This window comes from Allotamlana fucoidanivorans (assembly GCF_006265225.1).
GTDB lineage: Bacteria > Bacteroidota > Bacteroidia > Flavobacteriales > Flavobacteriaceae > Allotamlana > Allotamlana fucoidanivorans.
The window spans coordinates 1-57,671 of the sequence record NZ_VDCS01000003.1; the positions used below are offsets into that span (position 1 = coordinate 1).

The window sequence follows — 57,671 nt, forward strand, 5'->3', positions numbered from 1 at the left end:
GTCCCTTGATACAATACGGGATTCATATTAGCTCTTGCTGCATAGATTGCCGCTGTATATCCTGCTGGACCTGACCCTATAATTAAGCATTTTACGCGTTCTATTGTTTCTGACATATCTTATTTTGTATCTATTATAACTTAAACCAGTCTTCTGAAATTTGTTTTTCTATATTGCGCTTGTCTTTATGGACATACTCATTCTTTGAAGCATCATACTGGTAATCTTTGCCCCAAATGTCATAGTTTTTTGCCACTTGCTCTATAGCAGCACAGATAAACTCTATTTCAGTATTTGTCATTGTTGGATGAATAGACATTCTAATCCACCCCGGACGTTCTATCAAACAGCCTTCTAAAATTTTTTCTTCTATAGATTTTGAAGTAGTCTGATCAACATTTAACAAGTAATGACCATAAGTTCCAGCACAGGAACATCCGCCTCGGGTCTGCACACCAAAGCGATCATTTAAAAGTTTTACAATCAAATTGTAATGCACGTCTTCTACATAAAATGAAAATACACCAAGTCTCTCTTTATGCTCTGGAGCTAATATTTTTATGTTTTTAATCTGAGTAAGCCTTTTGAAAACAATAGCATTGAGTTCATGTTCTCTATCCAAAATATTCTGAACTCCCATTTTTTCTTTTAACTCAACAGATAACGCTATTCGTATAGCTTGCAAAAAACCAGGTGTGCCGCCATCTTCTCTGGTTTCAATATCATCTATATAATCATGATCTCCCCACGGGTTGGTATAACTTACGGTGCCCCCTCCCGGATTATCAGGCACTAAGTTTTTATATAATTTCTTATTAAAAATTAACACCCCAGATGTTCCAGGACCTCCTAAAAATTTATGTGGTGAAAACGTTATGGCATCTAAGTAAGCCTCTTCATCTTCAGGATGCATATTGATTTCTACATATGGCGCCGAACAAGCAAAATCTACAAAACACAACCCATTATTTTGATGCATGACTTTGGCCACCCCATGGTAATTGGTTCTTATTCCTGTTACATTTGAGCAGCCAGTAATAGCCGCTATTTTTATTGGGATATTTTTGTGTTCTTCCAGAAGTCCCTCTAAGCTATTCAAGCATGGCAAACCTTCTTTGTTTGAAGGAATCACTTTTACGCGTGCAATAGTTTCTAACCACGAGGTTTGATTAGAATGGTGTTCCATGTGAGACACAAAAATGATAGGACGTTTTTCTTCTGGAATCTCTGTATGATCTTTTAAATTCTCATTAAGCTTAATTCCTAAAATACGTTGAAACTTATTTATAGCACCTGTCATACCAGTTCCAACGGTGATGAGCACATCTTCTTGGTTGGCGTTAACATGTTTCTTTATAATCTGTCTTGCATCATGGTATGCTCGCGTCATCACACTTCCTGTAATGGAGGTTTCGGTATGTGTATTGGCTACAAAAGGCCCAATATGATTAGTGATCTTATCTTCAATGGGTTTATATAAGCGTCCACTTGCTGTCCAATCGGCATATATCACTTTTTGTTTGCCATAAGGTGATTCAAAAGAAGCATCAACTCCTATGATATTTTTACGAAATTGGTCAAAATAAGCTTCTAAATTTGAGCCACTGTTTTTTTTCTTAAAAATGCGCTTTACTCCTGTCATCATAATCTCTATTTTTTAAACTTTGAGATTCCCGACTTTAACCATGTAAAGTATGCTTCAGCATCTGGGGTATAGGCTACTGGCTCTACAAGGTTTTCTTCATTATGATCCATTAAAACATAAAACGGTTGCGAATTAGTTTTGTATTTAATGGTTTGCAATTCGCTCCATTTCTGACCTATATATTTTAGCTTCTTTCCTGGTTTTAATTTAGATTTAACCACTTCATCTGCTGGTAATTTGCGTTTATCATCTACATATAAAGAAATAAGTACAACATCATTTTTAAGCATGTGCAACACATTGGGTTTCACCCAAACGTTTTGTTCCATTTTTCTACAATTCACGCACGCATGACCCGTAAAATCTATCATTACTGGTTTGCCTATTTTCTTAGCATAAGCCAACCCTTTATCATAATCATTGAAGGCCAATATATTATGAGGAGGCATTAAGTGTGCCCCATCTGGGACTTCATCATAATGACCACCAGGAACTTTTGATGAACTCAATTGCGTATACCCTACACCATACGGAGATTCACTATAATGTTGTGGAGGCGGAAAAGCACTTATTAAATTTAATGGTGCTCCCCACAACCCTGGAATCATGTAAATAGTGAATGCTAAAACTAATAACCCTAAACTTAATCGTCCTACTGAGATATGTGTTAAAGGTGAATCATGAGGTAGTTGAATTTTTCCAAAAAGATAAAACGCTAAGGCACCAAAAATAGCTATCCAAATAGCTATGAACACCTCACGTTCTAACCAATGTAGTTGTAGTACCAAATCGGCATTTGATAAGAATTTAAAGGCCAAAGCCAATTCAAGAAACCCTAAAACCACTTTTACAGTGTTCAACCAACCTCCTGATTTTGGCAATGAATTTAACCAACCAGGGAAAGCAGCAAATAAGGCAAATGGTAAAGCTATGGCTAATGAAAAGCCTAACATACCAACAATTGGCCCAATTTGACTTCCGCCAGTAGCCGCCTCAACTAGCAAGGTTCCTACAATTGGCCCTGTACACGAAAACGACACAATAGCTAATGCCAAGGCCATAAAGAATATCCCTATTAAGCCTCCTCTATCGGCTTGCCTATCAACCTTATTGGCCCATGAGTTTGGCAACATGATTTCAAAAGCACCTAAGAAAGAGGCAGCAAACACCAATAATAATATAAAAAAGGCCAGGTTAAACCATACGTTTGTAGAAAGCGCATTTAAGGCATCTGCACCAAATATTAAACTTACTAATGTGCCTAACAACACATAAATCACAATGATTGAGATTCCATAAATTAATGCATTTTTAATTCCAGCAGCTTTGTTTTTACTTTGCTTTGTAAAGAAACTCACCGTCATAGGAATCATAGGAAACACGCATGGTGTAAGTAAGGCTGCAAACCCCGAAAAGAACGCAATGAAAAAAATGCCCCAAAGTCCTTTTTTTGATTCTTTTTTATTAGATGACGCTTCATTTAAAGCACTTCCAGAACTGTCTTCCACGTCTGCCTCTACAGACTCTGTTACTGCAACAGCTGCCTCTTTATCTTCTGAAATTATAAATTCTAAATCAACTTCTGTTGGAGGTAAGCATCTGGTGTCATCACAGACCATGAATTCTACATAGCCGCTTATTTTTCCTAAAGCGTTTTTTACTTCAACGATTTGTTCAAAGGTAGCCGAAGTTTCAAAAAACTTAATTTTCATACCAAAAACAGGATCATCAATAATGTGACCTTCTTCCTCTGAAGTTTTTCCTTTTATGACGAAAGCGTCTTCAGCTCCGTTATAAGTAAATGTTGTTGGTATAGGGCCGTCTTCTGGAACATTTTGTGAATATAGATGCCAACCATTATCTATGCTGGCTTTACTGATTAATTTATATTCTGATTCTGAAATCTTTTCTACTGAAGTCTCCCATTTTACAGGCTCAAACACCTGTGAATACCCAGTTAAAGAGAAAATAATGGCTAAGGCTAATAATGCTTTTTTCATATTATCTGTTTGTAATTACCCGAAAGGCAAAATTAAGGTTTTTCGCTATCTCTGATTAATCCTTATTATTTATAATTGGTTTTGCTATAATTTCATACGATTTTGAATGGTCCAGAAGCTTTTTTGCAAACTGTGAAATATGTTTCTTGCTTAAGGCTTGAACGGGCACATCAAAATTTTCTGGATCATTCATGTTATAGCCTTCCCTAAAATAGTTAGTAAGTACATTCATATCATAACTATTGTAATTTTTTTGTTGCTCGCGCTCTTTGAAATAGTTGGTTTTTGTTTTTGTTAAGTCTTCTTCTTTAATATTGTCATTAGCTATGGCATGCATTTCTTCATGAACTATTTCTACCAGTTTTTCTACTTTATCTGGATTGCAATCAAAACTCACGTATAATACAGCTTCTTCTTTTGGTCGTTTTGACAATTTAGCACCTACACCAGCTCCGTACGTACCGCCCTCACTTTCTCTTAGTGATGCTGTTAATCTCAATTTTAAAATATCGCCTAAGGCTTTAGTCAAATAATAATTATTTTGGGTGTATTTTACTTCTTTTTTATAGGCTATTCTAACGGTTGCCTTCGGATTTTCCATCTTTAAATAGATGTCTTTTTTAATATTATCATTCAACCAGTTATCTTCTTTATATACCCAATCTTCCTTATTATTTTTGGTTTCAATACTGGCTAAATAATTTTCTAAAACAGGCTTAAGGTCTTCCTTTTTAATGTCACCAACAATAAAGAATTCAAAATCTGACACATCAGCAAATCTATCTTGATAAATGGTTTTTACTTTTTCAAAAGAAATATCCTCTATGTATTCTGGCGACAATAATCTATGTCTGGGATTATTAAAGCCATATAAAGTTACTAAAGTGCTATCATTGATTTTACTTCCAATGTTTTCACTTTTAGCTTTTAAGGCATGATTTAAGTTATTCTTAAACACTTTAAGAGCATTTTCATCAAATCTTGGATGCATAAACTGCATATAGACGCGTTGCATTAAGACCTCAAAATCTTTTGGTGTAGCTGAACCATTTACTTTTTCACTGATATCTGAAATATTCAAACTAAGTCTTGCTGTATTACCAGCGAGAATTTTTGACATTTCAATGGTGTTGTAATTCCCTACACCTGAATTATTAACCAATTCAATGGTATGATTAGCTGAAGTTAGATACGAATTATCTTCTATAAGCGATTTACCTCCGTAACTCATAGCTTTGAGTTTTACCGAATTCTTATTTTTATCGGCAAACTTATAGTGCACCTTTACTCCATTGCTCAACACAAATGTTGTGGCATCTAACTCTTCATTATAGGTTTCAGATTGAATGCTCCCCGGTTTTATTTCAACGTCTGACACCAATGTTTTTCCAGAAAACGCATCAACATAAGGCTGAAGTGTTTTATCATTTTCAACAGAGTTTATAATTGCTAAAGCATCATCCTCTGTAAGATTCTTATTGCCTTCAACACCTCTAACAACTAAGTATCTATTCTTTTCTGTATAGAGTAATTTGATTTGTTTTAGAAAATCATCTTCCCTAAGTGTATTGAAAATTGATTTTACTATGTCATACTTCTTTTCAAAATCAGCTATGGTTTTATTATTTAAGTAATTCTTTACAATAAGGTCGGCATATTTTTTATGTGGTCTATCATCAAGCTTACTAATATAGTTTTCATAACCACTCTTAAACGCCACGATGGTTCTATCTATTTCTGGTTTTGTAAATCCGAATTTAACCACTCTATTTAATTCCTGCATAGCTAATTTAAATGCCTCATACTGTTGATTGGGTTTAGGGTAAACATCTAAACTGAATTGCATAGCTGCCCTAGAGTGACTACCTTCATTTAAACGTACACCTAAAAAAGGGGCATCAGGTTTTTGCCTGATTTCTTCCATTCTTGTGCTAAACATACTTTTTATCATGGCATTTAACAATGATGATTTTAAGTCTGCTATAGTTTCATTTTCCATGGCATTTTTACGTCTTATACCAAACGTAACTAATGCTGTTTTTAGCTCTTTATCTGTTACAAAAGCATATTGCATCTTGTCATTATCAGGAATTTCAATAATGTAACGTTCTTTAGGGTTTTCAACCGCTGGAATTTTTGAAAACTTTTGCTTGATTTTTTCCTCAATAGCATGAACATCCACATCACCTATAATGGCTATAGCTTGTAAATCTGTTCTATACCAATCATGGTAAAAGCTTCTTAGCGCACTATACTCAAAATTTTCAACAACATCCATTGAACCAATAGGCATTCTATCGGCATATTTGGTATTATTAAACAACACGGGCAGTGATTTTACCATTGCGCGCATGTTACCATTATCTCTTGTACGCCATTCTTCTTTTATCACACCACGTTCGGCATCAATCTCTTCCTCTGTCAATAATAGTTCATTAGACCAATCATGTAAAATAGTTAAACACGTATCAACTAAACCATCTTTTGTAGGAATGTGATTTAAATTATACACTGTTTCATCAAATGATGTATAGGCATTAATATCTTTTCCAAAAACAGCACCATATTCTTCAAGTGTATTAAGTATGCCTTTGCCTGGAAAATGTTTGGTTCCATTGAAAGCCATGTGTTCTAAAAAATGTGCTAATCCACTTTGATTATCTTCTTCTAAAACAGATCCTACATTTTGAATGATATAATAGCTTGCAGCATCCTTCACAACATGAGTATGCTTAATATAATAGGTTAAGCCATTAGAAAGTACGCCTTTTACAAAACTACTATCACTAGGAATTTCTTTTTGTAAATCTAGACTTTGTCCATAAGTGCACACGGTTACAAAAAGGACAATCAAAGTGGTTATTTTTTTCATATATAAAGATTTTCAAAAGTATTAATGTTCTATTTAAATAGACCTTTTTTTTTCCCAATACCCCTATTAAAAAGTTGTTTTTATGATTAATTTAACAACTGTATTTGTTGAATCATAGAAGTTTGCTACACAAGCATTTTAAAACCAAGAAAGTAGTAAAAAACAAAAAACCTAATAATCTCAATTAATTATTAGGTCTTTACATATAACAAAATTGGTTTATTTTCTCTTTACTACTTTTTCAAAATGGTTAATAGCGCTTCTAATTTTTCAAAAGTGGATACCATGCCCTCTTTCATTCCCATAATGATATATGGTTTCTAAATCTTTTAAAGAACTGTAATAAATAATAGCTGTTACTGTTGCTTTTTTACCTTTGCCTTTGAATATAACATTCCAATTTGCTTCTAGTAACTCTTGATTAATATTTCCTTCACTATCGCAAAACGTACCTATTGTGCAATATGAGTCAATTGGATTTACATCATGATATTCTGCATACCTCTAATAATATTTTCCTTATAAATCAATCATTGCATAGTATCAATGACCTCCATTCGTAAAATCCATCGATTTCGTTTTTGCTGTATATGGCTTTGGAGCAAACCAGTGGTCTAATAATTCTTGTTTGGTATAACAATCCCAAACCAATTATCTTTCAGTATTGAACTCAAGCAAGCTTTATGATCACATTTTAAGCAAGTGTAGCCTATTTTTGCTTTTATATAAGGAATCAAGATGTTCTATGCGATCTTTGTCTGTTTTAGACCGACCAGAGAACTCTAGAAAATTTTGCCCTTTAATATTTCCATAAAACCCTTATTTTTATTGACACCTAACCCGTTATTTATTTTAAAGTTAGTGTTATTTTAAAGTTAAAATAAACCGCGTAATAGATCTTTTAGGAAGTGTTAATGAAAATATATTATTGTTTTTACCATTTACCTCAAGGAGTCTTGATGTTCCATCTATGGATGAGGTTTCAGTCCATTGTAAACTAGTTACTTTTCCATTAATGTTTCCATTATCAATTTTAAATGTATAACCAGAACGTTCTGTATTATTAATATTAACAGCAAAAACAGTAATAGTTTTACCTTCAATAAACGCTCTGGTTTGAAGCTTACCTAATGCTTCAATACTTTCACCATCTATATCTGTAATTTTGATTGGTTGAGCACCTAACATGGGTGCTGATGTAGCTCGCATTAGTTTGCCCCTAACATTATTTCCTATAGAATAATTCCACCACATAAAACCAGACATACCTACATCTATTTGATCCCAAAAAGCAACTATTCCTGCTTCAGCTTCGTCAAAATCATTTATATCTGCTTTACCATCCCAATGCGGTTCTGTAGACCAAAATGGACGGTTTCCTATCAATGCTAAATCTGCCATTAATTTAGTTTTGGGTCGCCATTGCGGATAATAATGTGTACCATAAATATCCATTGTATCCCCCCAACCATTATCCATTAAGGTTTTCACCCAATTTCTTTTATCAGGACCATAATCTTCGTAACCTACTAACAAAGGCATTGCTAACCCTTTATTTATTAATAAGGTTCTTAATTCTGTAATTGTTTCTGAGTATTTTTGAGGAGTTATATTACCTTCGTTATAAATAAATTCATTGTCTATTCCTAGATAATCGATTGTTACCCCTTTAGAATTCATAAACTCAATAAAATCAGCAATTAAGATGGCATATTGTTTCGGGATAATACCGTTGCCATCCTTTACCCAACCTGGAAAAGATGCTTGTCCGTCTAATTTTTTACTGGCAAATATTTTAAGTTCTTTACCGCCTCTGGCCTGCTTGGCTAAAGTTATTGATTGCAAAACATCGGTATACATGTCTTCTACTACAACGCCGGCACTTGGATGTGCTGGGATTTTATTTTCACCCCGAATAGGAATTCTTAAACCGTTAGCATCATCAATATTAAATATCTCGTTAGCTTCGTCTGCATTCTCTAAATTTTTATTTCCTTGTTTAATATCATAAAAAAACACATCTATTACTTGTCCTGGATTATCAAAAGTAATGATACTTTGAGCAGCTTTATCAGGCTCTGGTTCTGGATTAGGGCTTTCTTCATTAGAACCATCTATTTCACTTCCACTACAAGCAACTAAGATTAAAAATAAAGACATTAATAGTAGTGCTTGTTGTTTAAAATTTGTTTTCATAGTAATATTTTTAATTAATTTTATTTAGAAATGTCTTCAGACGAAACGTACAACGTTAGATGTATTCTGGCTTCATTTAAAACGCATCTATTTATCCATCAATTCAGGAAGGAAATCTTTTATATTGTATTTTTAACTAGTCAGCCAATATCTTGCTCTTAACAATATTGCCAGCCTTATTTATACTACCATCAATTAGGGAAATATATTTCCAACTGTCATATAACACCAGTCCATTTACCCCAACTTTTAAAGCGGCGTCAATACGGGTAGCTTTATCAGAATATTTAACGGTATTATTTACTTCTGAATCCCAAACAGGTAAATCACCTGCTAAATGTTGAAATTCCCTCCAAGATTTATGGTTAAAACCCAGGTTATGTGTAGAAGCTATTGAAATGTATTGTAAAATATCGGTCTGCATTAAAACTTTAGTGCCTCCCGGAATGCCCCAAGTACATGGCCCCATAAGTTCTGCACCGTTAACATTATTATGCAGTTCTCTATAAATTTTATTCATCTGCACAACAGACCACTTTTTCCCTGGTTCACCATCTTCATTAAATGGTGTTATTAAATCTACTTTGTATTTATTTGCAAACGTCTTTATTCTTTCAATAACAATATTAGTCGCCTCATCGTTTCCCAAGGTAGAATTTGGACCTATATTTTTTTGGCTGTTGAAATCTAATCGCGTTCCATGTAGCACTTTATTGGCAATACGAACCGCACCATCCCAAAGCGCCGGATTTGCCATAATCTTAAAGCCTTTAGATTTTGCATGCGTGTACAGGTAGTCAAAAATTTCTTCATTCGGATTTTCTCCCTCAGGGAAAATAGTAATTCTAATACCATTTACACCTAAAGTTTCAAATCCTATTAAAAGGTTATCTACTTCTGTGGTTGTGCTTAAACTATTACCTATTTGAGCCTGTTTAACATCTCCAAATACATCTTTTAGATTCCCAGCATACTTTTTTACCTCAGCCTTATCAACATCTTTTTGTGGGTAAAATGATACTAAATTATCTGTTTTATTAAAACTAAATGTTACAAATACAGCGGCAAGTACTATTATTTTCTTACAACCCAGTTTAAAAAAGCCTCTCATACTTGCTGTGGTAAATTAGTTGCTATTAAGAAATGTTTCCTGACTAAATGTAAACACGTCTGATGGTGTTCTAGCTTCTTTTAAGATAGCTTCCATTTGCCTAACAACTTCTGGATGAGCATCTGCCACATTATTAGTTTCACCAATATCATTGGTTAGATCATAAAGTTCCACAGGTGCATTAGGATTTTTAAGCACATTGTATTTAACTGCTTTCCAATTGTCTTTTCTAACAGCTTGTCTGCCTCCTTTTTCATGAAATTCCCAATAGAGGTATTCATGCTGTTTTTGATTTTTAGTATCCCCTATAAGTGTTGGTAAAAATGAAATACCATCTAAATTATCTGGGCTATTGACATCCGCAATATCAGAAAATGTTGGAAATACATCCCAAAAAGCAGAAATATGATCTGATTTGCTTCCAGGTTTTATTCTATTTGGCCATTTAACCAGCATAGGAACCCTAACACCTCCTTCATATAAGTCTCTTTTAGTACCTTTTAATGGACCATTACTATCAAAGTAATCTGGATCACCACCGCCTTCTCTATGCGGGCCATTGTCTGATGTAAATACCACTATAGTATTATCGGAAATTCCTAATTCATCCACTTTAGCCATAATTTCTCCCACTTGTTGGTCCAGCAAATCAATCATGGCAACAAAAGCAGCATGAGATTCCTTTTGAGACAAGTAGTGTCCATCTCCATAAGCTTCACCAAACTCTACACCCACAAATTCCTTTTCAGGTAAAAATTTATCCCTGTATTTCTGCATTAAAGAATCTGGTGCAGCTAACTCTGCATGTGGTATAATTGATGCTACGTATGCAAAAAATGGTTCTTTCTTATTCTTTTCTATAAACTCTAAAGTTTTCTGATGAATGATATCTGGTCCGTATACCTTCTTTTTTAAACCTTTATTACCTTCTATAACTATAGAATCCCTATTAGACCATAAATGATCTGGATAATAATGATGTCCCAAACGCTGGCAATTATAACCAAAAAATGTATCAAAACCTTGATTTACTGGGTCGCCTTCAGACCTTGGAAAACCTAGCCCCCATTTTCCAAAAGCTCCTGTAGTATAACCGGCTTTTTTTAACGATTCTGCAAGAGTATAGGTATCATCTGGCATAGGGTACTGACCTTCTGGTTCCATTTCCTTATTTCCTCGTACCACAGTATGCCCCGTATGCATCCCTGTTAATAAGGCAGATCGAGAAGGTGCGCAAACGGTACTTCCTGAATAATGTTGTGTAAACAACATGCCTTCTGAGGCCAATTTATCAATATTGGGTGTTTTAAACTTTATTTGCCCATATACCCCTAAATCTCCGTAACCAAGATCATCTGCCAAAATATAAATGATATTTGGCTTAATAATATTTTCAGAGCTCGATTGAGCTGTGTTCATTGAATTTTCAGTGGATTTATTTGAAGATTCCTTGCAACCTAAGAGTAACAAAACACATAAACCAATTGAAATAAGATGTCGATTTTTTCTCATAACTCTACTTTTAAATGAAACAGGGAGTTAGAGCTGTAACCCCCTGTTAATAAACTAACTACACTAAACAAACAACAAACCCTATCTATGTCCATTATTAGTTGGATCTGTATCCATTATTAGTTGGATCCGTCTTTAAAAGGTTTGGATTCAACAAAATCTCATCCTGTGGTATAGGTAACAAAACGTGATGTGGTTTTATATTTGCTGCAGGGTTATTCCAAGGTCTGTGTTTTACAGTAGTAACCACATCCAGTAAAATGCCCCATCTAATCAAATCCATTTTTCTATGGCCTTCTGTACAAAGTTCAAATTTACGCTCATCATACAAGGCTTCTCTAAATTCGGTTTGCGACATGCCACTCCATGGCTTGTCTGGCTCAAAAGCACGTTCTCTTACCTTGTTCACATAAAAATAAGCGTTACCTGGACCATTTAACTCGTTTTCAGCCTCTGCCGCCATTAAATAAATATCGGCTAATCTAAAAACAATATAGTTTTCGCTATGATTTTCTCTTGGAGATGAATTGTTTAAATTCCAGTTTTTTCTGAAATAAGGAAAAGATAATTCATATCCTAAATATTCAGTTACTATGGTAACATCATATCGTAAATCGTCTGGATCCCAATTGCTTTGGTCTGCCAACTCAGGTAAAGGAATGGCCCAACCGTAACCACTCATGTCCTGATCCAATTCCTGTAAATCTGCCTGCAACAACTGCCATCTCGCTGGAGTACCTGGACCATCAGGTCTAGTATTTCTATTGCTTGGCTCATCTCTTAAACGAGGATTATAATCATCTGTTCTATTGGTATTGCTATCTCCAAAAATACCATCGGTAGTAAAATCAACGGCAAATATCTGCTCGTCGTTGTATTGGTTTGTTCTGTCTGTTTGATCAAAAACAGAGGCAAAATCATCTAATAAACGATGTTGTGGACTACTGATAATATCATCACATTCATCTTTTGCCAATGCCCATTCTTTATCAAACAAATGAAATTTAGCTTTTAAGGCCGCTGCAGCCCATTTAGAGGCTCTACCTAAATTGGCATCAGAATATGAAGGTGGTAAAAGTTGTTTAGCTCGTGCCAAATCATCCTTCATTTCGGCCCTTATGATATCTTTTGAAAAACGCTCTAGAGATCCCAACTCATCAAGCGGCAATAATTCTCTAAAATATGGTACATCTCCCCATAAATTGGTAAGATGAAAATATGCTAATGCTCTCATAAACAAACATTCTCCCAAAGTTTGGTCTCTTACTGCATCGCTTAAATTTTCATTACCTTCTATATTACTAATAAACAGGGACGCATTTCTTACTATTTCATACAAAGCAGCCCAAGTACTATTCCCATCTTGCACACCTTCAGCTATTGCATAGTTATGAATCTGCGCATTTACGTTTCTACTAGGGCCCACTTCATCGGTCCCGTTTACATAATAATTATCTAACCCTCTAGTTCTGTAAAGAGCATTTTTATGCAAAATTCTATACAAACCATTAGCCGCAAGTTGAGCTTCTTGATCATTAGTAAAAAAATTATCTGTAGCTATTTGATCTCTTAAATCTTCTTCTAAAAATTTGTCGCCGCATCCTGTAAGTAAAAGAACTCCAAACAGTAATAAGCTTATTTTTGTTATTAAATGTTTCATTGCTTATATTTTTTTTATTAAAATTCCATCTTTACTCCAAAACTAATGCTAGTAGCATATGGATAAGCACCGTTCACAAAACCTTGCGATACAGAATCAAATCCACTACCATCAGTGAAATTATTCACTTCTGGGTCACCTAATTGAAAATCAGACAACAGCCATAGGTTTCTACCCGTTAAGAATACATTTAAAGATTTAAACGTATTATCTATACCTGCTTTTTTTACTGGCACATTATAATTTAATGTTGCTGTGCGTAGTCTTAAAAACGATCCGTCTTCAACATTTAACGTACTATTTGGATTGAACAAACTGGCAGAGGTTCCTGCTCTTGGAATATCTGAAGTTTCGTTAACTCCTTCTACCCATCTATTAAGAACCCTTGGATCTATATTTTGATCGCCACGTCCAAAAATTGATGTTTGCGTAACCATATTAAATATTTCACCTCCATAAGATCCTTGGAAGAATACATCTAAACTTAAATTTTTATAGGTAAATGTATTTCTAAAACCGCCGTAAAAATCGGGCTGCGGACTTCCAGCTACACTGTAATCCTGTTGGTTTATTACTCCATCATTGTTTAAATCTCTATATCTCGGACTACCTAAAAAAGATTTCCCAATAGTCTGATCGTCTATTATTTCTTGCGGATCCTTATAAGTACCTAAATATTCTGCCACATAAAACACGGGCATGGGTTGACCAACCATTAATCTTGCTGAAGGTCCGCCTTGATTCCCGGTAGATTGAATGTTTATAAACTCTTCTTGCCCTAGATCCAGTACTTTACTTTTATTGGTAGACAATGTTAAAGTACTACTCCAACTAAAATCATTTTTATCAATATTTACTGTATTTAGTAAAAACTCAAAACCTCTGTTTTGAACACTACCCACATTTTCCAACACCCTACTTCCAGCTGTATTTGGTAAATCTCTAAATAATAACAAATCTTTGGTTGTTTTATCATAGTACCCAACCTCAAACGAAATTCTATTATTTAACAGTCCTATTTCCAGACCAAGATCCAGCTGCTCAGTTGTTTCCCACTGCAGGTTGGTTGATCCTGGAGCATCAAGAATAACCCCTGGAACTAAATTTTCATTAAAATAAGTGTACACAGGATTAAATAAATCAAATGAATTGTACGTCTTTACTCCTTGTTCCCCTACTTCTCCATAACTACCTCTTAGTTTTAATCTATTTATAACATCAACGTTCTCCATAAAAGACTCTTCATCTATATTCCAAGCTATACCTGCTGACGGGAAAAAGGCATATTTATTACCCGCCTCAAATACAGATGAACCATCTCGCCTACCTACTAGGGTTAAAACATAGCGGTCATCGTATGAATAGGTTAAACGCCCAAATAATGAAGTTAAAGTTCGCTGATTATAACCTGAACCAACTTGGTACGTTTCAGGATCAGAGCCTAATGATAAATTATTAAACTTTACAACATCATTAGGAAATCCTTCAGCTGAAGTATCAGTACTTTCTGAGGTTATTTTTTGTCCAGAAAATCCTCCTAAAACACTTAAAGAATGATCTCCAAACTCTTTACTATAATTTATGGTAGTTTCACTTAAAAGGTCTTTGGACTGACTTGTTCTTACACGACCGTACCCTCCTACATTATTATTTAATATTCTCTCTGGTAGTAAGCTGGGCAAATACTCATTATTTTTATAAAAATTTAATGTAGCCCCAATATTAGTTTTAATTTTTAAACCTTCTAGTAATTTATACTCAAAATACGCGTTACTGATAATGTTTGTAACCAAATCATGATCTTCTCTTAATAGTATATCGGCAACTGGATTTCTCTGTAAGGTACCACTTAAAGGGTTTGTACCGGTAAAATTACCGTTAGCATCGTAAATTGTTCTAATAGGCAGAACATTATTGACAATTTGACTAAAATTTGTTTTATTATTTTCTTTTTTGAATGAACTCAAATTCAAGCGCAAACCTATATTAAAACGGTCACTAACACGAGCATCTAAATTATTTCTTAAAGTTACCCGTTCTAAACCTGAGCCTTTTACAATACCTTCTTGATTAAAATAGCTGATTGAGGAATAATAATTTGAGTTTTCAGTATTACCCGTAATAGAGACATCTGTATTATAAATTGTACCCATTTGAACAACCTCATCAATCCAATCTGTAACAGGTACAGCACCTGGGTCGTCATAACGTAATGGCAATGATGGATCTGTAAACCCAATAGGCAATAAAGTACCGTTATAATCAATATCTGGTCCTGCTACAAATTGTCCAGCTTCATTTAAATAGTCTACATAATCTTGTCCCCCAAGTATATTTATTTTATTAGCCAACATTTCGGTAGTTACACTCGAATTAACTCGAATTGTAGGTTTACCTGACACCATGCGCTTACCCGTTTTGGTTGTTATTATAATAACCCCAGAAGCTCCTCTAGTTCCATAAATTGCCAAAGCCGTTGCGTCTTTAAGAATTTCAACAGATTCAATATCGTTAACACTAATATTATTCAAGTTAAACCCTGTTCCCGTTATAAAACCATCTACCACAAAAAGTGGATTATTGTTTCCGTTAATAGAACTGTTACCTCTAATTCTTATAGTAGATCCAGTGCCTGGAGCCCCGCTATTTGAAGTAACCTCAACACCTGCAGCTCTACCTTGTAAGGCTTGATCTACCCTAGCCACGGGTTGATTTTCCAGAACATCTGATTTAACAGATGATACTGCCGAAACTAAAGTTTTCTTATTAGACGTTCCATAACCAATAACGACAACCTCATCAAGTTGTGCAACATCCTCTTGTAAGACTATATTAATAGTAGAATTATTCCCAACGGAAACACTTTGAGAAATAAATCCAACATAAGAAAATTCTAAAACATCACTTGCCGATGCTTCAATTGAATAGTTTCCGTCAAAATCTGTAGTTACACCTTTGGCCCCGCCCTTGATAACGACATTAACGCCTGGCAATGGTATGTTTGTAGCATCTGTAACATTTCCATTGACTGTATTTTGCGCAGATACTGTTAAGAGACCTAACAAGAACCACAGCAAAATGAATTGTTTTTGTTTCATAGTTTAATAGTTTAAATAGTTCAGTTTTTTATTTCACCTATTAGCAAAAAGTGAATGCTCTAAATTAATTCGAATAAGCCAATTACAATTCTCATTTAATGGTTCAATTTGTTGCAAGACATAAAACACAATAAAAATTAAAATAATGCAACATTTACACACACACTATGCAACATATTGAATTTCACAAATTTGTATATATGATAAAAAAATATGAAATTGTAAACAACTAAACCATAATAGCCTGAATAAAATGTTATCATTATCAAAAAAATTAAGCATAAAATTTAGACTAAACACAATTTTTATATTATTTGTTAGTCTTAATTTTAGTTTTTCTCAATCCAGAATTGAAAAATTCAATAAGCTAGAGGTTGATGGTTTACCATTTAATCAAAACGTAAATGTACTTTTTGAAGATAGTGTTGGGTATCTATGGATAGGAACAAAAAATGGTCTTTTTAGATATGACGGAAATGATTTGTTGCAATTTAAACATGACGTTTTTGATTCAAATTCTATCCCGAACAATAGTATAAACTCAATCATTGAAGACAAAAACAAGAACCTTTGGCTTGGCAGTGAAAGCTTTCTTATCTTCTTTAACCGTAAAGAAAATAAATTCAAGGGGTTTTATAAAAACGTAACTTCTGTTGTACTTCAAAAAGATAAAGATGGGAATATATGGTCGAATGCAAGAAACACAGGCTTAATATTAATTGAACCCATTGAAAATAGTGAAAAAATAAATTTAGACTCTCACTTTAACTATTTAAATCCTAACATAGCTAAATTTAACAGACGAATAAACGCTTTTTTCCAAGATAACTTTAATCGAAATTGGTTGGGCACTTCAAAAGGTATTTATGTTCTTGATGCTAAAAAAAATTATATCAAAACTAATTTTGACAAACCCGTTGTCTCTATAAAAGCATTTAATAATAACAATCAATTTTTAGTCTTAACTAATAAACATGTTTATGTGTTAGGATATAATAAATCAGATTATAAATTAGAAATACTCGAGGAATATTTGGGAATTTTAAATTTAGAACAAAATACAACTTTCAATACATTTGCTATAGACCAGAACAATTATGATATATGGATTGGTTCTACCCACGGGTTAATTAAGGGCACAAGAAATAATAATTCTTACATATTTTCTTTCTCCAAAAATCAAGACTTTTTACTAAATGACAGAATCAATTCTCTAACCTTTGATCAGTATAACAATCTCTGGATAGGCACTTTAAATGGCATTTACAAACATTTAGGAAGAACATCAATTTTTGATTATATTGATGTTAATTCTGATAAAAATATTATAAATTCTGAGACCAATAGTATAATAACCTACAATGACAATACTCTTTTAATAGGAATGGATCATGGATTATTTAAATATAATATTCATAATAATTCTGCCAGCAGAATTAAGCTCCCCATTAACAACATAAGTCGACTAGATTTAAATTATGACAAGTCGAAACTTCTTATTGCAACGGATACTATTTTATATGAATCTGAAAATTTTGATCCAAATAAAACCACATTAGAAATAACTCAAGTAGATTCATACAATCACGACATAACCGATATTGCCGATATAAATAAAAATGAAACATGGGTAGGAATTTGGGGAAATGGCATAAAAATATTAAATAATGATACTGAAATATCAAATTTTAAAAATTCTGTAGTTAAAATTCTTGATAAAAGCCATACTTCAGCATTAAAATTATCCTCCAAAAACATTTTATGGATAGGAACTCGTGGCCAAGGACTTTTTAAAATAGATTTTAATAATGAAACTTATGAACAGTACTTACCTAAAAAAAATGGGGGTTTAACTTCAAATGCCATATTATCAATCTATGAAGACCATAGCCAAAATATATGGATTGGTACGCGTGGTGGTGGCTTAAACAAATATATTGAGACAACAAATAGTTTCATAAATTTCGAAAAATTAAACAAGGATATAGGTAATACGGTTATTGCTTCTATACAGGAAGATAATACCGGAAATCTCTGGATGAGCACGGAGCAAAAATTGATAAGATTTGATTTATCCTCCGAAAAATTCAACTTTTTTGGAACTGAAGACGGTATAGACGTGAGCAAATTCATGTTTAACTCCAGCACTAGTACAAATAATAATGTAGAATTATTTTTCGGATCTAATAATGGCTTTTATAAGGTAAATACGGCCCTATTTACTCAACAGAAAATAATTCCCTCTACTGTTATTACAAATTTTAACACTTTAGGGCCTTCTAAAAATAACAGTGCCAACAACAAAGAAAACACTATAAATAGCATAAATGTTAATTCTGATACTGCTATAAGACTGCCTTATAATCAAAATAATATTGTAGTTAATTTTTCCTCTTTAGATTTAACATCTCCAAAAAAGAATCAGTATGCCTATAAATTAGAAGGTCTAAATGATTTTTGGATTTATACCAATGCATCCAATCGCAATGCTAACTATAATGATTTACCCCCCGGTACATACACCTTTAAAGTAAAAAGTTCTAATAGTGATGGCATTTGGAATGAAACACCAACCACCTTTACATTTCAAATAAATCCTCCTGCATGGAGAAGTAAATGGGCCTATTTTGCCTATTGTTTATTATTTTCCATACTAGCCTATATAAGCTACCTCCTAATAAAAAGATGGTACAAATTAAAAAAGAATCTAGTTAAAGAAACTATTAGTAGAGAAAAAGACAACGAACATAACAGAATGAAAATGATTTTCTTTACTGATATTTCTCATGAACTTAGAACTCCTTTAACACTCATTTTAGGCACCATTGAAAAAATAGTAAAGGACAGAAAATTTAATTTAAGTCCGTTAACAGCGCAACGGATATATAATAATTCTTTAAGAATGAACCGATTGATAAACCAAATAATGGATATTAGAAAGTTTGATGTTGGTGAGTTCAAAATTAAAGTATCTAAAAACAACATTATTTATGATATAAAGAAAATTAAAAATGCTTTCAATGATTTTGCCAAAATGTACCAAATAAAATATGAATTTGTTTCGTCAAAAAAGACCCTAGACGCCTGGTATGATGTTGAAATTATTGAAAAAATATTATTCAATCTTCTATCTAATGCTTTTAAATATACCCCACAAAATGGACATATTTCAATTTCAATTGATAGTGTATCTAGTAGCTCTATAAATATTCCAAGAGTAACTCTAAAAAACGGAACTTATATTACATGTGCTGTCCGAGATTCTGGCGTTGGAATTGCTAAAAAGGATTTAGAATTTATTTTTGACCGCTATTACCAATCTACAAAACTACCTACAAATCAGGTTCCTGGAACAGGTATTGGAATGGAATTAGTTCAAAAATTAATTGAAAGACATCATGGTGCCATTACTGTTAAAAGTGAAGAAAATGTCTATACTGAATTTACATTCTTCATCCCAATTGAAAAATCACATTACAAGAAAAAAGAAATTAGACATAAAGAGGATACATTTACTAAAAGTATCATTGAAAATTCTGAATTTGCTTTTATTGAAGAGATTTCAGCCATTAATACCATTAATACGGTAAAAAAATCTAAACCTTCCATACTTTTGGTTGAAGATAATGTGGAAGTAAGATCGATGCTTAAAGAAGAACTAGAAGATAGTTTTTATATATTAGAAGCTTCAAACGGAAAAGAGGGTTACAATACCATCATAAAAGAAAAACCTCAGCTTATTATTAGCGATATTTTAATGCCTATTGAAGATGGTATTTCTATGTTGAAGAAAATTAAATCTGATTCTGATCTAAGCAACATCCCTATATTAATGTTAACTGCCAAAGGTGCCGAAGAAACTAAAATTGAATGTTTAAGCTTAGGGGCAGATGATTACATAGAAAAACCTTTTAGTCTTGAATTTGTAAAGTGGAAAATAAAGAACACCCTATCTACAAGAAAAGAGCTTAAAGAAAAGTATAGTAAGGTAATAACTGCGGAACCTTCTAATATTAATGTAGACTCCAATGATGAAAAATTCATTAAAAAAATAGTCAAAATTATTGAAGATTCCATGGACGACAATTTATTAAGCGTTGAGTATTTAGCCTCTGAAGTTGGTATGAGTAGAGCCAATCTCTATAGAAAAGTACAAGCTATATTAAATGATACGCCCGTAAATTTTATTAAAACCATTAGGTTAAAACGTGCCGCACAATTACTAAAAAAGAATAACATGTATATTTCTGAAATTGCTTACATGACAGGTTTCAACAATCAAAGATATTTTGGAAAATGTTTTAATAAACAATATGGTATGAGTCCAACGGAATATATAAAAAAACACGCCCAAGAAGATACCCCTACCTAGTTAATATTAACAAATAATAGCTAATATTAACTAGGAAAAGTTCCGTAAAAGGCACTATGCTTTTCGTGGTTAATTAAAATTAAATCATCTAAATAGATCAAAAGCATAAAACCTTTTTCAAAGGACTTTAGTGTATAAATGTTTCAAAACAAACTACACAAACCCATAATCTCCTAAAAAACAGACCTTTTTTACCTAAAATTAGTCTCAATTGCAACATTTTACCCCAATTAATGAGAATTTTTAAAGCTTAAGTATGCTTAATTTTATCTCATGTTTTTGGAACATATATTACACAATAAATAAAATTGAATCTATAAACTAAAACTGAACTAAATGAAAAAGCTAATTTATTTTTTATTTGCCTGTACATTATTTATGACGTCTTGTGATAAAGATGATGATATCGGTAAATTAGACTACACAGCACTTGATGCTATTGTCACAGAAGCCAAAGCAACTGCTGATGAATCTAAAGAAGGAGATGGAAACGGGGACCTTATAATAGGTTCTACTGCTACTTTAAATGAAGCCATTGCTAAATATGAAGCATACAAAACTACAGCGATTAACCAAGGTACGGTAGACCATGCTGTAAACTTATTAACCGTTGCCTTAAAAGCTTATATCAACAATACCGTTGCAGTAGATTATTCTCAACTTACTGAAACAATTGCAACAGCCCAAGTTGCACTAACAGGAGCTGTTGAAGGCACCCAAATTGGAGATTATATTGCTGGATCAAAAGATATCTTACAAAATGCTATAGATATTGCTCAGGCGATTCTTGACAATGACAGTGCTTCCCAAAACGATGTTAATAAGGCTGACTCTGATTTAAACAAAGCTATTTCAATTTTTGAAGCTAGCATCGTTGGAGATGCTGATTTCACCGAATTGAATAATGCTATTGCATCTGCTCAAGCCTTACTAGACAGTGCTGTTGAAGGTACAAATAATGGTGAATACGCCGTTGGATCTAAAGCCGTATTACAAGATGCTATAGATACAGCTCAAACCGCCGCTAATAATCAAGCAGCCAACCAAGCTGACATCGACCAAGCATTAGATGTTTTAAACCAGGCCATAGCCAATTTTGAGGCTGGTAAGGTAGTCCCTCCAAGTTACTTAAATTTTGATGGTAATGATTATATAAAAGTAAATGGTTTTAAAGCTGTTCCAGGAGGAGGAGCAAGAACATGTGAAGCATGGATTAGAACAACATCAGAAACAAAGAACATTATTATAATGTCTTGGGGAGAAAACGTAACCAATCAAAAATGGGATGTTCGTTTACATAATGCAAACAAGGCGCTTAGAGTTGAATACAATGGTGGAGGTATAGTTGGATCTACAAAACTAAATGACGGAAACTGGCACCACATTGCTGTTGTAGTACCTTCTGATGGGGCGGCTTTAACAAGTGTTTTACTTTATGTAGATGGTGCTCTTGAGACAAATACTGCAGCTTCTGGTGATGCTCCAATTAACTCGTCATCTACCAATGATTTTGAAATAGGTAGAAGTGCTGCACAACCAGATAGATACTGGGAAGGCGATATAACAGATGTTAGAGTTTGGAATAAAGCAAGATCTGAAAGTGAAATAGCCAGTAGCAAAGATGCACGTCTTAATGGAAATGAAGCAGGACTCATAGGCTATTTTAAACTAGATGAAGGAACAGGAACATCTGTAATAGATTCTAGTACAAATGGAAACACAGGAACACTTGGAGGAGACTTAGGAGCAGATGCTGCACCATTATGGGTAGAAGTGACTCCAGGATTTCCTTTTAACTAAGAAACTCAAATTGAATTAATAGCAAAATTAAAACCAATATCAAAAACACTTTGGTATTGGTTTTTTTTAAAATTTCAATTAACTAAGAGCCTTAAATTAATATCTATGCGATGTATTATTTAAAATAGTAGTTTTCACCATAAATAATACGGTTAGAAATATAACTCTTCACTTTAAAAATAAATCATTATCATTAAACACATGAAAATTAATTGGATATTTTTAGCGCTATCATTGTTTAATCTACAGTTAAGTTTTTGTCAAATGGACATAAACAACACGTTAGATTTAAAGCCCTGGGAAGACCCTCAAGTTTCAGGAATTAACCGGTTACCAAGTAAAGCGACTTCATACTCATACCCCAACGAATCGTTAGCCTTACAAAATGACAAAAACAATTCTAGTCGCTATAAGCTTTTAAATGGTAACTGGAAATTTTATTGGGCTCCCATTCCAGAAGGAGTTCCAAACAATTTTCAAGAACCAACATTTGATGATTCTTCATGGAACACCATTCCTGTTCCAGCCAATTGGGAACTACATGGTCATGGAACAGCCATCTATACAAATACAATTTATCCTTTTGTACCTGTAAACCCGCCATTAGTACCAAACGACGACAACCCTACAGGATGTTATCGTACAACTTTTGAAGTTCCAGATAATTGGATTGACTCACAAATTACCTTAACCTTTGGCGGTGTAAGTTCAGCCTATTACGTTTGGGTAAATGGCAAACTGTTGGGTTATAGTGAAGACAGCATGCTCCCAACCCACTTCGATATTTCTCCATATCTACAATCAGGTACAAATACTTTAGCAGTTAAGGCCTTTCGTTGGAGCGATGGTGTTTACCTTGAAGACCAAGACCACTGGCGATTAAGTGGTATTCATAGAGACGTGTATTTAACATCAGCACCTAAAGTTCAGCTGTACGACTTTTTTGTACAAACCGATTTAGACGAAAATTATGAAAATGCTACATTAAAAATTCGTCCTAGAATAAAGGTTTTTGAAGATACCGATTTTAGCAAATTTACTTTAGAAGCCAAACTATTTGACGAAAACAATGCTGAAGTATTAGAGCAACCACTAAGCATTCCTGTAAATAAGATTTATAACGAAAAGTTTGAACAACGCGGCAAACCGGGTTTTGGACTTATGCAAACATTGGTTGAAAACCCTAAAAAGTGGAGCGCAGAGCAACCAAACTTATATACCTTAATATTTAATTTGAAAAATGATAAAGGACAAATACTGGAATCGAGAAGCACCAAGGTCGGCTTTAGAGAAACCGAAATTAAGGATGGCGAATTTCTTGTAAACGGAAAATCTGTTATTATGTTTGGTGTGAATAGGCACGACCATGACCCTATAAATGGTAAGGTTATAAGTGAAGCGTCTATGTTAAAAGACATTAAGCTTATGAAACAATTCAACCTTAATGCCGTACGTACATCACATTACCCCAATGATGAACGTTGGTACGACCTGTGCGATGCATATGGTATTTATGTCATGGACGAAGCCAATTTAGAAACACATGGCGTAGGCGGTAAATTAAGCAATGATGCCTCATGGTCAAGTGCTTTTTTAGAACGGGCCATACGAATGGTTCAGCGTGACAAAAACCACCCTAGTATTGTATTTTGGTCTTTAGGGAATGAATCGGGTTCAGGGTTTAACCACGTTACCATGGCCAATTGGATAAGAAATTACGACACTACACGCCCTGTACATTATGAAGGTGCTCAAACTACTGAAGGCAAAGCAAAGGTTGAAGATAAAATATTAAAAGACCCGCTTTATGTAGATGTGGTTAGCCGCATGTACAGCCCTATGGAATACATGGTTCAAATGTCGGAGTTTGAAGATGAAACAAGACCCATCATTTGGTGTGAATATGCACATTCTATGGGGAATTCAACAGGAAATCTATTTAAATATCGTAACCTTTTTAGAAAGAACAAACAAATTATAGGCGGTTATATTTGGGATTGGTGTGACCAAGGTCTTGCTCAAAAAACGGCTGAAGGTGAAGATTACTATGCCTTTGGTGGCGATATGGGAGACACTAAGATTAATACTAGTAACTTTTGTCTCAATGGTATTGTTGGCCCAAATAGAGAGTTAAAAGCAGCCACTTGGGAGGTAAAAAAAGTATTTCAGCCTATCGAGTTCATACCCAACAACCTTGCTTCAGGCGAAATTACAGTTACCAATCATCATAATTTTACCAATCTAAATGAGTTTCAGTTCTTGTGGGAACTACAAGAAGATGGCAAAACCATAAAACAAGGAGCTCTAGAAACCATAGCTCTTCCTCCCAATCAGACGAAGACTATTACTATTCCTTATAAAGAACCGAGACTAAGAGCAGGTGCCGAATATTTCATACGAATTTCAGCTGTATTAAAAGAAAACACCTTATGGGCCAATAAAAACCATGAAATAGCATGGGAACAGTTTCAATTGCCTTTTAATAGAGCTTTACCAAACAAGTCCATCAGTTCATTAAATAGTATAACTATTAACAACCATTCCGTTTCTGGTAAAAATTTCCAAATAGACTTTGATGCTTCAAAAGGAACCTTATCACAATTTGTTTACAATAATCAAAATTTAATTACAACTGGTCTCCTACCTAGTTTTTGGCGACCTATAACAGACAATGACCGGGCAGGCGCAAAAACTAAAAAGCACCTTGCTGTTTGGAGGGCAGCATCAGAAAACCCAACGGCCACTTCATTCGAATTAAAACAGCTAACCTCCAATACTGCTCTGGCAGCTTCAAGCTTTACATTTGCTGACAACAAGGCTTCCCTTGTAGTAAAACATTTTATTTATGGCGATGGTACTATAAAAGTAGATGTTGAATTTCAAGCTGATGAAACCCTTCCCATGTTACCTAAATTAGGTTTACAGTTACAAATACCCAATACCTTTGATAATCTAAAATATCTGGGTAGAGGTCCTCATGAAAATTATTGGGATAGAAAAACGAGTGCCGATGTTGGTGTATATTCTAGCTCAGTTTTTAAGGACTACTACCACTATATTCGCCCACAAGAAAGCAGTAACAAAACCGATGTACGATGGTTCGCTTTAACCAATAACTACGGACAGGGTCTACTAATAAATGCCATAGACCAACACTTAAGCATGAGTGCATGGCCTTATACAACCTGGAATATTGAAGACGCTTTACATACCTATGATTTAGAAAAACAAGACTTTATAACCCTTAATATTGACCATAAACAAATGGGGGTTGGAGGTGATGATAGTTGGTCTAAAAATGCTTTGCCACATCCTGAATTTAGAATACCCGCTAAGGCTTATAATTATTCTTTTATCTTAAAACCTATTAAATCTAGTAAGCAAATAGGCAGAATAATGTATCCTGAAAACAAATAAATTAATTAAAATAATAATGTATTATATATATAAACAAATTATAACATTCTTTTCAATACTAGCCTTATTTGGGTGCAAATCTAAAAAGGAAAGATCTGAAATCAATAACACTTTAAAAAAACCAAATATCGTTTTAATTAATGTGGATGATTTAGGATGGAAAGATTTGGGTTTTATGGGAAGCTCTTATTACGAAACACCTAACTTGGATAAACTTGCTCAAGAGGGCATGGTTTTCACCAATGCGTATGCGGGAGCTGCCAATTGCGCACCAAGTAGAGCTTGTCTTATTTCTGGCTTAAACACTCCCAGACATGGTGTTTACACTGTTAGCCCATCCGATAGAGGCCACAAAAAAACCAGAAAACTTATACCCATAAAAAACACAAAGCATTTGCACGATTCTATTTACACCTTACCACAAATGTTAAAATCTGGCGGTTACATTACTTCTAACTTTGGCAAATGGCACGTAGGCAACAACCCGGCTAAGCAAGGTATAGATTATAATGTTGGTGGTAGCGGAAAGGGTAACCCTGGTAAAAATGGGTACTTCTCGCCTTACAACATCGATTTTATTGAGGATGGGCCAGAAGGCGAGTATTTAACAGATAGATTAACCAATGAAGCGGTCTCTTTTATAGAAAAACATAAGGATACCACCTTTTTTGTCTATATGCCGTTCTATTCGGTGCATACACCAATAATGGGCAAAGACAGTTTAGTTGAAAAGTTTAAAACCAAAAAAGGCCATGAAGGGCAAAATAATGCAGAGTATGCTGCTATGGTAGCATCGATGGACGAAAACGTAGGCAAGTTATTGAATACGCTTAAAACAAAAGGATTGGAAGAAAACACGTTAGTTATTTTCACTTCAGATAATGGAGGGATTCGCGCCATTTCACACCAAGATCCTTTAAGAGCTGGAAAAGGATCGTATTACGAAGGTGGTATCAGGGTGCCATTAATTATCAAATGGCCAAACCATACTAAGCCAAATACAACTTCACTGCAAGTTGTTTCTAATTTGGACTTCTATCCTACTTTGCAAACTATTGCTGCTCCCGTAAAAAAAGCTAAGGTATTGGATGGGGTTGATTTAAATTCATTAATTAATACCAATCAAAACATTACGGAAAGAGATTTATTTTTCCATTTTCCTGTATACCTTCAAGCTTATAAAAAAGGAAAAGATAGCAGCAGAGACCCTTTGTTTAGAACGCGCCCAGGATCTGTAATTATTTCAGGCGATTGGAAATTACACCAGTATTTCGAAGATGGCGCTGTAGAATTGTACAATCTGAAAACTGATTTAGGAGAAGCTGAAAATATCGCAGCATCCCATCCTGATAAAGTAAATGAATTATTGAACAAATTAGAACAATGGAGAAGTGATACCAATGCTCCTATTCCAACGGAAATAAATCCCGATTACGATTTAAAGTTTGAACAAAAACAAAGTATTATAAAGAAATAAAACACTATGGTTACCAAAAGACTATCCATTTATATTACGCTTATAGTAAGCGCATCACTTATACTGGTTGTATCCTCTTTTAATTCGTGTAAAAATTTAGATGTTCCTACAGAAAAACCAAATATTTTATGGTTGGTTGTTGAAGATATGAGTCCGTTTTTAGATTCTTACGGAAACAAATATACCACTACTCCAACTTTAAATGTTATGGGAAAAAACGGAATTGTTTTTACAAATGCCTTCTCAAATGGTGCCCAATGCTCTCCAGCTAGGTCTACATTAATGTCGGGTATTTATGCACCAATGTTGGCTACAGATTGGCACCGTGAAGCTCGGGCCGTACCCCAAGATTTTTATTATTCAAAATATTTACAAGAGGCTGGTTATTACTGCACTAATAATAGCAAGACAGATTACAATGCCAATAATACACCTAAAAACTTATGGCATGAATCTAACAAAAAGGCAAGTTATCTTAACAGACCAAGCAAAGCGCAACCCTTCTTTTCTGTGTTCAATTATAGTGGTACACACACCAAACGGGTAGCCACTAGAAATACTAAAGGGAGAGAACCAAGAACCATTGCTCTTGATAGTGTTACATTGCCTCCATATTTGCCAGATGTAGAAGAGATTAAAGATGATATTGCTTGGTATTATGATGCGGTAAATAAAATGGATGTATGGGTAAAAAAACGTCTTGATGAATTGGAAGCTTCGGGTGAAGCAGACAACACCATTGTGTTTTTCTATTCAGACCATGGGGGGTGTTTGCCTCGTGGAAAAGCCTATGTTTACGATACCGGAACACGTGTTCCTTTAATCGTACACTTACCTGAGAAATATAAACATTTGGCGCAAACTACCTCTGCTAATAAAAATGACAACTTAGTTGGGTTTATTGATTTTGCTCCCACAATTTTTAACCTAGTAGGTATAGAAAAACCAGATTTTATGATGGGACAACCTTTTTTAGGTAAGCAAGTCCCAGAACCAAAATCCGAACTGTTTCTGTATAGAGCCAATCAAGAACAAAGTTATATTCCTTCCCGTGCATTAACAGATGGAAGATATAAATTAATCTGGAATTTTAATTCGGCCTACCCCAATGGTACCAGACAATCTTACCAATGGCAAATGCCCTCTTATCAAGGTTGGGACAAAGCTCATATAGAAGGTAAAACAGACAGTTTACAAAGTGTTTTTTGGAAACCAACTACCGCTCTAGAATTTTATGATACCAAAACCGATAGCTTTGAAGTAAATAATCTTGCTAATGATCCAAAATATCAAGAAAAAGTTTCACAAATGAAACAAGATTTAATTGATTTTATGAAGCAAAAGAAGGATTTAGGGCTCTACCCATGGTCTATGAGAAAGCAAAAGGATACCCTGCCTTTTTATACTTATGTAAAACAAACCCATCAACCCGTAGAGGCCATTATAGATGCTGCAGCATTTGCAAGTACTGCCAAAGCTTCAGATATTGAAACCATAAAAGGGTTCCTAAATTCTGAGGAACCTGCCATACGGTATTGGGGCTCGGTAGGTGTTTTGCAACTTTTAGAAAGACAGCTTATTAATGATGTCCCAGATGAAGTCAACAAAAACTTCAACAACGACAATGAAAATACAGAAATACGATTAATGTCCGCCGAAATATTGGTAAAATCTAAAGCCAATAAAAATGCTTTGCAGTATATACTAGAGCAGATAAAAAACGATTATTTTATAGCTTACGCTACATTACAAAACTTAGATTCACTGGCAAAACCTATAGAGGAAGAATTAATACAGCTTAGAGAAAATAAAGATTTAAACCAGTTCTATATAAAATCTGCATTAATTAATACAGGGTACTTAGCTTATCAAGATTTATGGGGTGCTACTGGTGAACCTGAAAAAGGGTACAATCATCATGAATAAAGCAAGAATCAAGCATAATCTTGTAAAATTTTCATGTTGTTACCTTTGTTACAAAACTAAATGAGCACAATTTGACACATAAAGTCATTATAATATTCTATAATGATTTAGCTATAATTTGGTACTCTCTTATTTATTTTGGGAGTACCATTTTTTTATTACTACACCTTTTCATTCGTCAATTATTAATTGCTTTGTAATATAATTGCCAAAACAAGAATTCTCTTAAAAATAAAAAAGCAAACTTAATCTGTAATAAAATTAATATTTTCATAATAATATACCTCGTTATTTTTGGTATTCGCAACAAAACAACCCCATAATTGCACTATTCGCGATACACAAAAACAAGTTGTGCTTCATAATTTTATAACAACTAATAAATCAGCACAATAATTATGAAAACAAAATTTCTCTTCTTTGTATTACTTATTTCTAGCCACTACTCTTTTTCCCAATTTATTACGCCCCAAGCCTATCTAACATTCGAGGACAACACCATAATCCCTTATGGTGTTTCAGGAATTACAAACGTTAACGCGAGTGGTACAGTAAGTCTCGCAAATCCTGCCGGAACCTACCCACAAACTAATAATGCTATTGTAAATGATGCTGGTGAAAATGTCTTATTTAAAAATTTTGAGGGCTATTTAAAGTTTGATGAAACTATTTTGAATAAAAACGAGTTCAGCCTAACGGCTAAATATAAATGGACAGGCACCAATGCATGGTGGCTTGGATTAATAAGCTTTGTAGGGAACGATGGAACCAACTATGTTAGTGAGCATATACAAATTAAAAAACCTACAGGCGAAATTAACGGCTTGGGGCTATCTGCAGTGGACGTATTGCCCCAAGACCAATACCACCACATTGCACTAACATATAATACAGGTACCGTAGTGTTGTATATTGATGGAACACAGGTTGCAACCAGTACCGGGCAAACCATACACAACCTAACCAACCTAAGCCTATATTTAGGGCTAAAAGCTAATGTTAACGCCTCTACAGGAGCTGTAACCCCTTTTGTTGATGGTAGTGGTAACTCTAAAAACACAAAAGCTAATTTAGATCAGGTGGCCATATTCAACAGGGCCTTATCTTCAACAGAAGTTACCGATGTTTACAATGGCGAACTAAACTTAAACCATATTACAGTATTCCCAGAGCAAAGTAAGCAAACTGTTACTTTTGGAGGAGATGCAAAACTAACTATTAAAGCATGGGCCGATGGTAATACAAACACTGTTTCCCAAAAACTTTATGGCGATATGAATTTAAAAATATTGCGGGTTCCCATTTTTGCATTACAGCCTATAACAGACCCTATTTATGATGATGTTATTACTGTAATAAATTCGGTAAAAAGCGTAAATCCTAATGTTAAGGTATTTGCCAGTATTGCCAATGGCAATGGTTATGGAACCGATTATCATGGTGCTCATAAATTCCCATCTTCATGGCAAGGATGCTGTTCGTACAATATTTATAACCTGAACCTTACTACTTATGCCGCTTACCTTGATAGTTTTATAGACAGGATGACGGCAGCTGGAATCACAATTGATTATTTGGGCCCTTGGAATGAAGATGCCGCAGATGATTCCGACCACTTTAAAGTGTTTGACCAAATGACCAAATTAGGAACAACACAACGTGTGGGGCTTGAACGCTGGGCTTTACGTACCTCTGTGAGCGATGTGGACGACGTAGAAGACCAAATAGATATCTCAGGATCTCATTTTTATGATGATGTAGAAGGCTCTAACCCTATTCCTGAAGAAGAACGTGATGATGTATGGGCATCTTTAGTGAATAAATCGGCTAATCCAGTTTGGTATACCGAGTCTACACGATATAAAACCAGTGATGGTATTGAAAAACTTGTAGATGGAATGGAAAACATATTTCCTGCATTAAGAAATGGTGTAGAGTCTATTACATTCTACCAAGTTTGCAAGCGGTTTGTTTGGGCAAATGGAGGAACACAACCTATAAAATATACTGGTTTTCAAAATATTGTAAATAACTCCGAAGGCAGCGTAAGACCAAGCACTTCCGATAACAAGAATATTAAAGTAGTTGCTTTTGCCAATCAAGATACTTTAGATGTACATATTATCAATAAGGATACCATTAGTAAAACCGTTAAATTACAATTGTCTGGTGGTTACACAACCAATGGGACTATAAAAAGAACCATTTGGACAGCAATCGACACTGCCGCGGCAAACTCTTACAGCTTAAATGGAATTAACAAATGGAATATCACAGCACCGGCAGGCTCTTATTCACATCTAAAAATTCCATTAAACATGAGTGCAGCAAAACAAGCAGGCAATAAGAAAAACCAAACCCATAATGAAGCCCAATCAGTAGATAATGAGGAAACTATTGAAACCTTACAAGAACAAAATCTTAAACTATTTCCCAACCCTGCTAAAAATGGAAGATTTACTTTAATATTACCCAAAAACAACAAGGTAAAGACGGTGCAGGTAACCCTGTACAACATCACCGGACAGTTGATATCCTCTGAAGTTATAGATTACAAAAACCACATAGATTTTCATAAAGATTTAGCACCCAATATATATTTGATACAAACAGTGATAGGAAATGACTCGTATATGAACAAAATTATAATAAGTCATTAATTGTAACTAAAAAAGCTATCCTGCAATGTGTAAATTTAAAAATCATATGTTTAGGACTTTTAGCAAAGTCCTACTTTTCATAGAAAAAAAGAGAAAAGGGGTCATTCTCAAACAGGACGAATAGCATTTAATACTATGCAAACACTATAACCATAAACTATAGATCTATCTTAAATTACTTCATAAAAAGAAGCAGAAATGCATCCGCTGAATCTTTTAATGCAAAAATTAAAGCTTTTAGATGGCAATTTAGAGGTGTAAAAAACACTGAATTCTTCCTATTAAGATTAACTCAAATTTTTGCCTAAACACAACAATTGGTCTTGATCCCATTTTTATTTAAATGAATTCAAATAACACGAACCCCCTAAAAACGACAAAAACCTGATAATGATTCAATTACCAAGTTTTTATTCCTTATTATTTTCTTTAAAAGTCGGGGTGGCAGGGTTAAAACCACCAATCACAACCAACTAAATTTCAGTACTTTATATTTTAATTTTCACGTTTAGGACATCAATAAAGACATCAATCAGAGCATTTTAAGCTTTCATAATCACAAATCTAATCAATATGTATCAAAATATAACTTACTTATTAAAGACTTAGTTTATATTGTGATTCCTCGCCGTTATAAAAATTCTAAATATAATCATTTCTAAATTTAATAAATGAACTACCCCAACGCAGAGCTCTAGGGTATTCTTTATACTAAAAATGTTCTATGAAACTTATTATTTAGCAGCATTAATACTTGTTACCGTATATGAGTGCATCTGGGTATTTGTCAACCTCTTCTATCTCAATTTCACCGTCCTCTATCAAAAGCGTGGCTCCTCTATATTGTGTTCTGTATTGTTTACCTTTAACCCAAAACGCCTTTGCATCTTGACCCGTTAATAACGCAGCACTTCCATTTGCATTCACAACACTTAAAAAGGATTTTTCAGTAGCATCTAGCTGTACCTTAATAGTATATTCTCCTGCCTGAATAACTGTTAAACCAGCTCCATTAGTAGTACTTTGAGGCTCAGTCGGCAGGTATGTTGATGTTTCATCAGGATGCATTTCAATAAGAGTCAAAAATCGCATTTTAGAGTGTTTTTCAGATGTTCCAATTGTCCCATGATAATGGTCTGGAATAGGCTTGGGCAATTTGTTCTCATCATCCCAAGGCTTTAACAGCCATTGACGATTATTTTCTGGTTTTATAAAATTGCTTTCCCTATAACTAGGAAGCCACTCAGAGTCTAATGTTGTAATAGTTGGGCTATTACAAAATAACTTAACTGAAGCAGAACCATAATCATTAGTGGCCATTAACCAGTTATCGCCTAACTTCTTCATAAATCGTCTGGAATGAATATTAAATTGCCAAGTAATAGGGTTTTCTGCCTCTAACTCATCGTAAATCAGTACATAGTTAGGTCGAAGCATAGCAAGATGTCTTCGAAATCGTGTTACACCAGGATCTCCAAAACCAAACTCTCGAGTATGAGATATATGAGTATCAGGGTCAGGAGTCGGTTTGAATATATGATTTCCGTCAGCATCCGTATTCCCAGGCTTACCATTAGCAAGCCAATGTTTTCCATTATAAGCATTACTTGCATCTCCCAAAGCATAACTGATTTTATTACCTGTTGCAAACCGAGTTATCCATCCATATGCTGAATGATGAAATCCTTGAACTAAGCTATCGGCCATAATTGTGTTATGTGCACGAGAATTTTTATAATTTAGGACGTTATGTGGTCCTCCTCCATTATAAAAACCAACTTTCCAAAACATGTCTTGACCACCATACGATAAATTGAATGCGTTTTGAGCAGGATGCGTATGTTGTGCTGAACCATAAGGAGAAGAATGAAATGTAACATGTAAATTCTTTTCTTTATTAATAAAGTCTGTGTTCATTGCCACCTCACCAATATCTCGAAAAGCAGCTGCTAAAGTAGTAGGGGGCTTCACATTAGATAAATCTGACTCGTCAAAATAATTCCACATAGATAATCTTCCCATTCCCATTCTCTTTTTACCTAAATCTGCTGCAGCTTTTTTGAAGTCTTGTTGCGGCAGTTGACTAAACCTATACTTACTCCAGTAATTATCTGGGTCTAAATACGCCATAGTTTCCATGGTGTATGGCATAGTTGTAGCAGGACTATCACCATCACAAAAACTATTGGGTAATGTCCCAAAAGCATTGGTATATTGTAAATACTTACCAATATTTTGAAACCATGGATGTCCTTTATAATAATTATGCCCTGTTAGCTTGTAAAGTAGCCAAGGTATAAATGATAAATAGTCATCATGCACACCTAAATAACCATCACCTTCTTGACTTCCACCATCCGTTCTACTTAAAGAGGGAGCCCGATACAACCATAGCTCATAAGCATAATAAAACTCTTCTCTAGCCTGAGCTGAATATCTGGCATAAATCATGGGTGTTAATATGACATCTGCTATTTCTTGCCATAAATGCTGGCTATACAAAGCATGTTCTGCTTTCTCTGCCACTTCTGGAGATGTACGTGTTAGCGGATATGCATCTTCCACAAATTCTTTCTTTTCTTCTTCTGTTAAAGCTTCTGTTATTAACTCTAAGAAATCTCCTTTGGGGTTATTACCACCCCATGTATTATCTCTAACGGTCATAGTCTTTCCTATCGAACCAATATAAAATTCTCCAGTATTATAGAAATCAATAAGCTCATTTGCCTTTTGTACAATCATATCACGGATTTCTGTTCTTCCTGTCAATAAGTAGCCTGACATCAACTCTTTCAAGTATCTATTCTTTTGTCCATAGCGAGTGTTTATAAGCTTCCTAAAAAATAGTTCTTCAGCATTAGCATTACCATTTTCATCAACATAACCAGCATTAATAGCATCCTGATCACTAACAGTATAAGTCATCGGAGTATTTTTATTAAAGTTCTGGTCAACTTTAGTTAATATAAAACTCGCCAACTGTGGCCACTTTTGCGTTGGCAATAGTTTTCCAAATTCTTCCTTAAACAATACGGTTACAGGATTTGGGCGACTTATGGCGCTATTTAATACTTCCTCTGGCCTTGGCGGAATGGGAGTAAGCCTCTCATTCCCGGTTATCTCAAAAGAATAGACTTGAGAATTCCAAACTGGACTATCCGGAGTGTCAGGATCAGCTACCCCATATTTCCAATACCATTTACCAACAGATAAATGTTCATAAGGTGAGTAAAACGAATAGCGTTTAGGCCCACTTTCATAGACATCATCTCCAGTAAAACTTGTGTTTTTAGATAACTTAAAATAAAAACGTCTTTGAAATTGTAATCTTGCTTTATCAGCTCTACGCTGTGAATTCGTTGCTCCATCAGCAGATAAAGGAACTTTCACATGAAGCCATACAGGGTTTTCATCAACTATACCCTGAGGTTGAGGCTCCGAAATTTCTCCCATCATTTGTGGCAAATCCATTGGAAGCTCTGCCTGTGCAAATAAGTTAATGAAAGTAAATATGCTCAGTAATAAAAAAGTTGTTTTTCTCATTTTTATAAAAAAGTTATTTTAAAATGACCTTATTGCTCTCACATAGCCTTTACTAAACTTTATATTCCCATAGGCGTTACCATTATAAAAGTTAAAGCCCCATGCTGTAAATTGGTTAGCCTCGGTAGAGGACCAATAGAAAGCCTTTTGTACCTCGCCAGTATTGTCACCACCTACAGACTCTATGCCTTTTTGAACTTCATAAAGATTGACCCATAACTTATCTAATTCCGTGACACTTGGCAAATACCAATCAGAGAAAACACCAGTACCGTAATCTTCGTTTGAATAGTTTTGACATATGCTTGCAGCATTATTTGCTCCACCTTGACTAACTACTGCCCCGGTGTTTGATTGACCATTCCATGAACTTTGCGCCGATTCTCCTATTTCTCTATCAGTAACACTGCTCCAAACACCTTCATCTGCCAAATCCAACATGCTTACTATTAGGCCATGATCACCAGCGGTGTTGACATGAAATACTATGCCTCCACCAAATAGTTCTCCAACATAATGAGATTTACTTGTTATCAAACCCTTTACGTAATCAGCTGTTTTTGCATGTAACGCATAAGGAACACTTAAAAATTGACTAATTGCAGATATTGTATAGTTAGTTCCTCCCTCAATATCGATTTCTGTCTTAATGTAATAGGTACCCTCAGACCAATCAATATCAGCAATATTATCAGAGGTAATTCCATTTCCTACTTCTATACTCAAAAGACCATTGTCGTTAGTTTGTGGAGTATGAGTTTCAGTATATACGGAGTTCCCTGATTGTGAATCTTTCAATATTGAAACTTGCATACCAACAACACGGTTTTTGACCAAATCGCTGTTTTCATCCCTAACAACGGCTTGATAACTCATCATTTCAGGAGTTTGTGAATATATTCTCCCTACTAATAGCAAGCCAAAGACCAAAATAATTTCTATTTTTCTCATTTTATCTCTTGATTAATTTTTTTAACAATATTTGTCGATTATTATCTTTTAATTTTAGAACATATACAGACTCCTGTAAATGTCCTACAAAAATAGTTGGATTTACAGATTGAAGAGTACCCTGGCCTACCATCTGACCATTTAGATTGATCAATTCGTAAGACAGTTTTGATGTATCTATTGAACCTAAATCCAAATTTATTTGTGTAGTTGCGGGATTAGGATATACTTTAATCAAAGCTTCATTATCAGTAACAGACAAATCAAAATATTCAAATGATTTTTGAACGCCTTGAGACATGCCTTCGGTAGTTAGATATGCTACTTGACCTATGGTGTAACTAATAGTACCGTCATTATCTAAAATACCAGTACTTTTTCCAGAAGATGAAATTGCTTGTTGAGAAAAGCCCTCTTTGCATATAAACATCAACAAAAAGGCTAAGATGATTTTTTTTTGCATTTTATTAAATGTATTTTGAATGTTGCATTTATTTCCTCAATAAGCCATCTATATGTCTGACTAATATTGAAGAATAATGAACAACCTAATTGAAAAAGCCACTACGAAAATGGCCTTCCTCATTAATAGGTTGGAAGCAAAACTATTGTTTCACCACTTTTTGAATAACGCCCCCTCTGTCTGTATCTACTTTTAATAGATACATGCCACTAGACAAACCAGATATATCAATCATCTTTTCAGATTGCTTTTTAAGTAATCGGCCTGTAATATTATAGACCTCCAATCCTTCAATCAATATTCCGTTCGTAGCTCTAACATTAATTACATCCTTAGCCGGGTTAGGAAAAACTTTTACATTACTTTCAACAACATTATTATCTTTGTTTGATAGTGTTATTGTTTCACTAGTCAAATCTATAGAGTAAGCCCCTCCATTTGTTATCTGATAGTTGGCTATATCCAATAATTTAGCTTGTATTGTTGATACACTTCCAATAAAATCTCCAATATATCCTGAATTATCATTGGGCTTATTTGTAATCGCATCAAATTCAAAACCAGTACCGGGATCTTCAGATCGTCCTGAATTATTATCACATTCCACAAGATTATCTTGCCATCCATCTCGAAATTTATAACTTGAGATCATAGTTGCGGCAGTAACAAGACCAGCTCCATCATCACTTCCTTGAAATACGTGAATAGCATCGCCAGCGTCAGACAAAAACATACTCGTTCCTGGCACCACAGTATCAACAATAGAAACAACTGTTCCAACGGTTGCAACAGTACCTCCTGAGGCAAAGCGTATCAATACTTTTGTACCCGCCTCAAGATCTGAGTTAGCCGTCCATTTTATCATACCGTCTCCTTGAGCACCAGCACCTGGATCACACCCATTGTTTTCGTTCTTACCAAAATAAGGAGCAGATGAATCTATGTAGGCAAAATCAGTAAAATAAACTTGGGTTCCCGTAGTTATTGGTTTCAAAAGAATGAATGCAAATTCTGTAGCTTCCCCTTCAGAACCTATTTCATTTAATGTTGAGGTATCAGAATTGGCAGCAAAAATCATTAAGTCTCCGGGACTCAACGTGGTCTGCCCAATTGAATTAATTGTAGCTAAAAAAGATAGTACAAATAAAAATTTAATAGAGTAAAAATTTTTCATTTTAATAAAAATATTTAGAATTAATTTAGTGCTGCAAACTAATAGTAAACAGAAGAAAAGGATGTTAAATTTGTTGAATAGTCTTTAACTTTTGATTAATTCCCTCAGTAATTCTCCATCAGGGAAACTTCCCTAAATGGACTTATATCCATAACTCAGGTATTTGGTTTACCTATTTTTTGCTATACATACCATATTCAAACTTTTTAATTCTTTTAGCTCAAAAAAGGGAATTCCTCCCGCTTTTATTGGGCTAAGTGTACAACTCTCTAATGAGAAATAACTGTTTATATAATAATATGAATGTGTAATATAAATTTTCAACCCTTAAGAATTAGAAGTTATTTCTGTGATAGTAGTTTAGTATTAAGTTACCTTTAATTGCCATGGCAACAAGACCAATCACATATAGCTTTTGATGACCGATATAAGACTTTGATTACTTCCGTGTTTGGATTGATATATTGGATGCCCTATCTAACAGAATGAAAAACTGAAGGTTTTATCTGCCTTGTCTTGCTAATATATATACGCCAAGATTGTTTTGAATGATTTTTCAGTAGTAACTTTTTAGCTTAAAAATCCTCAAACTCTTTTTCTTTTAAGCTAATAATTACAACAAGCTAAAGCCTCTTTTATTTGGTCTAAGATGTTCATGATTTTTAATTTAAATCCGATTTAATAATTTCAAATCGGTTAAAGCATTAGATATACTGACAATAGCGAAGGTGTTACGAGATAGATGTTGTACGCAGTTAGTTGTAACAATGAGGTGTTTAATTATGTCTTTAGTTAATCTATCTATTTCATGAATTAAACTAGTAGTTAAAATATAAATGATTGACTGAATAAAACCTTTTAAATCAAAGACTTTGAATCCCCTTTTTAAAAATACGCTAGCGTCCCACACCTTTACGTTTAATTTAATACCCTAATAACCTGAGTTCGATTAATATTTAGACGGATTTTATTATAAGAAAAGATAGGTTCTTAGTAAATTAAAGTATTGCTATTCAAACTCATTCATAAATGAAATCTGTCTTCCTCGTCCTAGTATTCTAATTCTTACCAAAACCTAAACAGAAACATATAACGCCTCAATATGAAACATCTGACTTATTGACATTACAACTCAGCAGTTACCTTTGTTAATAACTAATTTAAAATTTTAATCGTGGAAATTCCACAAATAAAATCGCTTAAAATTTAACATAACAAAATGAAAAAACACTTTTTGAGATTACCATTATATGCGAGTGTCATTGTGGTTTTAATGGCTTGTATAACAGCTAACCACAGTAATCCAAGTTCCAGAAATTATACAATAAACAAATCATCAATTGAAACAATTTTTAAAAAGGCAAGCATTCATTATGGTAATGTCTTGGATTCAGTGATTCAATATAAAAAATTTCCGAGATCCTCAGAAAGAGGATTTAAACCGGCGGAGGATTGGACTAGTGGATTTTATCCTGGATGCCTTTGGCAAATATATGATCAAACAAAATCAAAAGAAGCTTTGAACAAGGCTAAGGAAGTAACTGGGTTTCTATATGATCAAAGAAAAAATACGAGAGATCATGATATAGGGTTTAGAATGTATTGTAGTTACGGTCAGGGTTTCAACTTAACAGGTAATAAAGATTACAAAACCGTATTGATTGAGTCCGCAAAATCAGCTTTAGCACGCTTTAATCCGAAAGTTGGAGCCATTATGTCTTGGGAGCCTAACCCTCAAAGAGACTGGCAATACCCTGTAATTGTTGATAACATGATGAATTTAGAATTATTATTTGCAGCGACAAAGCTAAGCGGTGATTCGACTTATTATCATGCTGCAGTAAGTCATGCCACAAAAACGATGGTTAATCATTACAGGAAAGATTTCAGTTGCCCACATGTTGTGGACTACAACTCAAAAACAGGTAAGTTCAGAAAAATGGACTGGAATAATGGCGAAAACAATGTTGAATATTCAGCTTGGAGTAGAGGTCAGAGTTGGGGACTATATGGTTTCACAGTAGCTTACAGAGAGACAGGTGATAAAAGATTTTTAATACATGCTGAAAATATTGCAAGGTTTATTTTAGATCATCCTAATATGCCAGATGATTCGGTTCCGTATTGGGACTATAGAGCTCCTAGAGAACAAACAATGAGAGATGCTTCAGCAGCAGCAATTCTTGCCTCCGCACTTTTAGAACTGAGTGAACTATCCAATAAAGCTGGTCACAAATATTTCACAGCAGCTGAAAAAATCCTTTACAACCTAATGCAACCGAAATATCTAGCGGATCCTGAAACAAATAATAATTTTTTATTAAAGCATGCAACAGGTAATTATTTAAGAAATTCTGAGTTAGATGCAGGCTTGATTTATGCTGATTATTATTTCTTAGAAGCACTAAACAGGTATTCAAAGAAAATTTAAATAAAAATCCTAATAGAATTGTGAATATATCGAACAACTTCGATTAAAATAGCACCAAAAATGTTAAAATATCTTCCCTTATATTTAATTTTAATTTTTTTGATAGGATGTAAAGATTCTTCAAAGTTAAATAGTCATATAAATTCAGGAAAAACTGTTGAAACATCATCCAATTTTGACAAAGATCAGCTTCCTTCAGCAACAAAGTTTTTATCTTTGGATTGTTTACGTCCAAAAGGTAACAGAACATATCCATATCCTATAGCTGGCCAAAAGTTAATTTCAAATCCACCCTCGCTAATGTGGCCTATGAGTGATTATACGTTCCCTGATGGGTTTCCTTACACTCCTGACTTTAAAAAGGTTGATGAATTTGATACCTATTCCGTGCAGATAAGTAGAGATAGTTCCTTTTTATCTAATAACACTATAACTATCGAAAATTTAATTCTCCCTATGTATAACCCGCACAAAAGCTTCAGTAAAGGAAAATGGTTTTGGAGATACATGGTTAATAATGGCAAAGAAAGGGTGTGGTCGCGAACCTACAGTTTTACAGTGGAAGAAGATCTAATTGTTCTTGAGTCTCCAAATTCAGAAGAAGCTTATGATGTGATTCCTACAAAACACCCTAGAATTGTAATGCTACCTTCTTTGACTGAAGTAAATAAAGATCAAATGAATCTTATAAATAGTATTATAGCTTCAGGTAATTCGGCATTGAAAAAATATAATTCAGACTTTATTGTTAAAGGTGAGCCAATACCTGCTGACGCAACCCAACAGGAAATTGAGCAGATTGAAAGGTTTAGGTTGAAATATGAAGTTGGAAACAAATGTGACGCAATAAAATCATTAGTCTTAAGTTATGCAATTAAAAATGATATCAAGTATTTAACGAAAGCTCGGTATTTTGCAAATACCATACTCGAATTAAATCCAGTAGAGGTCTATAAAAAATCAGATTTTTCGGGCGCCACTGCAATGTCTACACTGGCTCACGTTTATGATAATGCATTTACACTACTCTCGAATAAAGAAAGAAAACTTTATGAAACTTTTATTGCAGGCACAGGGATCCAAATTATGAGTCACTTAATGCAATCAAATGTTGGTTCTGAAGATGGAATTCTATTTGCCCATTTCTTTCAACATACGTACTATGATTTTTTTCAATCCGCAATAATTATGAAGAATCACTTGAAAGAAGCTGAAAAATGGATAAAAACATTGTATGATATTTGGTTGTCAAGAACACCTGGTGGCGGTACTTTAACTGATGGTGCTTGGCCTAATGGCAATATTGGGTACGTGCATGTAAATATGGACTCATGGGTAAACAACTACCTCCTTTTTAAGGAGATGTTTGGTGTTAATACCTTCAATCACCCATGGTTCCAGAATTGCTCAAAAGGATTGGCTTACTTAGTCCCACCTAATTCTAGTGGAGACGGGTTTGGTGATGGACTCGAAAGAATTAAAAAGATTAACAGTAAAAGAGCAGAGTTTGCATATATTTTAGGTCAAGAGATCAATGATCCTTTTGCGATTCAATATGCCTATAAACTCAGTGGGCAGGATACTTCAAAAGAATTTAAATTCTCGAATAACTCCTTTAAGGAATACAGATTAAGGCAACACCCTAAAAAAATTGAAAATACAAACAGTACTAATATTAATCAATCAGCCTTATTTAGAGAAACTGGTATAGTAGCTATGCACACTGATGTTTTTAATGAAGATAACAATCTATTTGTAGCATTTAAGAGTAGTCCCTTTGGTGTTGGTTCGCATGGTCATGCAGATCAAAATTCCTTTAATATTAGTTACAAAGGCAAACCAATATTTTATCCGAGGGGTTATAGAATAACTACAAGAGACAAACATTATCTTTTAGAACAAAAACACACCAAGGCCAAGAACACTATTCTTGTTGATGGTAAAAGTCAAGGATATGACTATAATTCCTATGGTTGGATTCCGCGCTATTTAACAGGTAATGAAATTACTTATGCTTTGGGAGATGCCTCAAAAGCGTACAGAAAGTTTGATAAAAGCGCCATAAACTGGATAACTGTATTAAAAAATTCAGATGCGTATACTGATGAAAATGGTTTTATTTTAGATGAAAGTGATGACCCTAGGCTAAAACTATTTAGAAGACATATTGCGTTTTTAAGACCATCAACAGTAATAATTTATGACGAGCTAGAATCTGAAAAACCAATCACTTGGACTTTTCAATTACAGGGTCGAGAATCGGCTAACTTTTTTCTTGCAGAAAATAAAACAACTTTAATTTCGAATGCAAAATGGGCAAAATCTACTGCAAATGTTTTTGGGTCTCTAAATTTAACATATCAATTAAATGATAAATATGATATCCAGCCTGTAGATTGGTTAAACCCGCAAAGAGGAAGACCTGCTATCAAATTTGATGACAAACAATACAGGTTTGTGGCCCAAAACAAAATTAAATCTAAAAAAATGAGGTTCTTAGCCATTTTACAAATTGATGAAGAAAAAGACAATTTAAATAAAATAATTCAGCTTAAAGATAATGTTCCCATAGAACTTAATGATTATAAAATATATGCAGAGTTAGATGTAAATAAACCTTCTAGACTTGAGGTTAAAAGTAAATATAGTGATAGCTATCTACTGTACGGAGAGAATATTGACAAAAGTTATAACTATAAGAGGAATTATTATAACAGTACCATACTTTTTGAGTCAAAAAAAGGATGGCAAGAAGCTATTGATATGTATCCTGATATAGTTCCAAATCTTGATGTTAGGTGATTTATTAAATAATAATAAAATAATGAATAATGTGTCTTTGTTATATAAATAAACCAATTCAAGTCCAATTAATAGCAATCCTTCTCATATTAAAATTTTAGATTGACTATTTCGAGCCATAAAACATGTTAGCAATAAAAAACCTCCATATAAAAACATCCGTATTTTTAGCAACCCTTTTCATAATTCTTTTTTACGGCTGTAACACTACACAAAATAAAAGGGTCTTGGTTCACAGTTCTAAGAGTGCCGACAAAACAAATTACAATATTCTTTTTATTGCGGTAGATGATCTAAATGATTGGCTTGGTTTTATGGGTAAAGAAGAGATGATTACACCCAATTTCGATGAACTAGCATCAAGGGGAGTTTCCTTTAATAAAGCGTATTGTGCCGCCCCACTCTGCTCGCCCTCACGAGCATCAGTTTTTACAGGCATATATCCTTTTAACTCGGATTTATACACCAATAGTGATAGTATAGAAAGTAGACCTGACTTAACAACTATACCTAAATACTTTCAACAAAATGGCTATACTATTCTTGGTGCTGGTAAACTGTTTCATCAAACAACCGATTATGCTAAAAGTCATTTTGATTATTTGGGACCTGATACATGTGTAAGTGGAGGACCTTTTGTAGATGGAGAAATAAATTCTAGACTACAAAATCCAGTACATGAAGTAAATAGAGGGCCCGGTAAACTGAAAGCTATTTTACCTTTAAATCGTATGACTAATGATAGACCATATAACAAGTACAATACTTTTGATTGGGGACCGCTAGATATCAGTGATGATCAAATGCAGGATGGAAAAATAGCAAATTGGGGAGTTGAACAACTTAAGAAAGAGTATTCTACACCTTTTTTTTTAGGGTTAGGTTTCTTCCGCCCTCACCAACCTTTATTTGCACCAAAAAAGTATCATGATTTGTATCCTCCCAAACACGTTAAGCTTCCAGAAATAAATGAAAATGATTTGGATGATTTATCAGATACAGGAAGAGATTTTTCATTGTTAGCAGGAACATCAGGAACTCATAAAACTGTTTTAAAACATAACCAATGGCAAGATGCAGTGTCATCATATATGGCATCAATAACATTTATTGATACTCAATTGGGAAAAATTATTAAAGCTTTGGACAACAGCAATTATGCTGATAACACTTTCATTGTTTTGTTTAGTGATCATGGATGGCAATTAGGAGAAAAACAACATTGGGGAAAGTGGACAGGATGGTATAGGTCTCAAAGAGTACCATTGATAATTGTACCCCCTAAACAAATGAATTTGGCTGGATTTGAAGCTGGTATGAAGTCTCAGCAAGTAGTTAGCCTTATAGATATATTTCCTACATTACTAGACCTTCATACCAATAATTCTAAGACTAACTTAGACGGAAAGTCACTTATACCCTACCTATCAAAAGCAACACCAATAGATCATAATAGATTTGTAACTTCAACTTTTGGTTTAGGAAACAGCGCAATAATTGATAATGATTGGTACTACATTCATTATTTTGATGGTAGCGATGAATTGTATAGTCTACAAAATGACCCCCATCAATTTTTTAATTTGGCAAATAAACCTAAATACAAAAAAATAAGGGAAAAAATCTACAAAACGTTACCAGAATATCCAGAGGTTAAACATTTTGTTCGTATGGGAAGATGGAAAGCGATTATTTTCAAAGATAAAATGAGAAAAAACAAACTTTTTGATATTAAAGGTCAAAGTGGGATAATGGAAAACAACAACCTCATTGATAAAAGAAGAGACGTTTTCAATGATATCTTACTAAAGATAAAAAAGATGAAAAGTCCTAAAAAGTATATTAATATACTGTCATAAAAACCTAATAATTTACTTAAAAAAATACAACTATAAATTTTCAAATTATGATTTTCATCAATTACCTTAAACAAATTCTGAATATTTCTTTTAGCTTACTGAAGCTAAACAATATATTTCAATTAATTAAAAAAATGAAAACTAAATCATTCCTAATATTGTCTTTACTATGCTATTATTTGGCATTTTCTCAAGAAAAACCCAATATTATTTGGGTTTTCAGCGATGACCATTCGTATCAAACCATTGGCGCTTATGGCGGAAGGTTGCAAAACCTTAATCCAACACCTAACTTAGATAAGTTAGCTTCAGAAGGTATGATTTTCAATAAGTGTTATGTGGAAAACTCTATTTGTGCACCAAGTAGAGCAACTTTATTAACAGGTAAAATGAGTCACTTAAATGGTAAATTTACCAATTCTAAAAAACACCCATTTGATCACAATCAACAACAGTTTCAAAAAATACTTCAAAAAAATGGTTATCAAACCGCTATGATTGGAAAAATTCATTTAAGAGGCAATATGCAAGGGTTTGATTACTGGGAAGTACTTTTAGGACAAGGCTCCTATGTAGACCCTGTGCTGCTCTCGGATAAAGGAAGGAAGGAATATAAAGGTTATACTACCAATATTATCACAGATAAATCTTTAGATTGGTTAGAAAATAAACGTGATAAAAATAAGCCTTTTATGATGATGTTGCATCATAAAGCACCGCATAGACCATGGGTACCAGATAGTGCTCACATAAATATGTATGAAAATGTTGAAATACCAGAGCCCATCAATTTATTTGATAATTATAACACAAGGACAACGGCAGCCCACAGACAAAAAATGAGCATTCTTAAACATATGAATATGCATATAGATTTAAAAATGACTAAGGCAGATGAAAAAGCCTCTTTAAAAGTACCTAAAGAGATTGACAATAGATTTGATAAAAGGCGGGAAAAATTCAAAGACTTAAATTTAAAGGATAAAGAGTTACTAAGACTTAAATATCAAATCTACATGAAAGATTACCTACGATGCATTTGGAGTCTAGATAAAAATATCGGGCGCATTTTAACTTATCTAAAAAAGACAGGTCTAGATAAAAATACTATAATTATGTACTCATCAGACCAAGGCTTTTATATGGGTGAACATGGTTGGTTTGATAAGCGTTTTATGTATGAAGAATCATTTAGAACACCTCTTATCGTAAAATGGCCAGGTAAGACCAAAGCAGGAAGCGTAAATTCAGATTTAGTGCAAAATATAGATTTTGCTGAGACCTTTTTAGAAATTGCGGGAGCACCAATTCCAGAAGATATGCAAGGAAAAAGTTTAGTACCAATTTTAAAAGGAAAGACACCTAAAGATTGGAGAAAAAGCCTCTATTATCATTACTATGAATATCCAGGGGCACACTCCGTTCGTAGGCATGAGGGTATAGCAAACAAGCGCTTTAAATTAATTAGGTTTTATGGAAAAGATGTACCAAATGGAGAGGAATGGGAATTTTACAATTTAAAGAAAGACCCTTCAGAAATGAATAATTTATACCTTAAACTAAAAAACAGTAACAAAATTTCTAAAATGAAAAAAGAACTTCTCAAGTTAAAAGAACTATATAAAATAGAGAAGCCTTTACCCTAATATAAATAAAACCTAATTGTAAAGGGAAGCCTCGAATTTTTAATGTCATTTTTATTACTGTTTCAATATGCTTTTAGAATAAAATATGGTCAATAATAAAAAACACTACTGCTAAATCTGGAAGATGGGGTATGACACCATATAATGAATGTTTCCCTGTTTTTGTAACCTTCCCTAAAAAATGTTACCTATTATAAAGCCATTTTAAAATTATCATTTTTTGTAATTCTAAGTTAAAAAAGACACTATCCCGTAAAGTGTGTAAGTTTTAAATCGAGGGTTTGACTTTTTTAGAGTCGGACCCTTTTTTCAAATATAGTCAAAAACTGGTTTAAAATAATGCCCCAATTTCTAATGGGCATGGACCATTTTTTAGTCGCCTCCCTTAAAGCTAAAAAAGTGGATTTCATAACAGCTTCATCTGTTGGGAACGAAAGCTTGTTCTTGGTGTATTTCCTGATTTTTCCATTAAGGTTTTCAATAAGGTTGGTGGTGTAAATGATTTTTCTGATTTCTAAAGGGAATTCATAGAAAGCGGTAAGTTCCTCCCAGTTATCTCTCCAGCTTTTGATAGCATAAGAATACTTGTGCTCCCATTTTCCCGCAAAATCGTCCAGAGCGGCTTTAGCAGCGCTTTTAGTAGGTGCATCATAGATGTTTTTCATATCCTTGGTGAATTCCTTTTTGTCCTTCCATACCACGTATCTACAGGCGTTTCTAATCTGGTGCACTACACAAATTTGTGTTTTGGAGTCAGGAAAAACGTTTTTAATGGTATCCGTAAAACCGTTAAGGTTGTCTGTGGCAGTGATCAGCAGGTCCTGAACGCCCCTGGCCTTGATATCGGTCAGTACGCTCATCCAAAAGGCTGCAGATTCGTTCTTGCCCAACCAAAGCCCCAAGACTTCCTTTTTGCCGTCCCTGCGCAATCCTACGGCAATGTACATGGTCTTGTTCACGACCTTGGAATTCTCACGAACCTTGAATACGATACCGTCCATCCAGGTAATCAGGTACACAGGTTCCAACGGCCTGTTTTGCCATGCCACTATATCGTTGGCCACCTTGTCGGTGATGCGGGATATGGTGGATGTAGATACATCAAAACCATATACTTCACGTATTTGCTCTTCAATATCGGAATTGCTCATACCCTTGGCATACAGACTGATAATGACGTTTTCTATGCCATCGCCCATATTCGTTCGTTTAGGGACGAGCATGGGATCAAAAGAGGCTTCCCGGTCTCGGGGCACTTTAATGTTGGTCTCTCCCAATGCCGTTCTTATCTTCTTGGAAGCGTAACTGTTACGGGTATTGCTGTTATCGGATTGCTGGTGCTTTTCATAATCCAAATGGGCATCAAGTTCGCCTTCCAGCATTTTTTCAATGCCCCGCTTTTGGATGGATTTTAGAAAGGAGGTGAGTTCGTCTCCTGTTCTGAACTGTTTTAAAAAGTCATCGTTTAGTAAATCTTCTTTCTTCATAAGTGTATAAAATTTAAAATTAAACAAAAAATATCGAGGGGGGCAACCCTCGATATTTTAAACTTTACACACTTAGTGAGATACTACCTTAAAATAAAATAAGCTCTTAATTAAAAGTGATTTTGTTTATTCAAAAATAGAGTTAGGCACTTTACCAATCCATGATTTAGGTGTCTCTTTACATTCAAAAAGCGTCGTTATTACTTTTGCTGTATTTGCATTACTATTAGGTTCAGTAAGTGTTTTTCCTTTTGCAATATTTGGCCCAGTGATTCCCCATGGAACTTCCATCTCTTCTTGACTCAAACCACCATGACCTCTTTTTATTCCACCATGATCTGTTATCAATAAAAAATTTGTATTTTTATAAAGTCCAGAAGATTTTAGCCTGTTAACCAAATTACCGATTTCTACATCAATATCTTCTATAGATTTTATGTATTCCGACGACATCCAATTATATTTATGACCAGCATGATCAACATGAACTGAATATAAAAAGACTAATGTTGGATTAAGTTTGTTGTCAACTATAAAGTTATATGCTTTATTATAATTTTCATGATATCCATCATTCTCTTCATAACTCAAGTCATCTATATAAACTTTATTAATTGAATTAATCAAATTAGCCCAGTTGTAATAATAACCTATTTTTACGCCTGGAACTTGTTCCTTTAAAATTTTAAATACAGAAGGATAATAACCTAAATCATCTTTTTCTATAGGAGGAAGTCTTTGATTATCTATTCTCCATTTATTTGAGGTTACACCATGCTGTTCGGGGCCTCCGGAAGTTAAATGACTTGTCCAATTTGGTAATGTTACTGAAGGCATTACACATCGGGTATTTAAAGACAAAATTCCTTGTTCCATTAGAGAATCTAAATTTGGATGTTGAGATTTTTGATACCCTTCTACACTTAATCCGTCTAAACCAATTATGACTATGCGTTTATTTTGTGGCTTGGTACAACTTAGTATGAGAAATAATGAGCTGAGTACAAAAACATTTTGGGCTATTTTTTTAAAATTCATATTTTTTAATTAACTTTTATTAAGAAGATATTATATCTTATCTGTTAAACATATTTATTGACTTAGTACAGTAGTTCTTTAGATTTGAGCAGAAAACCAAGATGACCAATAACTGAAATAATTATTGATTTTAAATCACATTTGTTTTTCTAATACCAAAACAATAGGTGCCCCAGCATATAATTCTTCTCTGTAACTATAGAAACTACCATCATTTTTATCAGGTAAATTAATGGTTATAATCGACTCTTTATCGGATTGAGTGACTAACACATTTTCACCTCTTTGTTGCTGTATTCCAGAAAAGTTGTATTCATAGCTACCAGGTTTTAATTTAAAGGGAACTTTTAAGGTGATTTTATCAGACTCAAGGTTATGCATAGGGTCTGTAACTGATAAACGAATTGCACTACTTAAATCTTTTATCATCACTAGGGCTGGTTTATCAGCTTCAACCCATGTATCATTTTCTAATTTTGCTCTGGCCGAATCAAAAAACACAATTTGCATCAAATTATGTTTATTACTAATTAATGCATGGTACTTGTCTTTCAAATAATACGTTTTTAAATCTAACAGATAAGAATCTAAGGCGTTCTGCATGTCTCCTACCTCTACGCCTGCAAGAAGAACGTAATGATAATCGTTACCCTCTTTATTATTAGGCTTTATACCATGATTAAGCGCTAGAATAAAATTCTTGCTTTTGGAAATTTTCAGATCAGATGCTGTAACATTAATCTCTTTGCCTGTTTTTATTTGAAGGTCTTGTTTGTTTTTTGGAAATATTAAATAACCTTTTTTACCATGATGCAACCATGAAGGTTCTGTTATTGGTTCTGATAAATTTGTATTTTCACCTGGCTTAATTTCACCTACGGTTCCATTAAGACAAAAAGTTAATGTCGAATCGAATTTGGATTGATCAATGCATGTCACAATGGGTTCTTTTCCAACAGAATGCAATTTTCTTTGAATATTACTACCCAAGGCTATTCCATAGTTATCAATCAGATGATAAGACTTTAAGGCTTCTGCGGCGGTATAGGAATCGCGAGGTAAATGATGGTACCCTGTTAGCCCATATTCATTGTCAGATAAAATCCCCGAAAATAAATTGTCTCCCGGTTTTGCATCAGAGGCATGCCCTTTCTTGGGCAACGGAGTTGTGTTCCACTCTTCTGTAACTCCAGGCATAGTATGCCAATCAGCATTAGATTTCACTTCTGTAGAATACTCATCCCCTTCTACCATAAGTTGAAACACACCACTTCCAGTATGCCAAGACTTACGAACCTTTGAAAAATCTTCTGCTCCTGATGTACGAATCGACTTGTGCTTTACCGAAAAGAAATAATTAGTTTCTTTATTTTCTTTTCTGTGCATTAGGTAATCAGCATTCCAAAAAGCAGTAGTTCCTGTGAATGTATGCGTTTTGCTTTTTAGCGCATCTTTCAATTCTATCAATTCTTTTTCGTTCTCTATCTTTGTAGTTGGAGATTTACCTTCCAATAAAATTTTTATTTCCCTAGCAACTTTTTTAGAACCAAAGTCAGATAAATCACCAAAAAAGCTACGTCCTGTTACCACATAGTCTAAATTATCCTTATAAATCATTCTTCGATATGTGTAGTTAAAGCGATCTGCTATGAATTGATAATTTTCGTCCTTTAGAGGAAATGGCGTATTTTTAAAGTAAGGAATAGCCTTATTTACTGTTGTAAGCCATTCAAACCCGTAGGCATCCATTGCCACATCGGATGAATTGTTACCAAGATGATGAGAAACTGTACCATCTGGATGAAAACCAGACTGGTTATATGTGTGGCTAGGAAGAGAAAGTTTATTACACCAATTTCTTAAATCCTTTACAACACCGTTTGGTGACCAACCATGTGCAAATGTAAGACCTTCAAATTTCGTATTATTGAAATAATCATCGTACCAATACGGTACATAAGTTATTGGCCTGTTATAATCCACCCACAAAATAGGAAGAGCCATCAAAGTACGCATACGATGTCCAATATTAGCATCAGACCAAGCTCCTTCAGAGTAATTAAATTTAGAAATATTTTTCCAACGTTGATTGTTATCATCCATAGCCCTTCTTGGAGTTGATATAGAGAAAAATAACTGATAAAACCTTAATACTGAATTGTAAAGTTTTTTTGCTTCCTCGTCTCCTCTTGATATGTCATCCAAAACACTAGGCCATATATTTATTAAAGGCGCTACAAGGGCATCTGTTACAATCCATTGATGAGTAACTATTTGAGTTGAAAGATAACCATAATCTTTAAGTTTGCTAAAACCATCTCCTAGATCATTACCAATCGGTTTACCGTTAATAATAACATCATTAGGCTCAACAGGTAATTGGTCTGCATATTGTATCACTGCTTTGTATATAGCGTGTCTTAGTTTTTCTATATTCACCCTATTACCACTAGGTAAGCCATATGTTTTAGAATTTGCATAGGCATATCCCAAACCTCCAATAATATTTGAAACTTTTTGCCACTCAATTTCAATCTCTCCTCTCTTACTATAATCTAAAATAGATTTTTCGTACATTGAAGTAAATTCAAATTGTCCATTATTTTTTAAAAGCTGATTTATTAACTGCGGTAAATCTTCTTCTTTAATCTTTTTCCTTCCATATAATCTTGGGGTTGTTAAAGTTATAGGAGTGTAAAACTCAATGAAATGATCCCACATTGTTTTTTCTACTACATGAATCTTTATATTCTTTGTTGCTAAAACTTGACCTTCTGACCGCAATTCAACCAGCAAGTTATATTCCCTAGAATCTTGTTTACCTGTATTTTTTCCTTTCGCTACCATAAACAAGCCAAACAACCTGCCTTGTTCATCAAACTCTGTTTTAAGATCAAAAATATCGGTGTCAGATTTAATAATTTTAAAACTGTAGGTTGATGGAACTCTTTCATTTAAATAGTCTTTATTCCTTTTTAAATTTATTTTGCCATTTACAATGGAGCCTTCATTTTTATTAGTATTAATATCAAAATAGTCGGCAAACAAGATTTCTTTTTCTTGTCCATACGTAATCAATATACAGACAAGACTATACAGATAAAATAGAATTTGTTTCATATGTTTTTTGCTTCAGATTATAAGTTAATTTTATACTTGTGCATTAATTTCAAATATTGAACGACTTCTAAGGGATATAAAAAATATATTTATAAAAAAGAGGTGCGTTAATGCACCTCTTTTGTTCTTAAGGTTTAAAAATTATTAGATAATGGGGCTGTATATTCATCTTAATAAATCAAAATTGACTATCTATACCCATTGTTTGTAGGATCTGTATTTAAGATATTAGGGTTTTGATTAATCTCAGCAAGAACAGGTATTGGCAAAAGATTATGCTTTTCCTGAACATTTGCCGCTGGAAAATAATTTTGTGAAGCATCATAACCAGCCGCTTCCAAATCTGTTCCCGCTTTTTTTAAGGCATCTACAAGGATTCCCCATCTAATTAAGTCATACCTTCTAACCCCTTCAAAACATAATTCCCAAGCGCGTTCGTTTCTAATTTCCTGTCTAAAAGTATCTCCTCCACTTCCAGAAAGGTCAACAGAGGAATCGGGTGAATCAATGTCTAATTTTCTTGCTCTTCTTCTTACTTTATTTATTGATTCGTATGCTGTTTGTATGGACACTCCAGGAGGAAGAGTACCTCCAGCTTCAATGGTTTCATTTATACTTTCAGCTAATATTAATAATACATCTGCATACCTAATTATTGGCCAATTCATTGCTTCAGCATTAAAGTTTGGAGACAAAGTAGGCATTAAATATCTTCTATATTTTCCAACACCCCACCTCAAATCATCTCGCGGTTCAATAAAATTATCGTTACGATCAATTTGAAACCTCGCAATAGACCAATCTCTTCTTAACGTATCATTAGCCTCAAAAGACTCAAAAAATGTAGGTAATGCATACCATCTAGGTGCCCCTCTTGAAAACGAAGATCGAGTATGTGAAACTACACCGTGCCAAGTACCTACATAACCAGCATCAGCTGTTGTTAATCCTGGATATGAAAAATGAATCTCCCACATACTTTCTGATAAATCATACACATTCTCTGCTAGATTTTTATATACCTTGGGGAATGGAAAGTCGTAAGGTGCTCCAATACCAGTAGGCTCAATAATGGTATTAAGCGAATGTTGCCCACTATTAACAACAGCCCATGCTTGCTCTGCGGCTTTACTATATTTTGAAGTATCATTGATCGGGTTACCTGCCCATTGAAGATAAATACGGGCTAAAATTCCTTGCGCCGCACCTTTATTTATTCTTGCAGGGCTTTTAATTGATGAAGCCTCCGGCAATAATGATATGGCTAATAGCATATCAGACTCGATTTGATTGTAAATCTCTACAGAAGGAGTTCTTTCAATTTTAACATTATCTAAAGAAATGTTAGGACTTAGTCTTAATGGCACATCTCCCCAATTTTTTACTAGTTGGAAATACATAAAAGCTCTTAAAAAATAAGCGTCCCCTAATAGATTATTATAGATTTCTAAATCAGTTGTCTGTCCAGAAGACTGGGCAAAATCTCTAAGTAGAGTCACTTTATCTATTGCTGAATTGGCACGATAAATTCCGTCGTAAAACGCATTCCAAACACTACTTATAATTCCGTTATTCTCTTCAATATCAAAATTAGATAGCCTGTCATCATCATTTCCCCTACCTTGTCTCCAATGACGTTGTAGGTCACTAGATTGAAAATATAGTAAGTAACGTTGAGCATAAAGATTCCTATTCGATAACGCGTCATAAATACCCATTATACCTAATTCTGCTGAATTTGTATCAGTGTAAAAGTTGTCGGCCGTAAAAGAAGAGTAGGTTTCTTCTTCAAGTGTTTCCTCACAGGAGGTAACCCCTATGAAAATAATCGCTATCAAAAATAGACTTCTAAATTTGATAAATTTTACTAAAACTGAAATCATAGTTTTTATCATTTTATTTTTTATTTATTTTTATTTTAAATGCCTAAAGAAATACCTAAAACATAAGTTTTACTGCGAGGATACGCTCCAAAATCTACTCCAGATGTCAAGCCGTTTCCACGGGTACTTACTTCTGGGTCATAACCAGAATAGTTTGTCCAAGTAATTAAATTTTGACCTGTAATATATAGACGCAACTTTTGTAATTTGATTTTTTCTAGAACCTTTTTTGGCATGCTATATCCCAAAGAAACTGTTTTTAATCGTAGGAATGAACCATCCTCAATATATTGAGTTGTAAGTGCTGCCGATAGGTCTCTGGCATTTCTAAACGTTGCCCCACGGTTTTGTTCTGGAGTATTGCTATCTCTCCATCTGTTAACTACCTCAGGAATAAAATTTCTAACAGCCTGAAGGTCACTAGTCCAGAGTATTCTATTGGCGTTATAAATATCATTTCCGTATGACCATTGCAAGAAAATGCTCAAATCAAAACCTTTGTAAGCAAAATTATTTGTTAAACCGCCAAAAAACTTAGGATTAGGGTTACCTATAACAACTTTATCGTCTTCATTGATTACACCGTCATCATTTACATCGACATATTTTCTAAATCCTAATTCTTCGTTACCAAAAGCCACATCAATAAACGGATCTCCATTAGCATCAAAATCTTCCTCTCTATAAAGACCATCATCTATATAGCCATACATCAAACCAAATGGTTGCCCTACTGTAGTTATAAAATCTTGGGAGTATGGGTCTACACTTGGGTTATTTGTTCTCCAACCTGAATTACTTAACAAGGTATCACTCTCAACAAGAGCGAGTGTTTTAGCATTAGGGAACGTAATATTTAAATTAGTATTCCATTTGAATTTCTTATTAAAATTAACTGAATTAATAGCAATTTCAAGTCCTTCATTTTGAATTTTACCTGCGTTACTAAATACCTCAGTAAAACCAGTACTTCCAGGAACTGGTGTTTCTAATAATAAATCCTTAGATGTTTTTCTAAACACATCTGCCGTTAAAGAAAGTTTATTATTAAAAAACCCTAAATCAATACCCAAATTAATTTGCTCTTGCGCTTCCCACCTTATGTCTGGATTTGCCAAATTCGCTGGTCTTACCCCAGGTACTGTACCATTCTCAGCTCCATAGGTTACACTGTTTAGCAACGAAGTAGACACGAATGCTGGAATTCTATTATTTCCAACTTGCCCCCATTCAAATCTTAACTTACCATTGGACAATGATTTAAATGATTTTACAAATGACTCTTGGTCGAATCTCCAAGCAACTGAAAAAGATGGAAAAGTTCCAAATTTTTGATTTTCTCCAAATCTTGAAGACCCATCTCTTCTCACTGTTCCTGTAAATAAATACTTGTCATCATAGGTATACGTTGCTCGTGCAAAAACTGAAATTAATCGGTTTGTTGGTGCTCTAAAAGAGCTAGAAAAACCAGGGGTTGTACCAGCACCCAAGTCATCAACTCCTAGGTTAGGTTCAGGAAAATTTGCACCATTAGCAGTTACACTTTTATCTGTAATATTTTGATAATCAAATCCTAACAACCCTGTTACATAATTTTTATCCCCAAACGTTTTTCTATAATTAAGCGTACTAGACACTAAGGCATTCAAACGTTCAGAAATCGTTATAAACCCACGAGTAAATCCATTTCTCCTTTCCCAAGCACTATTTTTTTGATCGAAAGACTCTCGCCTTCTAATTTGCTTTTGAATACCACCACTTGTTCTAAACCGTAAACCCTTTGTTATTTCATAATCAAAATAACCATTAAATAAAAGGACATTACGCACATCTTTTCTTATTTGAGTACGAGCATTAACCAAAGGATTTGTTATTGGGGCACCTTCTTCGGTTTCTGGGTCTTCGGGTAAGTTTAACATCTCTTCATTACTATACTGGATACCCCCAGTTGGTCTACCTTGCACAATATCTTTAAGTAAATTAAATCTAGCATTACTCGATCCTCCTTCCACTGTGGGATCCAAAATATTAGTTGAAGTGTGGGTTCCATCAACAACAGTAGAGGTATAAGAAATATTTGTCCCTATTTTTACCTTGTCTGACATTTTTTGATCAAACTTTACTTTAGCATAAGTTCTACTGAAACCACTATTTTCCAATAGACCCTCTCCTTCATATCTGGATAATGCTATATTATAATTTGAACCATCGGTTCCCCCAGACGCAGACAATGTCCTACTGCTTACCTCAGTTTGTCTAAAAGTTTCTCCTTGCCAATCTATTGGCTCTACATTTCTATAGTTTTCTAGATCTCCATACCGTTCTTCAGCAATAATTGGATCTATCTCATATCGCAAGTCCACATAGTCATAAGGAGACATAACATCTATTCGCTTTGTGATATTTTCTACTCCATAAAACTCATCATAGGTGATTCTAGTTTTACCCTTCACTCCTCCTTTAGTGGTAATTAAAATAACCCCATTTCCTCCTCTAGCTCCATAAATGGATACGGCTGAGGGACCTTTTAAAATTTGCATGGATTCTATATCAGATTGATCTATAGAAGAAGGATCAAAATCACCGATAGGAAATCCATCAACAACATAAAGCGGAGCACTTGATTGAGTTAATGACCCAGTACCTCTTATCACGATATTTGATGGAGCCCCAGGCCTACCTTGTGTTGAAGACACTTGAACACCTGAAACCCTACCTGCTAAGGCGTCATCAAATGAACCAACCGGAGCAACGTTCAATTCATCTACCTCAACCGAACCTATTGATCCAGTCAAATCTTTTTTCTTAACGCTTCCATATCCAACAACAACCACTTCATCAAGATTTTGAGCGTCTTCTTGCAAAATTATTTCAATTTGCGATTTTCCAGCTACTGGAACTTCCGATGTTTTAAACCCAATGAAACTTACAACTAAGATTGGATTTTTACCTGAAACATTCAACTGGAACAGTCCGTCAAAATCAGTCACTACTCCATTTGTAGTACCCTTCAAAAACACATTAGCTCCAGGTAAGGGTTGACCGTTTTTGTCTTTTACAATTCCACTCACAACGTTTTGAGCTTCATTGAACAATTCGATTAACTTGGTTTCTTTTTTGTCATCTGTTAGGTTCTTAGCTAACACCTGATGTGATGCAGAAAGAAAAAATAACATTAGAAACAAGACGAATTTAATACGCTCTAAAAAAATAGAGACATCATACTCTTTAATTAATTTGGCTTTTTTCATAAATTTTCTAGTTAGTTTAATTATTTTTTAAGATTTGTGCTTGGTTTTTAGAATTTAAATAGTGAAAAACTCAGAGATTTAACCTGCACTAAAAGCGATTTTGTAAAATTAGGCCCTGCTTTTAAAAAAACAATTGGATTATGTTTCTTATCAATATGTCAAATGTTACATCAAAAACATTTACTAAGATAAATTTTAATATACTTGTTAAACTGCAAGTCATCATTATCAATATTTTTATTTTTACTTTAAATCGTTGAGTATTTTTGATTCACAA

The 57,671-nt window shown here is 34.1% G+C and carries 29 protein-coding genes; 11 read left to right on the top strand and 18 right to left on the bottom strand.

Annotated features, from left to right (window positions below):
* The 9 genes from FGF67_RS03095 to FGF67_RS03135 form a co-directional block, all read right to left on the bottom strand.
* A partial coding sequence (locus FGF67_RS03095; protein WP_158293166.1) for an FAD-dependent oxidoreductase occupies positions 1-116 on the bottom strand: 116 nt, incomplete at its 3' end.
* 17 nt (positions 117-133) lie between these two features.
* Positions 134-1,645, bottom strand: coding sequence for an aminotransferase class V-fold PLP-dependent enzyme (locus FGF67_RS03100; protein ID WP_233243990.1), 1,512 nt, complete (start codon positions 1,643-1,645; stop codon positions 134-136).
* A gap of 5 nt (positions 1,646-1,650) precedes the next feature.
* On the bottom strand, positions 1,651-3,645 hold the full coding sequence (locus FGF67_RS03105) for a protein-disulfide reductase DsbD family protein (RefSeq protein ID WP_139695014.1): 1,995 nt from the start codon (positions 3,643-3,645) through the stop codon (positions 1,651-1,653).
* 55 nt (positions 3,646-3,700) lie between these two features.
* Positions 3,701-6,517 (bottom strand): M16 family metallopeptidase, encoded by a 2,817-nt coding sequence (locus tag FGF67_RS03110; RefSeq protein ID WP_139695015.1) that lies wholly within the window; start codon positions 6,515-6,517, stop codon positions 3,701-3,703.
* Between the two features lie 864 nt (positions 6,518-7,381).
* Positions 7,382-8,713: a glycoside hydrolase family 30 protein gene (locus tag FGF67_RS03115; protein WP_139695016.1), complete on the bottom strand. Its 1,332-nt coding sequence runs from the start codon at positions 8,711-8,713 to the stop codon at positions 7,382-7,384.
* A 136-nt stretch (positions 8,714-8,849) separates the two neighbouring features.
* Positions 8,850-9,824, bottom strand: coding sequence for a hypothetical protein (locus FGF67_RS03120; RefSeq protein ID WP_139695017.1), 975 nt, complete (start codon positions 9,822-9,824; stop codon positions 8,850-8,852).
* 15 nt (positions 9,825-9,839) lie between these two features.
* Positions 9,840-11,336 carry an arylsulfatase gene (locus tag FGF67_RS03125; RefSeq protein WP_139695018.1) on the bottom strand — a complete coding sequence of 499 codons (1,497 nt, stop codon included), beginning with the start codon at positions 11,334-11,336 and terminating at the stop codon, positions 9,840-9,842.
* A gap of 97 nt (positions 11,337-11,433) precedes the next feature.
* Positions 11,434-12,996 (bottom strand): RagB/SusD family nutrient uptake outer membrane protein, encoded by a 1,563-nt coding sequence (locus FGF67_RS03130; RefSeq protein WP_139695019.1) that lies wholly within the window; start codon positions 12,994-12,996, stop codon positions 11,434-11,436.
* Between the two features lie 17 nt (positions 12,997-13,013).
* Positions 13,014-16,094 (bottom strand): SusC/RagA family TonB-linked outer membrane protein, encoded by a 3,081-nt coding sequence (locus FGF67_RS03135; protein ID WP_139695020.1) that lies wholly within the window; start codon positions 16,092-16,094, stop codon positions 13,014-13,016.
* 253 nt (positions 16,095-16,347) lie between these two features.
* On the opposite strand from FGF67_RS03135, the gene FGF67_RS03140 reads away from it, so the two are divergent.
* From FGF67_RS03140 to FGF67_RS03170, 7 genes are all read left to right on the top strand, one after another.
* Positions 16,348-20,466 (top strand): hybrid sensor histidine kinase/response regulator transcription factor, encoded by a 4,119-nt coding sequence (locus FGF67_RS03140; protein WP_139695021.1) that lies wholly within the window; start codon positions 16,348-16,350, stop codon positions 20,464-20,466.
* Positions 20,467-20,802: 336 nt separating this feature from the next.
* Positions 20,803-22,266 carry a LamG-like jellyroll fold domain-containing protein gene (locus FGF67_RS03145; protein WP_139695022.1) on the top strand — a complete coding sequence of 488 codons (1,464 nt, stop codon included), beginning with the start codon at positions 20,803-20,805 and terminating at the stop codon, positions 22,264-22,266.
* A gap of 264 nt (positions 22,267-22,530) precedes the next feature.
* Complete coding sequence (locus FGF67_RS03150; RefSeq protein WP_199240643.1) at positions 22,531-25,683, top strand: glycoside hydrolase family 2 TIM barrel-domain containing protein; 3,153 nt, start codon at positions 22,531-22,533, stop codon at positions 25,681-25,683.
* 16 nt (positions 25,684-25,699) lie between these two features.
* On the top strand, positions 25,700-27,160 hold the full coding sequence (locus FGF67_RS03155; protein WP_139695024.1) for a sulfatase: 1,461 nt from the start codon (positions 25,700-25,702) through the stop codon (positions 27,158-27,160).
* A gap of 6 nt (positions 27,161-27,166) precedes the next feature.
* Entirely contained in the window at positions 27,167-29,086 is a 1,920-nt protein-coding gene (locus FGF67_RS03160; protein WP_139695025.1) for a sulfatase family protein, read from the top strand.
* 398 nt (positions 29,087-29,484) lie between these two features.
* Positions 29,485-31,746 (top strand): LamG-like jellyroll fold domain-containing protein, encoded by a 2,262-nt coding sequence (locus tag FGF67_RS03165; protein WP_139695026.1) that lies wholly within the window; start codon positions 29,485-29,487, stop codon positions 31,744-31,746.
* A 182-nt stretch (positions 31,747-31,928) separates the two neighbouring features.
* Positions 31,929-32,054, top strand: a complete 126-nt coding sequence (locus FGF67_RS03170; protein WP_233244002.1) for a transposase — start codon at positions 31,929-31,931, stop codon at positions 32,052-32,054.
* Positions 32,055-32,493: 439 nt separating this feature from the next.
* Here the strand turns inward: FGF67_RS03170 and FGF67_RS03175 are convergent, their stop codons facing one another.
* The 4 genes from FGF67_RS03175 to FGF67_RS03190 all read right to left on the bottom strand — a co-directional run bounded on the left by FGF67_RS03175 (position 32,494) and on the right by FGF67_RS03190 (position 37,877).
* Positions 32,494-35,289, bottom strand: coding sequence for a DUF4962 domain-containing protein (locus tag FGF67_RS03175; protein ID WP_139695027.1), 2,796 nt, complete (start codon positions 35,287-35,289; stop codon positions 32,494-32,496).
* 18 nt (positions 35,290-35,307) lie between these two features.
* Positions 35,308-36,240 carry an Lcl domain-containing protein gene (locus FGF67_RS03180; RefSeq protein WP_139695028.1) on the bottom strand — a complete coding sequence of 311 codons (933 nt, stop codon included), beginning with the start codon at positions 36,238-36,240 and terminating at the stop codon, positions 35,308-35,310.
* A gap of 1 nt (position 36,241) precedes the next feature.
* Positions 36,242-36,670, bottom strand: a complete 429-nt coding sequence (locus FGF67_RS03185) for a T9SS type A sorting domain-containing protein (protein ID WP_158293167.1) — start codon at positions 36,668-36,670, stop codon at positions 36,242-36,244.
* Positions 36,671-36,845: 175 nt separating this feature from the next.
* Positions 36,846-37,877 carry a T9SS type A sorting domain-containing protein gene (locus FGF67_RS03190; RefSeq protein WP_139695030.1) on the bottom strand — a complete coding sequence of 344 codons (1,032 nt, stop codon included), beginning with the start codon at positions 37,875-37,877 and terminating at the stop codon, positions 36,846-36,848.
* 1,219 nt (positions 37,878-39,096) lie between these two features.
* Here FGF67_RS03190 and FGF67_RS03195 point away from each other — a divergent pair.
* From FGF67_RS03195 to FGF67_RS03210, 4 genes are all read left to right on the top strand, one after another.
* Positions 39,097-40,308 (top strand): glycoside hydrolase family 88 protein, encoded by a 1,212-nt coding sequence (locus FGF67_RS03195; protein ID WP_199240644.1) that lies wholly within the window; start codon positions 39,097-39,099, stop codon positions 40,306-40,308.
* Positions 40,309-40,368: 60 nt separating this feature from the next.
* Positions 40,369-43,110, top strand: coding sequence for a DUF4962 domain-containing protein (locus tag FGF67_RS03200; protein WP_139695031.1), 2,742 nt, complete (start codon positions 40,369-40,371; stop codon positions 43,108-43,110).
* A 227-nt stretch (positions 43,111-43,337) separates the two neighbouring features.
* On the top strand, positions 43,338-44,969 hold the full coding sequence (locus FGF67_RS03205) for a sulfatase (protein ID WP_158293168.1): 1,632 nt from the start codon (positions 43,338-43,340) through the stop codon (positions 44,967-44,969).
* Between the two features lie 134 nt (positions 44,970-45,103).
* Positions 45,104-46,615, top strand: coding sequence for a sulfatase family protein (locus FGF67_RS03210; protein ID WP_139695033.1), 1,512 nt, complete (start codon positions 45,104-45,106; stop codon positions 46,613-46,615).
* Between the two features lie 290 nt (positions 46,616-46,905).
* On the opposite strand, the gene FGF67_RS03215 is transcribed toward FGF67_RS03210, so the two are convergent.
* The 5 genes from FGF67_RS03215 to FGF67_RS03235 form a co-directional block, all read right to left on the bottom strand.
* A complete protein-coding gene (locus tag FGF67_RS03215; protein ID WP_139695034.1) occupies positions 46,906-48,102 on the bottom strand; it encodes an IS256 family transposase in 1,197 nt (398 codons plus the stop codon).
* 126 nt (positions 48,103-48,228) lie between these two features.
* Entirely contained in the window at positions 48,229-49,140 is a 912-nt protein-coding gene (locus tag FGF67_RS03220) for an alkaline phosphatase family protein (protein WP_139695035.1), read from the bottom strand.
* A gap of 135 nt (positions 49,141-49,275) precedes the next feature.
* On the bottom strand, positions 49,276-52,260 hold the full coding sequence (locus FGF67_RS03225; protein ID WP_139695036.1) for a polysaccharide lyase family 8 super-sandwich domain-containing protein: 2,985 nt from the start codon (positions 52,258-52,260) through the stop codon (positions 49,276-49,278).
* Between the two features lie 188 nt (positions 52,261-52,448).
* Positions 52,449-54,143: a RagB/SusD family nutrient uptake outer membrane protein gene (locus tag FGF67_RS03230; protein ID WP_158293169.1), complete on the bottom strand. Its 1,695-nt coding sequence runs from the start codon at positions 54,141-54,143 to the stop codon at positions 52,449-52,451.
* Positions 54,144-54,178: 35 nt separating this feature from the next.
* The gene (locus FGF67_RS03235) at positions 54,179-57,394 is read right to left on the bottom strand and encodes a SusC/RagA family TonB-linked outer membrane protein (RefSeq protein ID WP_139695038.1); all 3,216 of its coding nucleotides are present in this window, start codon (positions 57,392-57,394) and stop codon (positions 54,179-54,181) included.
* Between the last annotated feature and the right edge of the window lie 277 nt (positions 57,395-57,671).

Bases quoted from the DNA above. Each gene is read 5' to 3' on its own strand.
- FGF67_RS03100 (WP_233243990.1), bottom strand. From the start codon at position 1,645: ATGATGACAGGAGTAAAGCGCATTTTTAAGAAAAAAAACAGTGGCTCA.
- FGF67_RS03105 (WP_139695014.1), bottom strand. From the start codon at position 3,645: ATGAAAAAAGCATTATTAGCCTTAGCCATTATTTTCTCTTTAACTGGG.
- FGF67_RS03110 (WP_139695015.1), bottom strand. From the start codon at position 6,517: ATGAAAAAAATAACCACTTTGATTGTCCTTTTTGTAACCGTGTGCACT.
- FGF67_RS03115 (WP_139695016.1), bottom strand. From the start codon at position 8,713: ATGAAAACAAATTTTAAACAACAAGCACTACTATTAATGTCTTTATTT.
- FGF67_RS03120 (WP_139695017.1), bottom strand. From the start codon at position 9,824: ATGAGAGGCTTTTTTAAACTGGGTTGTAAGAAAATAATAGTACTTGCC.
- FGF67_RS03125 (WP_139695018.1), bottom strand. From the start codon at position 11,336: ATGAGAAAAAATCGACATCTTATTTCAATTGGTTTATGTGTTTTGTTA.
- FGF67_RS03130 (WP_139695019.1), bottom strand. From the start codon at position 12,996: ATGAAACATTTAATAACAAAAATAAGCTTATTACTGTTTGGAGTTCTT.
- FGF67_RS03135 (WP_139695020.1), bottom strand. From the start codon at position 16,094: ATGAAACAAAAACAATTCATTTTGCTGTGGTTCTTGTTAGGTCTCTTA.
- FGF67_RS03140 (WP_139695021.1), top strand. From the start codon at position 16,348: ATGTTATCATTATCAAAAAAATTAAGCATAAAATTTAGACTAAACACA.
- FGF67_RS03145 (WP_139695022.1), top strand. From the start codon at position 20,803: ATGAAAAAGCTAATTTATTTTTTATTTGCCTGTACATTATTTATGACG.
- FGF67_RS03150 (WP_199240643.1), top strand. From the start codon at position 22,531: ATGGACATAAACAACACGTTAGATTTAAAGCCCTGGGAAGACCCTCAA.
- FGF67_RS03155 (WP_139695024.1), top strand. From the start codon at position 25,700: ATGTATTATATATATAAACAAATTATAACATTCTTTTCAATACTAGCC.
- FGF67_RS03160 (WP_139695025.1), top strand. From the start codon at position 27,167: ATGGTTACCAAAAGACTATCCATTTATATTACGCTTATAGTAAGCGCA.
- FGF67_RS03165 (WP_139695026.1), top strand. From the start codon at position 29,485: ATGAAAACAAAATTTCTCTTCTTTGTATTACTTATTTCTAGCCACTAC.
- FGF67_RS03175 (WP_139695027.1), bottom strand. From the start codon at position 35,289: ATGAGAAAAACAACTTTTTTATTACTGAGCATATTTACTTTCATTAAC.
- FGF67_RS03180 (WP_139695028.1), bottom strand. From the start codon at position 36,240: ATGAGAAAAATAGAAATTATTTTGGTCTTTGGCTTGCTATTAGTAGGG.
- FGF67_RS03185 (WP_158293167.1), bottom strand. From the start codon at position 36,670: ATGTTTATATGCAAAGAGGGCTTTTCTCAACAAGCAATTTCATCTTCT.
- FGF67_RS03190 (WP_139695030.1), bottom strand. From the start codon at position 37,877: ATGAAAAATTTTTACTCTATTAAATTTTTATTTGTACTATCTTTTTTA.
- FGF67_RS03195 (WP_199240644.1), top strand. From the start codon at position 39,097: ATGAAAAAACACTTTTTGAGATTACCATTATATGCGAGTGTCATTGTG.
- FGF67_RS03200 (WP_139695031.1), top strand. From the start codon at position 40,369: ATGTTAAAATATCTTCCCTTATATTTAATTTTAATTTTTTTGATAGGA.
- FGF67_RS03210 (WP_139695033.1), top strand. From the start codon at position 45,104: ATGAAAACTAAATCATTCCTAATATTGTCTTTACTATGCTATTATTTG.
- FGF67_RS03215 (WP_139695034.1), bottom strand. From the start codon at position 48,102: ATGAAGAAAGAAGATTTACTAAACGATGACTTTTTAAAACAGTTCAGA.
- FGF67_RS03220 (WP_139695035.1), bottom strand. From the start codon at position 49,140: ATGAATTTTAAAAAAATAGCCCAAAATGTTTTTGTACTCAGCTCATTA.
- FGF67_RS03225 (WP_139695036.1), bottom strand. From the start codon at position 52,260: ATGAAACAAATTCTATTTTATCTGTATAGTCTTGTCTGTATATTGATT.
- FGF67_RS03230 (WP_158293169.1), bottom strand. From the start codon at position 54,143: ATGATTTCAGTTTTAGTAAAATTTATCAAATTTAGAAGTCTATTTTTG.
- FGF67_RS03235 (WP_139695038.1), bottom strand. From the start codon at position 57,394: ATGAAAAAAGCCAAATTAATTAAAGAGTATGATGTCTCTATTTTTTTA.